Below are 53,119 nucleotides of genomic sequence, written 5' to 3'. Positions count from 1 at the left end.
GGCGACGAAATCGGGCGGCAGGATCTCCGGCGGGATGCCGGGGTCGAAGGGGCGGGAACGGGGGCGGCGGCGGCGCATGGGCTGGGTCCCTGGCGGCAGGAGCCGGAACAAAGCAGGAATATAGGAAGAAAAGCAAGGGAAAAGGCAGCGGAAAACCTCCGCTTTGCCCCTTTGCTTCCGTGGGCCTGTCGGGTGGCAGGGGCACGGCCCCTCAGCGGCCCGCCCGACGCCCCGGCAGGTCCCGCCGGAGGCTATTCCTGCGGCGCAACCCGGGCACGGACCCAGTCGAGGAACTCCGCGTCGCCCTCCGCGGCGGGCAGCGCCAGGATGGCGGGCAGGTCGTAGCTGTGCAGCGCGCGGATGCGGGCGCGCAGCGGCTCGAACCGCGCCGCGGTCGTCTTGGCGACGAAGGCGACTTCCTCCGCCTCGCGCAGCACCACGTCGTCGCGGTAGATGGCGGTGTGGCCGGGCAGGATGTTGACGCAGGCGGCCAGCCGTTCGCGCACCAGCGCGCGGCCGATCGCGGTCGCCTCCTCCGCATCGCCGGCGGTGACGTAGACCCAAAGCACGCTGTCGGTCATGGGCAAACCCAAGGTTTCCGTCGGGTTGGGCGTTTACGCCCAACCGGCCTTTGATGGGTGGGGTCCGGGAAGGGCAAGGCCCTCCCCGGCCTCAGGCGCGTTCGAGGATCGACACGTAGTTGGCGACCGCCGCCCCGCCCATGTTGAAGATGCCGCCGATATCGGCCTTGGGCAGCTGCATCGCCCCCGCGGTACCGGTCAGCTGCATCGCCGTCAGCACATGCATCGAGATCCCCGTGGCGCCGATCGGGTGGCCCTTCGACTTCAGCCCGCCGGAGCGGTTGACCGGCAGGCGGCCGTCGGCTGCGGTGACGCCGTCGAGGATGGCGCGCGCCCCCTGCCCTTCCTTCGCCAGGCCCATCGCCTCGTATTCCAGCAGCTCGGCGATGGTGAAGCAGTCATGCGTCTCGACGAAGGAGAGGTCGGTGACGGCGCCGAGCCCGGCCTGGTCCAGCGCCTGCTTCCAGGCCAGCTGCGGGCCCTCGAAGCGGATGATGTCGCGGGCGGCGATGGGCAGGAAGTCGTTGACCTGCACGGCGGCGCGGAAGCGGACGGCCTTCTGCATGGCCTTGGCCGTCTCGGCATCGGTCAGGATGAGGGCGGCGGCGCCGTCCGACACCAGGGAGCAGTCGGTGCGCTTCAGCGGCGGGGCGACGAAGGGGTTCTTCTCGCTCTCGGCGCGGCAGAAGGCGAAGCCGAGGTCCTTGCGCATCTGCGCCCAGGGGTTGTCGACGCCGTTCTTGTGGTTTTTCGCGGCGATGGCGGCGAGGGCATCCGACTGGTCGCCGTGCCGCTGGAAATAGGCCTCGGCGATGCGGCCGAAGACGCCGGCGAAGCCGCCCTGGATGTCCTGCTCGGTCTTGCGGTAGCTGGCGTTGAGCAGGATCTCGCCGACCTGGGCGCCGGGCGTCGCGGTCATCTTCTCGGCGCCCAGCACCAGGGCGAAGCGGCCGCGCTTCGCCGCGAGGAAGTCGAGCGCGCCGTGGATCGCAGCGGTCCCGGTGGCGCAGGCATTCTCGTAGCGGGTGATCGGCTTGAAGCGCAGCTCGGGGACCGACTGCAGGATCAGCGAGCTGGGGAAGCCCTGGTTGGTGAAGCCCTCGCCGAAGACGCCGACGAAGCCGGCATCGATGTCGGCGGGGGAGATGCCGGCATCCTCGATCGCGGCGCGGCCGACCTGGGCCAGCAGGGTCTCGATGTCGGGCGCTTCCGAGCGGCCGAAGGGCGTGTGGGCCCAGCCGACGATGCAGGCTTCCGGGGCGGCCATGGTGGGGTCGGGCATTGGGATCTTCCTCCGCGGTTGGGACGAGGATAGGCCCGGCTACCGCGCCGCGCCACCGCATGCTGGAATGCCGGCAAAGCAGGCGTCCTGCCCCTCCCGCCCCGCGGGAGGGACCGGCAGGCCGCCCGATACATGGGAGCGAAATGGATGAGCTGGCAGCCCGAACTGGACGACCTCGCCCGCCGGCAGGCCATGGCGGAGGCGATGGGCGGGCCCGACAAGGTCAAGCGCCAGCACGACGGCGGCAGGCTCACGGTGCGGGAACGGGTGGCCGGGATGCTGGACCCGGGGTCGTTCCACGAGGTGGGCGCGATCGCCGGCAAGGCGAAGTACGGCCCGGACGGCAAGCTCGCCGACTTCACCCCCTCCAACTGCGTCATGGGCCGCGGCCTGGTGGACGGGCGGCCGGTGGTGGTGGTGGGGGACGACTTCACCGTCCGCGGCGGCAGCGCCGACGCCACCATCAAGGAAAAGCCGATCATGGCGGAACGGATGGCGGCCGACCTCCGCCTGCCGATCATCCGCATCATCGAGGGCTCGGGCGGCGGCGGGTCGGTCAAGACGATCGAGACGACGGGCCGGGCCAACCTGCCGGGCGGCATCGGCGGCCAGGCGATGTACCACCTGACGGGCGACAACCTCTCGCGCGTGCCGGTGGTGGGCCTCGGCCTCGGCTCGGTCGCGGGCCTGGGCGCGGCGCGGCTGGCGGCGACGCATTTCTCGGTGATGACGAAGGAGACCAGCGCGATGTTCGTCGCCGGGCCGCCGGTGGTGAATGCGATGGGCAACAACCTGTCGAAGTCCGAGCTGGGCGGCTGGGAGATCCAGTGCAAGGCGGGCGCGGTGGACCATGCCGTCGAGTCCGAGGAGGAGGCCTTCGCCGCGGCGCGGCGGTTCCTGTCCTACCTGCCGGGCCATGTCTGGGAACTGCCCAGGCGGCTGCCGAGCGAGGATGACCCCAACCGCACGGATGAAGCCTGGCTGGGCGTCATCCCGCGCAACATCCGCCAGCCCTACAAGATGCGGCCGATCGTCGAGGGGCTGATGGACCGCGGCTCGGTCTTCGAGATGGGGCGGTATTTCGGCCGCTCCGTCATCACCTGCCTGGCCCGGCTGAACGGGCTGCCGGTCGCGGTGCTGGCGGGCGACCCGATGTTCTATGCCGGGTCCTGGACGGCGGATGCCTGCGCCAAGGTGGTCCGCTTCGTCGACCTGGCGGAGACCTTCCACCTGCCGGTGGTCTACCTGATGGACTGCCCCGGCTTCATGATCGGGCTCGAGGCCGAGCAGCGCGCCACCATCCGCTGGGGGGTGCGGGCGATGGCGGCGGTGAACCAGTCCACCGTGCCGTGGTGCACCGTCATCCTCCGCAACGCCTTCGGCGTCGCCGGGGTGGTGCACCAGCCGGCCAGCCGCTTCTCGGTGCGGCATGCCTGGCCCTCGGCGCGCTGGGGGTCGCTGCCGCTGGAGGGCGGGATCGAGGCGGCCTACCGGGCCGAGCTCGACGCCGCCGAGGACCGCGGCGCGACGCTGGCCGGGATCGACGCGCGGCTGCAGCTGCTGCGGAGCCCGCTGCGGACGGCGGAGGCCTTCTGGGTGGAGGAGATCATCGATCCGCGGCAGACGCGGCGGCTGCTCTGCGAGTTCTCGGGGCTGGCGGAGCGGGTGCTGGAGCCGGGGATGCGGGCGCATGGGATGCGGCCCTAGGGCGAAGTCGGGGAGGAAAGAAGCGTCCCTCCCAAGCTCCTGTCGCATGACGGATGGAGGTTACGTCAAGCATCGGCTTTTTCGATGATTTTGCTGATCAGGCACGGCGAAAGGCCCGGCGTCGCGGCCAACCGCAAATATGCGTCGCGCCTTTGCTCGATGCCCTTTTGAAAACGCACGAAGGCGACGAGATTCGCGCCGGCCAGGAGGACGACCGTCCCTGCACAGACCATCATCTGGCCCAGCGACGGGTCGGTGAGGACTATTCGGGTAACCGCTTGGCCGGCGGCGCCTACGAAGTCGAGTTGACCCGCGACCTGCATCCCGGCGAAACTGGCGAGCATCAAGGCTTTGGCTGCGGCGAATGCCCGGAGCGGCGATGCCATGCGCTTCAGATAAGCCGATCCGAAACGCGCAAGTGGATCAATGGGAACAATCCGCTCGATGACCGTCGGAAGTCCGACCCCCCCGGGTCGGGTGCCTTCGGAGTTGGGATCTTCGAGAGGGCCAAGGTCGATCAACCTTTCCGACGCTTCCTTCGTTGGCCGATTCATGGGTGTTGCCTCAACCGCGGGTCTCGTCCGTCGCCTGCCACATGCCATCCCGTGCTGGCGTAGAAGCGGGCCGACCAGGTTTGAGAAATTCGTCGAGCTCTTGGGCCGCCGCCGATGCTGCCCGCGCATAGACCCTCTCGGACCAGGACTCGTAGAGAAAAATTATTGCGGTGCTTAATGCTATTAATGATAAAATTAAATCGTCTAATTGAAAACTTCCTTTTCTTGGATTGAAAACAAAAAAAATATACAAAAATATCAGCAAGACTCCTGCAAAAACCCATTCTATTTTGCGCACTGACGCTATCGTCGCTTTTGCCGCGTGATAGGTCGCCTGATCCAGCAAGTATTTTTGCAGAGGAGAGAGTCCGTGGCTCGTGCTTTCAGGCTGCCCGTGTGGCTTTGTGACCAGAGCCTGCGGTCGCTCTGTTTCATCGGGCGTTTTTCTTGCTGCTGGGCTGAGTTCAATCAGGCCATCCTCGCCCGCGCGCCAGGAACCCCGCCCCCATGCCATGTCAACGTCGTAGGCGTTCGCGCCACCCTGTTTGCGGGTGAAAAACCACCGGATGACTCCTCGCGTTTGGTGAAACAGAGACGTCAAATCGGTCTGGTTCCGTTCGCGGGAATTATCGACCATATTGAACTCAAGCCAAAGTATGATGGTGTTATTCGGTCGGTCTAGCCCATGTTCTTTATTGCGCCACATTGGATTATAGTCACCGATTTCAAATTTATTTACTTCTACACTAATTCTGCCAAGATCGCTATGGGTTGCGTATTGATAAGCGGCTGAATTCAATAGCGCTTCAAGCAGCGACTTGTTTTCTTTGATGTCGCCGATGACCGCCTCGGGCGTCGGGTATCCCCCCGCCCAGATGGGCCAAGAGACCGTGACCCGAACGCGAAATCCGTCCATGCCTCGGACCTCCCTCAAGGATTTCCGCGAAAGTCGATCGAGTTCCAGTCGGCGAAGAGCGATGGGTTTACCATCACCAACCATGTATTCATGATCGCGATATAGCGAGTTTCGAAGGTTGGAACTTGATATTTCGGCAGTCCGGCTTGAACGAGCGCATTCGAAGTAATAGTGCCCTCTTGTCCCGTGCTATTGGCGTGCATTGGAATAATAATCTGCTTACCCGCCTTGCAAGGAAAGACAGACCTGGGAGGTAAGCCGTCTTCATTCTACGAATTGGCGTCGAATTATTGCGGTCCGACACCCACCGTGCGGCGAGTGCCGATCCGGAAAAATAGATGAGGGAGTTGGGGGGAATACCTTCTCCTCCAGCTTTCCCTACCCCGCCACATGCACGCCCGGCCGCCGCCCCTCGTTCCACGCCCCGCCCAGCGCCCGCTCCACCTGCGCCGCCAGTTGCAGCAGCAACCCGTCCTGCGCCTGCCTTGCCTGGGCCTGGATGCCCAGCGGCAGCCCGTTCTCCTGCCGCCCCATCGGCAGCGAGATCGCCGGGATGCCGCAGAGATTGGCCAGCGGCGTATAGGCGAATTGCCGCCAGAGATTGCCAAACCAGTCGCGCACGGACGGGTTGTCGCTGATCGTCAGGTACTCCGTCGTGCCGAGCTTCGGCGTCGGCAGCGCGGTGACGGGCGTGAGGATGATGTCCCAGTCCTCGAAGAAGGCGCCGAAGGCCCGCGAGGTGGCGTTGAAGGCCGCCTGCATCCGCGCCCGGTCGGTGAAGGAGAAGCGCCGGCCTTCCTCCCAGATGCGGATGTTGATCGGCTCGACCAGCTCGGCGGGCGGCCGGTCCAGCCCGCGGGCGGCGATCAGGTTGTTCACGACCTGCGCGAAATTGCCGATGTAGCAATCGGTCTGCGCGGCGAAGGCGGCGCGGAAATCGACCGCGGGCAGCGCCCAGTCCACCCGGTGGCCGAGGCCTTCGAGGAAGCGCCCGGCCTTCTCCAGTTCCGCCACCAGGTGCGGCGTCGCGCGGTAGTCGCCCCATTCGTGCGACAGCGCGATGCGCAGCCGCAGCGGGTCGCGCCGGATGAGGTCGCTGTAGGGCTCGGCCGGCGCCCAGAAGGGCATGAACTCGCCCGGCGCGCCGCCGCGGCAGCTGTCGACGAACAGCGCGGTGTCGCGCACGCTCCGGGTCTGGCAGCCCTGGATCGAGACCAGCCCGGTCAGGTCCGACGCCGCCGGGGCGATCGAGAAGACCCCGCGGGAGACCTTCAGCCCGATATTGCCGCAGGCCCCGGCCGGGATGCGGATCGACCCGCCGCCATCGGTCGCGTGGCTGATCGGCAAGGCGCCGGCGGCGACCATCGCCGCGGTGCCGGCGGAGGAGCCGTTGGTGGTATGGCCGGTGTCCCAGGGGTTGCGGGTGACATAGACCGCCGGGTTGTCGGCGGCGCTGCAGCAGCCGAATTCCGGCGTGGTGCTGCGGCCGATGACGTTCAGCCCGGCCCGGCGGATGCGCCCCGAGAGATAGCTGTCCGCCGTGGCGCGGTTTCCCCGCATCAGAAGCGAGCCCATCTCCTGCAGCCGCCCCTTCAGGGTGGGGCCGAGGTCCTTCATCAGATAGGGCACGCCGGCGAAGGGGCCGGCGGGGTCCATGCCGTCGGCCAGCGGGTCGGCGACGACGTCAGCGAAGACCTCGACCACGGCGCTCAGCACCGGGTCGGTGCGGGCGATGCCGGCGGCGGCCTGGGCGGCGAGCTCGGCCGGCGTCACCTCACCGGCACGGACCCGGGCGGCGAGCGCCGTCGCGTCGTGGCTGGCCCATTCGTCCCAGCTCATGGCAAGGGTCATGTCGTGGGTGCTCCTGATCTCGGTGGGGCGGTGCAAGGCGTGGACCGGCGCGAGCGGCTATTCCAGATAGCCGGCACGCAGCGCGGCCAGGCGCGGCGCATCGAGGCCGAGCCCCCGCTCCAGCAACCCGTCCAGCCCGCCATGCGCGGCGATCGCCCGGTCCAGCGTCTCCTCCAGCAGCACCGCGTGGGTCGAGAGCAGTGCATTCGCCAGCCCGGCCGGCGTCCCTTCGGGCAGCGAATGGTCGCGCCGCCAGATCCGGTCCGTCGCTTGGTAGTCGGCCACCACCGTCTCCCGCGTCGCGCCCAGCGCCGTCAGCACCAGCGCCGCGCCCACCCCGGTGCGGTCCTTGCCGGCCGAGCAATGGAACAGCACCGCCTGCCGGCGCTGGTCCAGCAGCAGCCCGAACAGCCCGCGATAGACGTCGAGGAACCGCGCCAGGTAATCGACATAGGCCCGCCGCAGCAGGGAGACGACATCCTCCCCGGTCGATTCCTCCCGCAGCATCAGGTCGCGGAGGGACGCACCGACCGAGGGCTCGATCGGCAGGTGGACGCGCTCGGCCGAGGGCGGCAGGCGGGAGGGCCGCAGCGCCGCCTCGTTCACCCCGCGCAGGTCGCAGACGGTGCGGATGCCCAAGCCCGCGACCAGCGCCTGGTCGGACTCGGTCAGGTTGGCGAGCGTCGCGGAGCGGTAGACCAGCCCGCGCCTGACCCGCCTGCCATCCGCCACCGGCCAGCCGCCGAGGTCGCGCAGGTTGGAGGCGCCCTCGAGCGGCACGGCATGCGGCAAAGCGAGGCTGGGGTCGGTCATGCGGGCGTCTCCTTGGCGGCTTGGCCCCAGCCTAGCGCAGCGGGCGCGATAAATCGCCCCGGCGCGGGTTGACGCGGCGGCGACCGGCTGCGGAGACTCCGCCGGGATAAAACCAACGGAGGAAAACCACGCCATGCCCGAGCCGACCCTGTTCGACCTGACCGGCAAGGTCGCCATCGTCACCGGCGGCAGCCGCGGCATCGGCCGCGCCATCGCCGAGCGCCTGGCGCAGCACGGCGCCAAGGTGGTCGTCTCCTCCCGCAAGCTCGATGCCTGCCAGGTGGTGGTCGACGGCATCGCCGCGAAGGGCGGCGAGGCCATGGCCTTCGCCTGCAACATCGGCCGCAAGCCGGAGCTCCAGGCGCTGGCCGATGCCACCATCGCCAAGTGGGGCGGGGTGGACATCCTGGTCTGCAACGCCGCGATCAACCCGCATTTCGGCCCGGCGATGGGGATCGCCGACGACATCTTCGACAAGATGATGGCGACCAACGTGAAGTCGAACATGTGGCTGTCCCACATGTGCATCCCCAGCATGGAATCGCGCGGCGGCGGGTCGGTGGTGATCGTCTCCTCGATCGGTGGCTTCAAGGGCTCGGTCAACCTCGGCGCCTATGCCATCACCAAGGCGGCCGACCTGCAGCTGGCGCGGAACCTGGCCTGCGAATGGGGGCCGAAGAACATCCGGGTGAACTGCATCGCCCCCGGCCTGGTGCGGACCGACTTCGCCCGCGCCCTGTGGGAGGACCCGGTGAACTACAAGAAGCGGACCCGCGACACGCCCTTGAAGCGAATCGGCGAGCCCGACGAGATCGCCGGCGCGGCGGTCTTCCTGGCCAGTGCCGCGGGCAGCTTCATGACCGGGCAGCACATGATCATCGACGGCGGCGTGCTGGCCGGCAGCCCGGCCAATTCGGACGACTGAGCCGACCGGCGCCTGCCCAGGCCTTGGGCAGGAATTCGCCATCCCCGCCGCTGTGCGCCGGCGCGCAGCGGGAACCGATGGGACGCTTTAATCTTTGCGTCATTGATGCCGGCCCATGCTTGGGGCCGGCAATGCGGGGATTCGCCGCCGCGGCCGACCGGCCGGGCGGCGGCCTGCCGCCGCCGCCGTATGTTAGGAAATGTGACAGAGACGCGAGACGCTGCCGCGACAGGCAGTGCTTGCCTGAAACATGGCCAAGTCGCTTTCCGTCACAACCATGAACCGGCAGACAAGCGACCACCCTGTGCTATTGCCCCGAATGCTAGGGCTGGGCGGTCATGATTTGATTGTCATGCGGGACCGGCCGGTCCTGCGCCTTCGCGCGGGCCGCCTCCCCCTGCCGTGATTTGCACTCTACACGCCGGCGGTGCGCCGCAGCAATAAAAGTTTACCGCACTCGGCCATGCCAAAGCCCATGCTAGCGGCGTTGCGCACGCAGGGCAGTGCTTCCAGGGGCCGCCGATGGACACCATGCAGGACATCTTCGCCGATTACGCACGGGCCTATGAGGCCCGCAAGGAATCGGACATGTCGATTGCCGAATTCCTAGAAGGGTGCCGGACCGATCCGGGCCACTATGCCAGTGCACCCGAACGCATCCTCAAGGCGATCGGCGATCCGGAGGTGGTGGATACCGCCAAGGACACCAGGCTCGGCCGCATCTTCCTCAACCGGACGATCCGCATCTACCCCGCCTTCTCCGAATTCTACGGGATGGAGGACACGATCGAGCGGATCGTCGGCTTCTTCCGCCATGCCGCGCAGGGGCTGGAGGAACGCAAGCAGATCGTCTACCTGCTCGGCCCGGTCGGCGGCGGCAAGTCCTCGCTGGCCGAGCGCCTGAAGGCGCTGATGGAGCTGGAGCCGATCTACGTGCTCAAGGCCGGCGACCAGATCAGCCCGGTCTATGAGAGCCCGCTCGGCCTGTTCGACCCCGAGCGCCTCGGGGCGATGCTGGAGGACCGCTACAACATCCCGCGCCGGCGCCTCAACGGGCTGATGAGCCCCTGGGCGCTGAAGCGGCTGGACGAGTTCGGCGGCGACATCTCGAAGTTCCGGGTGGTCAAGGTCCATCCCTCCCGGCTGCGGCAGATCGCCGTCGCCAAGACCGAGCCGGGCGACGAGAACAACCAGGACATCTCCTCGCTCGTCGGCAAGGTCGACATCCGCAAGCTGGAGATGTACGGCCAGAACGACCCCGACGCCTACAGCTTCTCCGGCGGGCTGAACCGCGCCAACCAGGGCATCCTCGAATTCGTCGAGATGTTCAAGGCGCCGATCAAGATGCTGCACCCGCTGCTGACCGCGACGCAGGAGGGCAACTACATCGGCACCGAGAACATCGGCGCCATCCCCTTCCAGGGCATCATCATGGCCCACTCGAACGAGTCCGAGTGGCAGGCCTTCAAGAACAACAAGAACAACGAAGCCTTCATCGACCGCATCTACGTCATCAAGGTGCCCTACTGCCTGCGGGTGACCGAGGAGCAGCGGATCTACGAGAAGCTGGTGCGCAGCTCGGAGCTCGCTGCCAACCCCTGCGCGCCCTCGACGCTCGAGATGCTGGCACGGTTCAGCGTGCTGACCCGCCTGCGCAAGCACGAGAACTCCAACATCTACGCCAAGATGCGGGTCTATGACGGCGAGAGCCTGAAGGAGACCGACCCGCGCGCCAAGAACATGCAGGAATACCGCGACGCGGCCGGGCCCGATGAAGGCATGGACGGCGCCTCCACCCGCTTCGCCTTCAAGATCCTGGCGGCGACCTTCAACTACGACACGACCGAGATCGCCGCCGACCCGGTGCACCTGATGTACGTGCTGGAACAGGCCATCCGGCGCGAGCAGATGCCGGACGAGACCGAGAAGCGCTACCTCGAATTCATCAAGGGCGAGCTGGCCCCGCGCTATGCCGAGTTCATCGGCAACGAGATCCAGAAGGCCTACCTGGAATCCTACAACGACTACGGCCAGAACCTGTTCGACCGCTACGTCTCCTATGCCGATGCCTGGGTCGAGGACCTCGACTTCAAGGATCCCGACACCGGCCAGATGATGAACCGGGAGATTCTCAACCAGGAGTTGACCAAGGTCGAGAAGCCGGCCGGCATCGCCAACCCGAAGGACTTCCGCAACGAGGTGGTGAAATTCGCCCTCCGGGCCCGGGCGAACCGCGGCGGCAAGAACCCTTCCTGGACCAGCTACGAAAAGATCCGCGAAGTGATCGAGCGGCGCATGTTCAGCCAGGTCGAGGACCTGCTGCCGGTGATCAGCTTCGGCTCCAAGAAGGATGGCGAGTCGGAGAAGAAGCACGGCGAATTCGTGGCCCGGATGACCGCGCGCGGGTATACTGAGCGCCAGGTCCGCCGGCTGGTCGAATGGTACATGCGCGTGAAGCAGGCCGGCTAGCCGCGCAACCCGGAAGGCACGCGACTGCATGCAGATCCTGGATCGCCGCCTCAATCCCAGCGGCAGAAGCCTTCCCAACCGGCAACGCTTCCTGCGCCGGGCCAAATCCCTGGTGCAGGAAGCGGTGCGCGACGCCTCGGCCAAGCGCGACATCCGCTCGGCCGATGCGGGCGGGGAGGTCAGCATCCCTCTGCACGGCATCCGCGAGCCTTCCTTCCATCTCGGCCAGGGCGGCACGCGGGACCATGTGCTGCCGGGGAACAAGGAATACCGGGAAGGCGACGAGATCCAGCGGCCGCCCGGCGGGAGCGGCGGCGGCGGCTCGGAAGGCGCCCCCGACGGCAGCGGCGAGGACACCTTCCGCTTCGTCCTGAGCCGGGAGGAATTCCTCGCCCTCTTCCTCGACGACCTCGAACTGCCCGACATGGCCAAGCGCCGCCTGGTCGACGGCGCCGACCCGGTCTGGCACCGCGCCGGCTATTCCAGCACCGGCTCGCCCTCCAACCTCTCCCTCCCCCGCACCATGCGGAACAGCCTGTCGCGGCGGATCGCGCTCAAGCGGCCGAAGCCGGCGGAGGTCGAGGCGCTGGAGGCGGAGATCGCCCTGCTGGAAGGCCAGCCCGAACACGCCGAGCGCGTCCTCGCCCTGCGGGCCGAGCTGGAGCGTCAGCTGCTGCGCGCCCGCCGCATCCCCTATATCGACCCGATCGACGTCCGCTACCGGCGCTTCGAGCCCTCTCCCCGCCCGGTCGCCCAGGCGGTGATGTTCTGCCTGATGGATGTCTCGGGCTCGATGACCGAGGACATGAAGGACCTGGCGAAGCGATTCTACACGCTGCTCTACTTGTTCCTGCAGCGGCGCTACAAGCATGTGGAGCTGGTCTTCATCCGCCACACGCATGAAGCGTCGGAGGTCGACGAGGAGACTTTCTTCCACAGCCGGGAGACCGGCGGCACGCTGGTCTCGACCGCGCTCGAGGAGATGCGGAAGGTGGTCGCCGACCGCTTCCCGCCGGCCGAGTGGAACATCTACGCGGCGCAGGCCTCGGACGGCGACAACGCCGCCGGCGACAGCCAGAAGACCGCCCGGCTGCTGGTCGATACCATCCTGCCGGCCTGCCAGTACTATGCCTATATCGAGGTGGGCCGGGAGGGCGAGCACGGCATCCCCGGCTTCCCGCGCGGCCCGACCGATCTCTGGCGCACCTACGAGGCGCTGGTGAATGCCGGGGCGCCGCTGGCGATGAAGAAGGTGCGCCACCGGCGGGAGATCTTCCCGGTGTTCCGTGAGCTCTTCGCCAAGCGTGGCGTGACCGAGGGGGCGTCCGCATGAACGTCATCACCAGACCCGAGGACCGGCTGCTCTACCAGGGGTCCGACTGGGACTTCGACACCCTGATGCGGATCCACGATGCCTGCGAGGAGATCGCGCGCGACGAGCTCGGCCTCAGCTGGTACCCCAACCGGATCGAGGTGATCAGCGCCGAGCAGATGCTGGACGCCTATGCCAGCACCGGCCTGCCGCTGTTCTACCGGCACTGGTCCTTCGGCAAGCATTTCGCCCAGCACGAGGCGCTCTACCGCAAGGGGTTGCGTGGGCTGGCCTATGAGATCGTCATCAACTCCGACCCCTGCGTCTCCTACGTCATGGAGGAGAACACCACCACCCTGCAGGCGCTGGTGATCGCCCACGCCGCCTTCGGCCACAACCACTTCTTCAAGAACAACGAGCTGTTCAAGCAGTGGACCGATGCCAAGGGCATCCTCGACTACCTCGAATTCGCCAAGGCCTATGTGCAAGGCTGCGAGGAGCAGCATGGCGAGGCGGCGGTCGAGCGCGTCCTCGACTCGGCGCATGCGCTGATGAACTATGGCGTCCACCGCCACCGCCGCCGTGCCCCCGACCTGATGAGCGAGCAGAAGCGCGAGCGCGAGCGGCGGGCGCATGACGAGCAGATGTTCAACGTGCTCTGGTCCACCCTGCCGGAGAAGGCCAGCACGCCCGCGGCCAAGGGCGAGGAGGAGCGGCGCCGTACCCTGCTGCAATTGCCGCAGGAGAACGTGCTCTACTTCCTGGAGAAATCGGCCCCGCGCCTGGCCCCCTGGCAGCGCGAGATCCTCCGCATCGTCCGCAACGTGGCGCAGTATTTCTACCCGCAGCGCCAGACCAAGATGATGAACGAGGGCTGCGCCACCTATACCCACCACCGCATCCTCGGCCGGCTGCACGCGCAGGGGCGCCTGTCCGATGGCCATTGGCTGGAGGTGCTGCACTCCCACTCCTCGGTCATCATGCAGCCGGATTTCGACGACCAGCGCTATTCGGGGATCAACCCCTATGCGCTGGGATTCGCGATGATGGAGGATATCGAGCGCATCTGCCGCGAGCCCACCGAGGAGGACCGCGAATGGTTCCCCGACTTCGCCGGCTGCGGCGACCCGATGCCGGTGCTGCGGCACGGCTGGGCCGAATTCCGCGACGAGTCCTTCATCCTGCAATTCCTCAGCCCGCACCTGATGCGCAAGCTGAAGCTCTTCCACCTGGTGGACGACAGCGCCCAGCCGGTGCTGCGGGTCGACGCCATGCACGACGAGCGCGGCTACCGCCGCCTCCGCCGTGCCCTGGCCAAGCAGTATGACCCGGCCTGGTCGGACCCCGACATCCAGGTGGTGGACGTCGACCTCGGCGGCGACCGCAAGCTGATCCTGGAACACCGGGTCACCGCCGGCCGCCTGCTGGAGGAACAGGAGGCGCGCCAGGTGCTGCGCCACCTCGCCAGCCTCTGGAGCTACGACGTGCTGCTGCGCGAGGTGGATCCGGTGACCGGCGCCAGCCTGCGCGAGCACGCGGTCAGCCCGCCGCGGTAGTCGCCCACTTCCGCAGCCGGCCCATTCCGGTCCAGGCTGGCATTCCACCCCAGGGATGCCGCCCATGCCGTCCGATACCGCTCGAAGCCTCGACCGCCCCGCCAACCTCGATGCCGGGCTGTTGCTCGCCCGGATCATGCTGAGCGCGCTGTTCCTCGTCTCCGGCTATTTCAAGCTGATGGCGGTGGAGCGCACCACGGGCTACTTCGCCGGCCTCGGCGTGCCGATGCCCGGCATCATGGTCTGGCTGGCCATCCTCGCCGAGCTCGGCCTGCCGATCCTGCTGCTGCTCGGCATCCGGACGCGCTGGGTGGCGCTGGCGCTGTGCCTGTTCACCCTGGTCACCGCGGCGATCGGCCACCGGTTCTGGGGCATCGATACGGCCACGCAGTTCCCGCAATATGTCGGGCAGCTCACCCAGTTTCTGAAGAACCTGGGCATCGCCGGCGGCTTCCTGCTGCTCGCCCTGACCGGGCCGGGGCGGTTCGCGGTGGACCGGCGGGGGTGAGCAAGGCCGGGGCGGGAAAAGTATTCCCTCCTGGGTCCTGCCGCGCGGCGAATGGCAACCCGGAAAAATGGATGACGGGGCCGGGGAGGATAACTTCTCCCCGGCCTTGCTTACTTCACCAATGCCATGAAGCCATCCAGCCTGGTCGCATCCACCCAGCGCAGCACCGCGACCGTCCCCGCCGCCGGGTCCACCCAGGTGATGTTCCCGCCGGCGCCGGAGAAGCAGTAGCTCTCGGCGCTGGCGCTGGGCCATTTCGCCCGGCCGGTGTTCAGCCACCAGAGCAGCCCATAGGCCGGGTTCAGCGCGCAGGGGGCGCGGCATTGCGCCACCCAGCCTTCGGGCAGCAGCCGCCGTCCCGCCCAGACGCCGTCCTGCAGCACCAGCTGGCCGATCCGCGCCTGGTCCTCGGCATGGATGAAGACGCCGCCGCCCCAGTGCCCGCCGCCGGAGACGCTCTGCATCCGGCGGCCGTCCACCTCGACCCAGCTGGTCTCGTAGCCATGCCATTCCCAGTCGGCGGAGGCGCCGACCGGCTGCATGATCCGCTCGGCGAAGACCTCCGGCAGCGGCCGGCCGAAGCGGCGCAGCAGCGCCAGCGCCAGGCGGTTGACCCGGACGTCGTTGTATTCCCAGTAGCCACCGGGCGGGTGGAGCGGCCGCGGCAGGCCCTTCCGCCCCTTGCCCTCGACCACCAGGTTGCGGCCGCGGTCGATCAGGTCGGACTTGCCGAACAGCGTGCCCTCCCATTCGGAGGTATTGGTCAGCAGGTGCCGCCAGGTGATGCCGGCATTCTGCGCCGAGTCGAACCCGCCGTCGTCCACCAGCTCCGCTACCCGCGCATCGAGGTCGGGGATCAGCCCGTCGTCCACCGCCAGCCCGGCCAGGATCGCCAGGTAGGATTTCGCCACGCTGAAGGTCATGTCGACCTGCCGCGTGTCGCCCCAGCGCGTCACCACCTCGCCGTGGCGCAGCAGCAGTCCGTTCGGCGCGCCGCGCGGCCGCACCGGGCCGAGGATGGCGTTGTCGGGCGGGCCCTCGAAGAAGCCGGCCTCGATATGCGCGCGGATGTCGCGCGGCCAGGGGGATTCGTGGGCGAGGGCGTAGCTTGCGGGATCGGGCATGGTGCTTCGATACGCCATGCGGCGGGCAAGGCAAGGTTGGGGCGGCAAAAGCATGTCCTCCCCAACCCTGTCTTCGCCGTCCGTGGGCCTGGCCCCCGCCGCGCGGCAGGTGCGAGACCAGCAAAGGCAGAGGTCGGTCCAGGGCGGATACCGCCTTCCTGGCCTTGCCTTCCCGCAACGGATGATTCCACCGTAACGCGATCTGCGTTAGACAGCGACACCCATCCCTTGGAGAGATCGCAGCGCATGCCGCAGGGCGACAGCATCAAGACGCCGCGCCGCGGCGGCCTCGGGGCCCGGCTGGCCGGGCTCATGCGTCCCCGCCCGCAGGCGCGGCTGCTGCCGCTGTCGCGCCTGGCCGAAGGCAACCGCGTCGCCACCGAAGCGGCGATCCGGGCGCTCGCCGGCGCCACGCCCTTCGCCGGCAACCTGCTGCTCTGCCGCGCGCTGGGCCGCTACAAGGTCTTCCTCGACGCCGCCGACCTCAGCTTCGCGCCGCATCTGGCGGCGGACGGCTACTGGGAATGGTGGACCACCCGCTTCCTCGCCAGCACCCTGCGGCCCGGCGAGCAGGTGATCGATGTCGGCGCCGGCATCGGCTACTTCACCCTGCTGATGGCCGACCTGGTCGGCCCGCAGGGCCGCGTCCTGGCGCTGGAGCCCAACCCGCAGGCCGCGGCGCTGCTGCGGCGCAACCTGCAGCTCAACGGCTTCGCCGGGCGCAGCAGCGTCGAGGAAGCGGCGGTGGCCGCCAGCGGCGGCCGGCTGCTGCGGCTGGCGGTGCCGCCGGGCAGCCCGCTCGACGCGCATCTGCTGCCGCAGGACCAGGACCCCGCCACGCCGCGGCCGGGCGAGGCGCCTGGCCGCCTGCTGGTGCGCGGCAGGCGGCTGGACGAGCTCGACGTCGGCGCGGTGGACTTCGTGCGGCTCGATGTCGGCGATGCGCTGGCGGCCGCCTGGGAGGGGATGCAGCGCCTGCTGGCGGAGCGCCCGGCGCTGCGGATGCTGCTGGGCTTCGAGCCGCACCGGATGGCGCAGCCGGCCGGGTTCCTCGACGCGGTCGCCGCGCGCTTCGCGCTGCGCCGGCTGCTGCCGGACGGCACGGCCACCGCCTGCACCGCGGCGGAGCTGCTCGGCGGCGGGCAGGCGACCCTGTTCCTGGCGAAGGCGGGCTGACTAGAGCGCGGTGGCTTGAGGCGGCATCGCCGAAAAGCCTGAATCGCGCGACCCGGCCGGCGCCAGGGCGTGATGCGTGGGCGAGGCCGGACGCCTCACGCTCTAGGCCCGCGCCGCCTGCCCGACCGGCGCCGGCCGCGCCCCCGGCAGCTCGATCTCGATCGCCAGGGTCGAGATGTCGCCGCCGCGGTCGAGCGCGACATTCACCTTGCCCGGGTCGATCGCCACGTAGCGGGCGACGACCGCGACCAGGTCCTGCTGCAGCCGCGGCAGGAAATCCTCCCGCGTGCGGCCGATGCGCTCATGCGCGAGCACGATCTGCAGCCGCTCCTTCGCCGCGGTGGCGCTGGGCGGTTCGGGCTTGCGGTTCGCGCGGAAGTAATCGAGCCAGCTCATCAGGCAGCCCTCCCCCCGAACAGGCGCCGCAGCAGGCCCGGCTTCTTGTCCGGCTCCAGGAAGCGGTGCGGCAGCTCCTGGCCGAGGAAGCGGGCGACGGCGTCCTTGTAGGCCTGGCCGGCGATGCTCTCGGAGTCCATGATCACCGGCGTGCCGGTGTTGGAGGCCTTCAGCACGCTCTCGTTCTCGGGGATCACGCCGAGCAGCGGGATCGCCAGGATCTCCCGCACGTCCTCCAGCTTCAGCATCTCGCCACGCTCGACCCGGTTGGGGTCGTAGCGGGTGACGAGGAGATGCTCCTTCACCTTGTCCCGCTTCTCCTCCGCCCGCTTCGACTTCGACTGCAGCACGCCGAGGATGCGGTCGCTGTCGCGGACGGAAGACACTTCCGGGTTGGTCACCACGATCGCCTGGTCGGCGAAGTAGAGCGCGAGCAGCGCGCCCTTCTCGATGCCGGCCGGGCTGTCGCAGAGGATGTAGTCGAAATCCTGGCCCAACTCCTCGATGATCCCGGCGACGCCTTCCTTGGTCAGCGCCTCCTTGTCCCGGGTCTGCGAGGCCGGGAGGATGGCCAGGCCCTCCACCCGCTTGTCGCGGATCAGCGCCTGGTTCAGCCGCGCCTCGCCCTGGATGACGTTGACGATGTCGAAGACCACGCGGCGCTCGACCCCCATGATGAGGTCGAGGTTGCGCAGCCCGACGTCGAAGTCGATCACCACGGTCTTCTTGCCCGCCTGGGCCAGCCCGGTCGCGATGGCGGCGCTGGTGGTGGTCTTGCCCACGCCCCCCTTGCCCGACGTCACGACGATCACCTGCGCCATCGACGCATCCCCCTGTTGCATCTTGTCCCCGACGACCGGCCCCGCCTTGGCGACGCCACGCCGGCGCTTACCCGAGCGGCGCAAACCGCATCTCCTCGCCGTCCAGCCGGACCTGCGTCGGCCGGCCGATCGGCGCATCCCCGAGCCCTTCGCGCACCGTGTAGAAGCCGGCGATGGCGATCAGCTCGGGGTCGAAATTCAGTGCGAAGATCCGCGCCTCGGCATCGTTCTGCGCGCCGGCGATCGCCCGGCCGCGCAGCGCCCCGTAGACATGGATGTTGCCGTCGGCGATGACCTCGCCGCCCGGGTTGACCGTCGCGGTGACGATCAGGTCGGCGCCCTCGGCATAGATCCGCTGGCCGGAGCGCACGGGCTCGGTCACCACCATGGCGCTGCGGCCGCTGCCCTGGACCACCACCGTCGGCGCGGCGGGCGGCGCGGCGGCGGGTGCCGGCGCGGGGCTGGCCGAGGCCGGCGGCGCGGCGGAGGCCGGCGGCATCGCCGTCTCGGGCGGCGCCTCGGCCTCCGGCTCGCGGCCGCCGACGGCGCGCAGCGGCGGCAGGCCGGCCGCGGTCGCCGCCTGGCGCATCGCCGGGCTGCCGCCGGTGGTGCCGATCGGCACGATCTCCAGCGCGTGCAGCCCCTCGACCAGGCCGCGGAAGTCCACCTCCTCGGGCGCTACGGCCAGGTCGGCGAGGCCGATGACGATCGGCGCGAAGCGCAGGAAGCCGGGGGCGCGGCGGAATTGGTCGCCGAGCGCGGGCAGCACCGTCTCCGGCCGCGGGTCGAGCAGGCGCAGCACCAGCAGGTTGAAGTTGCCGGCGCGTAGCCTGAAGGATTCCGGAAGGGACTGGGTGCTCAAGGCGCTCTCGGCTCGGCCACGCGGGCGGGGACTCGTTCGGGCCGGCGCAACGGCGCCGGCCTTGCCCCGTGCATAGCAGCGCGACCGCGGGCGGCGAAGCCCGAATGCATACCGTTGCCCGAGTCGAAGGCCGTTGCCGCCGCAGGCTCGGGCCGGGACTCGCCGGATCGGCATCGAAGGCGATAATGGGCGGCGCCAAACGGGAACCGCCATGCACCAGATGACCCTGCTGGAGCCCTTCCGGGCCCTGTTCTACGCGCCCTTCTACCTCGCCGAGTCGCTCGGCGCCTTCGCCCGCCAGGGCGTGGCGGTGGAGCTGGTGACCGCCGGCACCACCGATGCCGCCTGCGCCAGGCTGCTGGCCGGCGAGGCCGACCTCGCCTGGTCCGGGCCGATGCGGCCGATGCTGCTGCGGAGCCAGGACCCCGCCTGCACCCTGCGCAGCTTCTGCGCCGTGGTGATGCGCGACCCCTTCCTGCTGCTGGGGGCGGCGCCGCGCCCGGGCTTCCGGATCGAGGACCTGCCCGGCCTCAGGCTCGGCCTGGTGTCCGAGGTGCCGACGCCCGTCTGGTGCCTGCGCGGCGACCTCGCGGCGCGCGGCATGGACTGGGCGGCGCTGGAGACGGTCACCGACCAGGGCATGGCGGCGAATGCCGAGGCCGTTGTCGCCGGCCGGCTCGACCTCGCCCAGATGTTCGAGCCCTTCGCCTGCCGCGTCGAGGATGCCGGCGGCGCGGTCTGGCACGCCCAGGCCAGCCGCGGCCACACCGCCTATACCGCCTTCTATGCGACCGAGGCCGGGATCGCCGCCAGGCGCGAGCCGCTGCAGGCCATGATCCGGGCGATGGCCGAGGCACTGGCCTTCATCCGCAACGCGCCGGCCGAGGAGGTCGCCGCCCGCATCGCCCCGCGCTTCCCGGACGTCCCCGCCGCGCACCGCCTGCGCGCCATCGCCCGCTACCAGGCGCTGCAGTTGTGGGATGCCGGGCCGCACTTCCCGCAGGCGGCCTTCGAGACGCTGGGCCGCGCCATGCTGGCCGCGGGCGCCATCGGCCACATCCCGGCCTTCGCCGATTGCGTCGACAACGCGCTGGTCGAGGAGGCGCTAGCATGAGCGCGAAGCAGCCGGTGGGGACCCGCGCGGACTACCGCTGGTTCACCGAGATCCCGACGCGCTGGATGGACAACGACGTCTACGGCCACGTCAACAACGTCACCTATTATTCCTGGATCGACACCGCGGTGGCGCAGTTCCTGATCGCCAACCAGGTGCTCGACCTCGGCGCCAGCACCGAGGTCGGTCTCGTGGTCGAGACCCAGTGCCGCTACTTCGCGCCGATCGCCTTCCCCGACCTGGTCACCTGCGGGGTGCGCTGCGGCCGGCTCGGCGGGTCCTCGATCCGCTACGAGATCGGCATCTTCCGCAACGCCGAGGACCGGGCGAGCGCCGAGGGCCATTTCGTCCATGTCTACGTGGCGCGGGCCGAGCAGACCCGCACCGTGCCGGTCCCCGCCCGGCTGCGCGAGGCGGCGACGCGGCTGCTGCTGCCGCCGGGCTGAACGGGGTGGACGCCCACCGGCTGCGGCTGGTCCTGCTCGCCTGGCCGGCGGCCGGGCTGGCGCTCGGTCTGCCGCTGCTGTGGGCGGCGCCCGATGTCGCCGGCCTGGCCTTCGCCTTGGCTACGCTGCCGGTGCTGGCGGTCCTGCTGCGCGACATCGCCCGCGGCCTGCGGCGCGGCGAGGCCGGGCTCGACCTGCTGGCGGCGCTGGCGATGGCCGTGGCCCTGGGCCTGGGGGAATCGCTGGCCGCCGCCGTCGTCGCCCTGATGTTCGCCGGCGGCAGCTTCCTCGAGGACTACGCCCGCGCGCGGGCCCGGCGCGAGATGACCGCCCTGCTCGCCCGCCAGCCGCGCCGCGCCGCCCGGCTGGGGCCGGCTGGGCTGGAGGAGGTGCCGATCGAGGCGCTCCGCCCCGGCGACCGCGTGCTGGTCCGCCAGGGCGAGGTGGTGCCGGTCGACGGCCATGCGCTGGGGCCCGCCGTGCTCGACACCGCGGCGCTGACCGGGGAGGCGATCCCGGTCCGCGCCGCCGCCGGCGACCCGGTGCTGTCCGGCGCCGGCAATGCCGGCGAGGCCTTCGCGCTGGCGGCCGAGCGCAGCGCCGGCGACAGCACGCTGGCCGGCATCATCCGGCTGGTGGAGCAGGCCCAGGCCAGCCGGGCGCCGATGGCGCGGCTGGCCGACCGCTGGGCGCTGGGCTTCCTCGGCGTGAGCCTGCTGATCGCCGGCGCCGCCTGGCTGCTCTCGGCCGATCCGCGTCGGGTGCTGGCGGTGCTGGTGGTGGCGACCCCCTGCCCGCTGATCCTGGCGGTGCCCGTCGCGCTGATCGCCGGCCTGTCGCGCGCCGCCCGTGCCGGCGTGCTGGTGAAGAGCGGCGCGGCGCTGGAGATGCTGGCGCGGGTCAGGGTCCTGATGCTGGACAAGACCGGCACCTTGACCGAGGGCCGGGTCCGGCTGCTGGCGACGCTCCCGCGGGGCGGCATGGCCCCCGGGGAGTTGCTGCGCCTCGCCGCCTCGCTCGACCAGGCGAGCGCCCATCCGGTCGCCATGGGCCTGGTCGAGGCGGCCCGGGCGGCGGGCCTCGCACTGGCGCTGCCGCAGGATGTGCACGAGGACGCCGGCGCCGGCATCGCCGGGCTGGTGGAGGGGCGCGCGGTGGCGCTCGGCGGTGCCGGCTTCGTCGCGGCGCATGGCTGGCCGGACGCGGCCAAGGCCCGGGACGGCCAGGCGCCGGGCGCGCTGCGGGTGCTGGTCACGGTGGATGGCGCCCCGGCCGGGCTGCTGGTGCTCGCCGACCCGCCGCGGCCGGAGGCGGCGGCGAAGCTGGCGACGGTGCGGGCGGCGGGGATCCGGCGGATCGTCCTGCTCTCGGGCGACCGCGCCGCGGTCGCCGAGGCGGTCGGGGCGAGCCTCGGCATCGACACCGTGCTGGCGGAGCGCAGCCCGGCCGAGAAGGTCGCCGCCGTGCTGCGGGAGAAGCCGCAGGGCCCGGTGCTGATGCTGGGCGACGGGGTGAACGACGCGCCGGCGCTGGCCGCGGCGGATATCGGCGTCGCCATGGGCGCGCGCGGGGCGGCGGCCAGCGCCGAGGCGGCGGATGCGGTGGTGCTGGTCGACCGGATCGACCGGCTGGCCGAGGCCATGCGCATCGCCCGCCGGGCGCGCGGCATCGCCTTGCAGAGCGTGGCCGTCGGGATCGGGTTGTCGGTGCTGGGAATGCTGGCGGCCGCGGCCGGCTGGCTGACGCCGGTGCAGGGCGCCCTGCTGCAGGAGGCGATCGACGTGGCGGTGATCCTCAACGCGCTGCGGGCGTTGCGCGGGTAGCGCACGGCAGGCGTTGCGCGGGTCGCGTACCTGGCGGCGTTGCGCGGGTCGCGTACCTGGCGGCGTTGCGCGGGTAGCGCACGGCGGGCGTTGCGCGGGTCGCGCACCTGGCGGCGTCGCGCGGGTCGCGGCGGGCTTGCTGGCAGGCCCGGGCGCGGCCATGACGAGGCATCCGTGGGAGCGAAACCGATGCCCGAGATCAAGCGCCTGGCCATTCTCGACGACTACCAGGGCGTCACCCTGCGACTTGGCCCCTGGGACCGGCTGCCCGCCTCCATCCAGGTCGAGCAGTACCGCGACACCGTCACCGGCCCGGCGCTGCTGGCGCGGCTTGCCCCCTGCGACGCCATCCTGGCGATGCGGGAGCGCACCCCCTTCCCCCGCGCGCTGATCGAGCAATTGCCGAACCTGAAGCTGCTCATCACCACCGGTGGCCGCAACCGGGGCATCGACCTCGAGGCCTGCGCCGAGCGTGGCATCACCGTCTGCGGCACCACCTCCTTCGCCCACCCGACCGTGGACCTGACCTGGGGGCTGATCCTGGCGCTGGCCCGCCGCATCCCGGAACAGGAGGCGGCGCTGCGGGCCGGCCGCTGGCAGGTGGCGCTGGGCGCGACGCTGGAAGGCAAGACGCTGGGCTGCATCGGCCTGGGCAACCTCGGCAGCCGGGTCGCCAAGGTGGGTGCCGCCTTCGGGATGGATGTCGTCGCCTGGAGCCAGAACCTGACGCCGGAGAAGGCCGCGGCGGCCGGGGCGAAAGCGGTGAGCAAGGAGGAATTGCTGGCCACCGCCGATGTGGTGACCCTGCACCTGATCCTGTCGGACCGCTCGCGCGGCATCATCGGCGCCGCCGACCTCGCCCGGATGAAGCCCTCGGCGGTGATCGTCAACACCAGCCGCGGGCCGCTGATCGACCAGCCGGCGCTGATCGCGGCACTCAAGGATGGCCGCATCGCCGGCGCCGGCATCGATGTCTACGACCAGGAGCCGTTGCCGCGGGACCACCCGATCCTGGCCGCGCCCAACACCGTGCTGACGCCGCATCTGGGCTACGTGACCGAGGAGAACTACCGCGCCTATTTCGCCGGCGCGGTGGAGGCGGTGGAGGGCTACCTGGCGGGCAGGCCGGTGCGGGAATTGCGCGCCGGCTGAGCAGGACTGCCCACCCCCTGGGCGGCGCGGTCGCCGCGCAGGGGAAGGCGAAGGCCTGGCCGGCGGCACGGCCGTTGCATCCCGCGGCACGACTTCAGACCCGCCCGGGAGGCCCAAGCCGATGACCCTCACCCGCCGCAGCATGCTGGCGACGACGCTCGCCGCCGGCGCCGCCGGCCTGGCCGCTCCCGCGGTCCACGCCCAGGGCGTCACCGTGAAGATGGGCGCGCTGCGCCTGATCCACTCGATCGCCCCCTTCCTGTACGACCGCTTCCAGCCGGACGGGGTGAGGATCGAGGTGATCGCCTTCGAGAGCCCGACCGAGGCGAAGAACGCGGTGGTGACCAGGTCGGTCGACTTCGCCGCCTTCGGCGTCGCCGCCGGCATCCTCGGCGCCGCGGCGCGCGAGCCGGTGACCCTGGTGGGGTCCTGCTGCGACCGCGGCATGGCGGTGGTCGCCCGCAAGGACGGCAACATCCAGAAGCTGGCGGACCTGAAGGGCAGGAAGGTCGGCATCTGGCCCGGCTCGACGCAGGAGGTCTTCATCCTGGAGCGCCTGCGGATGGAGGGCATGACCATCCGCGACATCCAGCCGATCCGCGTCTCCTTCAGCGAGATGGCGATCGCGCTGGCCCGCGGCGATGTCGAGGCCTATGTCGGCGCCGAGCCCGGCCCCGGCGTCTCGGTCTCCTCCGGCATCGGCAAGATCGTCGAGTACCCCTACTCGACGCCGATGGGCTCGCTGAACATGGTCTTCGGCTGCCATGCCGAGACCGTCGCCCAGCGCCCCGACCTGGTGCGGACCATGCTGCGGGTGCACCGCCGGGCCAGCGAGTTCGGCATGGCGAACCGCGACGTGACGATCGAGACCGCCGTCGCCAAGCTCGGCATGAAGCGCGAGGCGCTGGAGGTCAGCCTGCCGAATGTCGAGCTGAACTGGCAGATGACGCCGGAGATGCTGACCCGGGCCAAGACCTATGCCGAGCACATGCTCAGCCTGAAGCAGATCCGCGCTTTGCCCGACTTCAATACCTTCTTCGAGCCGAAATTCTCCGACGAGCTGGCGAAGTCGGCGGCATGAGCGCAGTCGCCGGGCGGGGCCTCTCGCCCCGCCAGGCGCTGCTGGCGGTGGCCGCACCGGTGCTGGGCCTGCTGGCCTGGCACCTGACCACCAGCGGCCGCGCCTTCAGCCTGATCCCGCCGCCCTGGGATGTGGCGGTGCAGTGGTGGGACCTGGCCTTCGGCGGGGTCTGGGACGACCTCTATTCGGCGACCCTGCTGGACCATACCCTGGCCAGCCTGAGCCGGGTCTATGGCGGCTTCGCCCTGGCCGCGGTCGTCGCCCTGCCCTTGGGGATGCTGATCGGCCGGATCGCCCTGGTGCGCGACCTGCTCGACCCCTCGCTGCAGATCCTGCGGCCGATCCCGGTGACCGCCTGGCTGCCGCTGGCGATGATCGTCTTCGGCATCGGGCCGCGATCGGCCTTCTTCCTGGTCTTCCTCGGCGCCTTCTATCCCATCCTGCTGAACACCGTCTTCGGGGTCCGCAGCGTCGAGGGCCGGCTGTTCGAGGCCGCGGCGATGCTGGGCGTGAACGCCCGGGCGATCTTCTGGAAGGTGGTGCTGCCGGCCTCGCTGCCCTCGATCTTCACCGGGCTGCGCTTAGGCCTCGGCTTCGCCTGGGTGGTGATCGTGGTGGGCGAGATGACCGGGGTGCAGACCGGGCTCGGCGCCATCATCATGGAGGCGCGGCAGCTCTCCCGCACCGAGATCGTCATCGCCGGCATGGTGACCATCGGCCTGCTCGGCTTCGTCTCGGACCAGGTGGTGCAGCTGCTCGGCCGCCGGCTGCTGCGCTGGAGCCCGCAACATGGATGACCTCTCCGCGGCGGTGGCGCCGGCGCGCACCATGCTGCCGATCCTCGACATCCAGCATGTCACCAAGCGCTTCGCCTTCGGGACGGAGGCGATCACCGCGCTGTCGGATGCCTCGCTGCGGATCGAGCGGGGCGAGTTCATCTGCCTGATCGGCCCCTCCGGCTGCGGCAAGTCCACCCTGCTGCGCATGGTCGGCGGCTTCGAGACGGCGACCGAGGGCGCGCTGCTGATGTGGGGCAAGCCGGTCCCCGGGCCCGGCCCCGACCGCGGCATGGTGTTCCAGGACTACGGGCTCTTCCCCTGGCTGACGGTGACGCAGAATGTCGGCTTCGGCCCCGCCGCGCGCGGCCGGCCGAAGGCCGAGGTGGCGGCGACCGCGAGGCGCTTCGTCGACACCGTCGGGCTGACCCGCTTCGCCGATGCCTACCCGCACCAGCTCTCGGGGGGGATGAAGCAGCGCGTCGCCATCGCCCGGGTGCTCGCCAACGACGCCGAGGTGGTGCTGATGGACGAGCCCTTCGGCGCGCTCGACGCCTTCACCCGCGAACGGCTGCAGGAGGAGCTGCTGGAGATCTGGGCGCGGACCAGGCTGACGGTGATCTTCGTCACGCATGCGATCGAGGAGGCGATCATCCTCGCCGACCGGGTGGTGGTGATGTCGCCCGGCCCGGGGCGGATCGTCGCCGACGAGCGCATCGCGCTGGCCCGGCCGCGCGACCCGACCTCGCCCGAGTTCAACGCGCTGCGGCGGCATCTCTCGGCGCTGCTGGGCGGGCATCATTGAGGGATGGTCGCGCGCGTCGTGCCCCTGCCGGCATGGCTCGCCCCGTGCATCCCGGGTGCGCGGCGGCCAGGGATCGCCGGGTCGGGCCCGGCCATGACGGCGAGGTGGGCCTGCCCGCGGTGCCGGTGCTAGCGTCCCGCCGCCGCAGCCGGGGTTCCGCCGATGTCCATCCGCATTCTCGCCGTCTCGCAGCATCCCGCGCTCGCGCCGCTGGTCGCGGGCTGGCTGGTCGAGGCCTTCGGCCGGCCGGGCGGGCGCACGGTGGAGCAGACCACCGCGCTGATCCTGGCACCGCCGAAGGGGCCGGAGGAGAGCTTCGTGCTGTTCGACGGCGAGACGCCGGCCGGCACGGCCAGCCTGGCGCATGACGACCTCGACAGCCGCCCCGACCTCACCCCCTGGCTGGCCGGCGTCTATGTCCCGCCGGCATTCCGCGGCCGCGGCCATGCCGGCGCGCTGGTGCGGCATGTCGAGGGCGCGGCGCGCGCCGCGGGCGTCGGCACGCTCTGGCTCTACACCTGGACCGCGGCGCCGCTCTATGCCCGGCTCGGCTGGGTCGAGGCGGGGCGGGAGATCGAGCCCAAGCGCAACCTTCAGGTGGTGCTGATGCGCCGCGACCTGGCCGGAGCCCCTGCATGACGCATTACCCGATGGCCGATTTCTGGGCCGGCGCGACGCCGGACCAGCGCGACGCCGCCTATGACAACACCCGCGCCGTCGCCGACAGCGCCGCGCTGATCGCCGCGCGCAACGCGGCCTCGGCAGCCTTCCGCGCGACGCGGCCGCAGCACCTGGACCTGGCCTATGCGGCCGGTGATCGGTGCAGGTGGGACCTCTTCCCGGCGCGGGAGCCGGGCGCGCCCTGCCTCGTCTTCGTCCATGGCGGCTACTGGCAGCGCAACCGGCGGGAGGATTTCTGCGCGCTGGCCGAGGGCGCGCTCGCCCGCGGCTGGTCGGTCGGCTTCCCCGGCTACACCCTGGCGCCCGAGGCCTCGCTGACGCGGATCGTGGCCGAGGTCCACGCCGCGCTCGACTGGCTGCAGGCCGAAGGCCCGGCGCATGGCGTCGCCGGGCGCGTGGTGCTGTCCGGCTGGTCGGCGGGCGGGCACCTGGTCGGCGCCTGCGTCGGCCATCCGGCGGTCACGGCCGGCCTCGCCATCTCCGGCATCTTCGAGCTGGCGCCGATCCGCGACACGTATCTGAACGACAAGCTGCAACTGACCGAGGCGGAGATCGCGGCGCTGTCGCCGCTGCGCCGGCCGATGGTAGGCAAGCCCATGGCCATCGCCTATGGCAGCGCCGAGCTGCCGGAGCTGCGCCGCCAGTCGCGCAAGTTCCACGCGGCGCGGGCCGAGGCGCATCTGCCCGGGCCGCTGGTCCCGGTCTCCGGCGCCGACCATTTCCGCATCCTCGACGCGCTGCGCGCCCGGGATGGCGAGTTGCTGTGCGCCGCGGCCGCCCTGCTGGAATACCCGGCATGAGCGCGCCCGGGGCCTTCACCCTGCCCGCGCTGGCCGGCTTCTACGCCGCCGGCGGCAGCCCCGTGGCGGTCGCCGATGCGGCGCTGGCAAGGATCGCCGCCTGGGACGACCCGGCGCTGTTCCTCGCCCGCGTCCCGCCCAATGCGGTGCGGGCCCGCGCCGCGGCGCTGGCGGCGGAGGGGCCGCGGGGCCGTGCCCTGTTCGGCGTGCCCTTCGTGGTGAAAGACAACATCGACGTCGCCGGCCTGCCGACCACGGCGGCCTGCCCCGACTATGCCCATACCCCCGCCGAGGACGCGCCGGTGGTGGCCCGGCTGCTGGCCGCCGGCGCCATCCTGCTGGGCAAGGTCAACCTCGACCAGTTCGCCACCGGGCTGAACGGCACCCGCAGCCCGCATGGCACGCCGCGCAACCCGGTGGTGCCGGACTGCATCCCGGGCGGCTCCTCCTCCGGCTCCGCCACCGCGGTCGCGGCTGGGATCGCCGCCTTCTCGCTCGGCACCGACACCGCCGGGTCGGGCCGGGTGCCGGCGATGGTCAACAACATCGTCGGCCTCAAGCCGAGCCTCGGCCTGGTGCCGACGCAGGGGGTGGTGCCGGCCTGCCGCTCGCTCGACGTCGTCTCGGTCTTCGCCCTCACCGTGGCCGATGCGGCGGCGGTGCTGGAGGTCATGGCGGGGCCGGCGCCGGCCGACCGCTATTCGCGCGCGGCGCCGGCGGGCTGGCGCGCGGCGGCGGCGCCGCAGCCGGCATGGCGGCTGGCGGCCCCCCTGGCGGAACAACTGGTCTTCGACAGCCCCGACGATGCCGCGCTCTACGACGCCGCCCTGGCCCGCGCCGCGGCGCTGGGCGGCACGGTGGCCCGCGTCGACATCGCGCCCTTCCTGGCGATCGCCCGGCGGCTGTACGAGGGCGCCTGGGTGGCGGAACGGACCGCCGCGCTGCGCGACCTGCTGGCGGCGAAGCCCGCGGCGATCCACCCGGTCACCCGCGGCATCCTGGAGGCCGGCCTGCCCAGGCTGACCATCGACGCCTGGGACGACTTCCACGCCGCCGCCGAGGCGCGCCGCCTGGCCCGCGCGCTGTTTGCCGGGACCGACATCCTGCTGCTGCCGACCGCGCCGGGGACGCCGACGCTGGCCGACCTGGCGGCGGAGCCGGTCGCGGCCAACAGCCGGCTCGGCACCTACACCAACTTCGTCAACATCTGCGACCTCGCGGCGCTGGCCGTGCCCGCCGGCTTCCGCGCCGACGGACGGCCGGCCGGCATCACCCTGGTCGGGCCGGCCTTCGCCGAGGCGCGGCTGGCCGGGCTGGGCGCGGCGCTGCATGCGGTGGCCGGCGTCACGCTGGGGGCCACCGGCGCGGCCACGCCGCCGCCCCCTGCCCCGCCGGCGCTGGCGCCGGACGAGATTCCGCTGCTGGCGATCGGCGCCCACATGGCCGGGCTGCCGCTGAACCCGCAGGTGCTGCGGCATGGCGGGCGGTTCGTCACCGCCGCCCGCACCGCGCCGCTCTACCGCTTTTTCGACCTCGGCAACCGGCCCGGCCTGGTGCGGGTGGCCGAGGGCGGCGTCGCCATCGCCGGCGAGGTCTGGGCCTTCCCGGCCGCCTCCATCGGTCCCTTCCTGGCGGAGATCCCGCCGCCGCTCGGCTTCGGCCGGGTGACGCTGGAGGATGGCTCGACGCCGCTCGGCTTCCTCTGCGAGGCGGCGGGCGTCATCGGCGCGCCGGACATCTCCGCCACCGGCGGCTGGCGCGCGCATATCAAGGCGAAGGAACAGGGTTGATGGACGTCGATATCCCCGAGGTGCTGGCCGAGATGCGGGCCATGTTCGCCGAATACGAGCGGGCGCTGATCTCGAACGACGTCGCCGTGCTGCAGGAGCTGTTCCGCAAGGATGCCCGCACCCTGCGCTACGGCCCGGCCGAGAACCTGCTGGGCTGGGAGATGATCGCCGCCTTCCGCGCCGGGCGATCGCCGGTCGGGCTGGAACGCAGGCTGCAGAACACGGTCATCACCACCTACGGGCGCGACTTCGCCACCGCGAACACGGAATTCCTGCGCGGCGCGCGGCATGGCCGGCAGAGCCAGACCTGGGTGCGCTTCCCGGAAGGCTGGCGGATCGTCGCGGCGCATGTGTCGCTGATGCCGGAGGCGTAGGAAGCAAGGCTGGGGAGACGGTATTCTCCCCAGACCCCTCATCTATTTCCGTGGGTTGGCAATCGCCGCGCGGCAGGTGCCAAGCCCACGAAAAGGCAGGGTGGGGCCTGGGGAGGGAATACTTTTCCCTCCCCGGTCTTGCCTACCCTGCCAGGAACCGCGCCGCCGCATCGCCGAGGATGCGCACGCACAGCGCCAGGTCCTCCTCCTTCGTATCCTCCGCCCAATGATGGCTAATGCCGCCGATGGACGGCGTGAACAGCATCGCCACCGGCATGGCGCGGGCCATGTACTGCGCGTCGTGCCCCGCCCCGGACGGCATCCGCTGCCAGCGGCCGGGCGCCAGGCTCTCCGCCGCCGCGTCCAGCGCCGCCATCATCGCCGCATCGCAGGGCGCCGGCAGCGACTTGCTGACATTGACCAGCGTCGCCGTGGTGCGCTCGCGCCGGTTGCTCTCCTGCACGCAGGCGCGGAGGCACCGCTCCATGCGGTCCAGCACCGCGACGTCGATGTCGCGGAACTGGAACAGGATGTCGGCGCGGCCGGGGATGATGCTCGGCGCGCCGGGCTCGACCGCGATGCGGCCGCAGGTCCAGGTGCTGCGCTCGCCGCAGACTTTCGGGAATTCCTGGTCGATCATCGCCAGCAGCCGCACCGCGGCCAGGCCCGCGTCGCGCCGCTCCGCCATGGTGGTGCCGCCGGCATGGTCCTGCATGCCCTCGATGGTGATGCGCCACTGCCAGATGGCGACGATGCCGGTCACCACGCCGGCCTGCAGCCCGGCCTGCTCCAGCTGCGTCCCCTGCTCGATATGCATCTCGAAGAAGCCCTTGTGGCGCCCCTTCTCCAGTTCCATCCGCGGCTTGCCCGCCAGGCCGGCGGCGGCCAGCGCGTCGCGCAGCGGCGTGCCGTCGGTGCGGTTGCGGCTGCGGTCGATCTCGTCATCCGGCAGCAGGCCGAGGATCGAGCGGCTGCCGAGGAAGCCGCCCTCGAAATGCCCTTCCTCGTCGGCGAAGGCGACCACGTCCACCGGCAGCCCGGCCCGGGCGAGCGCCAGCCCGGCGACCACGCCGAGCGCGCCGTCCAGCCAGCCGGCATAGTTCTGCGTCTCGATATGGCTGCCCGCCAGCAGATGCGGCCCGGCACCGGTGTGGCGGCCATAGACGTTGCCGATGCCGTCGATCGCGGGCTCGAGGCCGATCTCCGCCATGCGCTCCATCAACCAGCGCCGGCTTTCCATGTCCTCGGGCGAATAGGTCGGCCGGTGCACGCCGGTCTTGTACTCGCCGATCCGGCGCAGCGTGTTCAGGTCTGCCAGGAAGCGGTCGGCGTCGATCTGCGGCATGGGGCCTCGTCCGGATGCGGAGCCGGGATGCTGCCGCAGTGCAGCAAGCCGCGCCAGGGCCTAACCTTCGCCAGGGCCTAGCCTTCGACGGTGATGCGCGCCTCCCGCACCACCTTGGACCAGCGCGTGCGCTCGGCAGCGAGGTATTCGGCGAAGCGGGCCGGGCCATGGCCAAGCAGGCTGAACCCGTTGGTGCGCAGCGTCTCGACGAAGTCGCCGCCGAGGACCGCCGCCACCGCGGCATCCAGCGCCTCGGCGATGGCGGGCGGCGTGCCGGGCGCGGCGAGCAGGCCGATCCAGGCATCGGCGACCACCGGCAGCCCAGCCTCGGTCAGCGCCGGCAATTCCGGCACCAGCGGGAAGCGCTGCGCGCTGGCCACCGCCAGCATGGTGCTGCGGCTGCGCTGCGGCTGGGCGACGGCGACCGGGACGATGCCGCAATCCACCTGGTCGGCGGTCACCGCCAGGATCGCCGGCCCGGCCCCGGCATAGGGCACATGGGTCAGCTCGATCCCGGCGGCGAGCCGGATGGACTCGCCGGCGGCGTGGGAGACGGTGGCGACGCCGTAGGAGCCATAGGTCAGCGAGGGCTTCGCCGCCCGCGCCCTGGCAAGGAACTGCGCCAGGTTCGCCGCCCCGAGCCCGGGCCGGGCGACGAGGGCCATGACCACCGCGGCGATGCCGGTGACCGGGACGAAGGCGGCGGCGTCGAAGGGCAGCTTCGGGTTGGCGGCCGGCAGCACGGTATGCGTATCGGCGGTGGCCAGGATCAGCGCATGGCCATCCGCCGGGGCGCCGAGCAGCGCCTGGCTGGCGACCACGCCGCTGCCGCCGGGGCGGTTCTCGATCACCAGCGGCTGGCCGAGCCGGTCGCCGAGCCGCTGGGCGATCAGCCGGGCCAGCATGTCGGTGGCGCCACCGGGCGGGAAAGGCACGATCACCCGCCCGGGCGGCTCGGCCGCCAGGCCGGCTGGGCCCTGGCAGGACGGGACAGGAGGGCCGGCAGGGCGGCGAGCGCCGCCAGCCGTCGGCGGGTGATGATCCTGGACATGCGGTTCGCTCCCCTGGCCCGGCGGCCCGATGGACCGTGACGCTGCCGGTTCGGCCCTGCGGCGTCAAAGCCGGAGGACGAGTCGAGGCCTCCGCCAGGGAATTCCAATCGCGATCAGGAGAGGCGAGGCTTGCAAGGCCAGGTTGCATCACCGGTTATCGTCACGTTAGCGTTAGATATAAAACCAAAGAATTCACCGGGATAGGAGCAATCGCGCCTTCCGGCAGCGGCGAATTACAAGATTTTTATCTGTTACAAAATCGTTATTAACACGCTTAAATTTGGCCGTTGCACATGGGGTTTGACGCGGAAGTGTCACGATCTCCCGGGATCGTTTTGGTATTAATGTCTACAATGAACCAGTAAATCAACCGGTAAGTTCATGCCCAACACGTGACAACCGCGCCAACACAAAGAGCTCGTTGCGCTTGCAGACTCGCGCAGCGGCTTAGATACTTGGCGGGCTATGCAACTCACGAATGTCCAGGGTGCGGGACCGATCGCGCCATCCATCCAAATCCTGTCTCCCAGCGCCACGCTGGTGGACGCCCACGCGCGGGAGGACCTGCCCCCCGCCCTGCTCGCCATGATGATGACGGCGAACCGGATCATGGCCACCGAAGCGGTCCGCGCCGTCCCCGACGGCCGGCTCACCCCGCCGCAGTTCCGCATCCTCAACTACCTGCTGGTGGCGCCCGGCGCCTCGCTCTCCGAAGTCGCCGCCTATCTCGGTGTCCGCCTCCCCACCGCCTCGGTCATGCTCGTGAAGCTCGCCGCCGAGGGCTATGTGATCCGCAGCCGTCACCCCACCTCGCGCCGCCGCATGCAGCTTGTCCTCACCGAACGCGGCCAGGAGGTCACCACCTCGGTCCGCACCGCGCTCTTCGCCCGGCTGCGCAGCGGGCTCGACCGGCTGGAGCAAGCCGAACGGAAGGTGCTGGAGGAAGCCATGCCGGCGCTCCGCCGCCTCTTCGCCCAGGTATGACCGAACCGCCGGAGCGAGGCATGCCCGGCCCCCTCCCCGGCGGCCGTCCGCGGTCGGGCAGCTCAGTCGTCGATGATCGCCACCGCCCGGGTCCAGCCGGCCGAGCCGCGATGCACCTTCACCGGGAAGCAGACCACCTGGAAGCCGTCCGCCGGCAAGGCCTCCAGGTTGCTCAGCTTCTCCAGATGCGAATAGCCGATCTCCCGCCCGGCCCGGTGGCCTTCCCAGATCAGCCCGGCATCGCCGGTCGCCTCCACGCGGCGCCTGGTATGGCTGAAGGGCGCGTCCCAGGACCAGCCATCGGTCCCGACCAGGCGGATGCCGCGCTCCAGCAGCCAGAGCGTCGCTGCCTTGCCCATGCCGCAGCCGGCATCGATGAAGTCCTCCTCGCCGTAGCGGCTGCCGGCCCGGGTGTTCACCACGACGATCTCGAGCGGCTTGAGCACATGCCCGATCCGCTTCAGCTCCGCCTCCACGTCGCCCGGCTGCACCACGTAGCCGTCCTCGAAATGCCGGAAGTCCAGCTTCACGCCGGGGTTGTGGCACCACTCCAGCGGCACCTCGTCGATCCGCCAGGACGGCTCGCCGCCGGGCACCAGCCGCTCGTTCATCCGGGAGAAGTAGTGGTAGGGCGCATCCAGGTGGGTGCCGTTGTGGGTGCTGATGTTCACCCGCTCCACCGCGGCGTATTCCCCCTCCGGCAGCGCCTCGACCGGGACGCCCATATAGGCCGCCATGCGCGGCGCCGACTGGTGGTGATCGACGTACTCGATCTGCGGCAGCATCTCCGGCGGGTCGGACCGGATGCCGGCCTTGAGCGCGACCGAGATGTCGATGAAGCGGCGTGCCATCCTGTTTCCTCCGCGGCGGCCGGCGCGGCGGCCGGCCCGGTTCTCCCGGGCGGCGAGCCTGGACCGGAAGACGCGGATCGGTCCAGGGGCGGCGGCAAGGCGCGAGGCCATGCTTTCCCGCCCCGGACGCGCCGCGCTCAGTCCCGCTCCGGCGCCTGCAGCCCCAGCATCCGGCGCAGCAGGATGAAGGCCGCCTCGCCGGAGAAGGGCTTCGGCAGCACCAGCATGTCGCGGAACCGCGCCGGCAGGACCGAGGCCGCGTCGTAGCCGGTGGTGAAGGCGACCGGCACGCCGCGCGCCGCCGGCAGGTCGGCCGCCGGGTAGACCAGGACACCATCGAGGTCGATGTCGAGCCGCGCCGCGTCCAGCCGCTCGGTCCGCGCCAGCCGCATCGCCTGCTCCAGGCTGCCGGCCGGGCCGACGATCTCGATGCCGGCGCTGTCGAGCGCGGCTTCCAGCGCCATCGCCGCCAGCATCGAATCCTCCACCATCAGCACCCGGCGGCCACGCAGGCCGGCCGCGGCCGCGGCCGCCTTCGGCGGGGCCGGCGCCGGGGCCAGCAGCGGCACCACCAGGCTGGCATCACTCGATCCGGTAGCGCAGCCCTTCGGGTTGGAATTCCAGCGCCACCCCGCCGCCGATCTCCTTGGCCAGGCCGCGCTCGATCACCGTCGTGCCGAAGCCGCGCCGGGCCGGCGGCGCCACGGTCGGTCCCTCCGTCTCCTCCCAGTCGACCAGCGCCCGTTCGCCCTCCAGTCGCCACGCGACCCGCAGCCGGCCATCCGGCACCGACAGCGCGCCGTACTTCATCGCATTGGTGGCCAGCTCGTGCAGCGCCAGGCTGAGCGCCAGCGCGGCCCTGGGCTTGAGCCGCAGGTCCGGCCCCGCCATCAGCACGCGGGCGGCACCCGCCCGGTGGTGCCGCGATGCGCCCGCCACTCCTCGTCCACCAGGGCCCGCAGCCCGGCGCCTTCCCAGCGGCTGCGGGCCAGCCGGCTGTGCGCCTGGGCCATGGCCTGCAGCCGCTGGCTGAACTCGGGCATGAGGCTGTCGAGCGACATGGCGTTGCCGCCCGTGGTGCGGGCCAGGGACTGGATGCCGGCCAGGGTGTTCCTCACCCGGTGGTCCAGCTTGGCCATCAGGAACTCCTGCCGCTCGCAGGGCTTGCCGCGCCCGCGCGCGACCTCGTCCAGGCGCCGCAGGACCACGTCCAGCCGCGACGCGCGCAGCGCCCGGGCCGTCTCCACCTCCACCGCGGTCCAGGGCCGGGCGCGGCCGCGCACCGTCTCGCGCCAGGCGGCGAAGCTGCCACGCGGCGTCAGCCGGGCGCCGTCCGGCCCGGTCTCCACCGGCTTGGCCGGATCGCCGGCCCAGGCGACGGTCTGCCGCACTTCCGGACGGAACCAGATGATGGAGTCGCGCGGATCGCGCGACACCGCCAGGACCAGCGCGCCGCTGGCGACCTCGGCGAATTCCTCCGCCGGTGGATAGACCTCGGGCAACCGGTTGAAGGCGACCACGCCCTCGTTCGCCCGCTCGCCGAGCCAGGCGGCCAGCGCCCGCACCGCCGGCTCCCCCGGCACGCGGCCGGCCGCGGCGTAGCGGCCCTCAATCAGCAGCGCCACGCCGTCCCTGGCGAGGAAGTCGGCCAGGTTCGGCTGGTTGCGGAGCAGCCCGTGCGCCAGGTCGGTCTCGCGCGCCATGACCTGCACCAGCGCCTCGTGCACATCGCGCTGGCGGCGGCGCCAGGACGGCCCCGTATAGCAACGCCGGCAAACCGGCCGGTCGCAATACGTATTTGCGACTGGATCGGTTCTGGTGTGGCTTGCCTCAGTACAGCGCGTAGCCGCCATCGATGACGAAGGTGTCGCCGGTGTGGAAGGCCGCGGCGCTGCTCATCAGGTAGACCGCGATGCCACCGAAATCGGCGCCGGTCCCCCAGCGCCGCATCGGCACCCGCGGCAGCACGTTGCCGGCGAATTTCGGGTCGCTGGTCGACCGCGCGGTCATCTCCGTCTCGATCCAGCCGGGCAGGATGGAGTTGGCCCGCACCCCGTAGCGCGCCAGCTCGACCGCGAGCGCCCGGACCATGGCGGTCATGCCGCCCTTGGACGCGCCGTAGTGCTCGTTGCGCGCGGCGCCCTCGATCGCGGCGAGGGACGCGGTGCCGACCAGCACGCCGCCCTTGTCGCCCGCCTCGGCGCGCGCCTTCATGTGCCGGGCGGCGGCGCGGAAGGTGAGGAAGGCGCCGCGCAGGTTGATGTCCAGCACGCGGTCCCATTGCTCGACCGTGCGCTCGACGAAGGGCCCGCTGCGGCCGCCGGAGACGCCGGCATTGGCAAAGCGGCCATCGACGCGGCCCAGCACGCGCAGCGTCTCGGCGAAGCCGGCCTCGACCTCCGCTTCCTCGGCGACGTTGCATTCCAGCGCCAGGACGCGGACGCCGGTGGCGTCCAGCCGTGCCCTGGCCGCCTGGTTCTTCGCCGCGTTGGTGCCCCAGATGGCGATGTCGGCGCCGGCCTCCGCCATGGCCTGGGCCATGCCCAGGCCGATGCCGCCATTGCCGCCGGTGACCAGCGCCACCTTCCCCTTCAGGTCGAACGGCGTGTAGGCCATGGCTTTTCTCTCCCCCTTTTCGTGCCGCGCAGCCTGCACCGGCCCGGCTTGCGCCGGAAGCCCGGCTGGGCGAGACCGGGCGCGCAGCGGAGTGGGGCAAGGGATGGCGCGGATCACCTTCATCCAGCCGGATGGCAGCCGGCAGAGCGTCGAGTCCGGCGAGGACGAGACCGTCATGCTGGTCGGCGTGCGGCACAACGTGGCCAGGCTGCCGGCGGATTGCGGCGGGCAGCTCGCCTGCGCCTCCTGCATGGTGGACGTGGCGGAGTCCTGGCGGGAGGCGGTCGGCGGGCCGGGGCTCGACGAGGGCGACATGATCGAGGATGCGCTCGGCGCGCGGCCGCGGGGGCGGCGGCTGTCCTGCCAGATCGCGGTGACCGAGGCGCTGGACGGGCTGGAGGTGCGGCTGCCCGAGAAGCAGGGGTGAGCGAGGGGCACGGTGCGAGCCCGCGCGCCGCCCGGCGCGACCTCGGCCTGCACCGCCCGATCCTGCGGCGGGACCTGCTCCAGGGTGCGGCGGCGCTGGCCGCGGCGGGCACCGGCGGCGGCGCCGCGGCGGCCGAGGCCCCCTACCCGCCGCTGCTGCAGGGCTGCGCGGCAGCCAGCCGGGCAGCTTCGACGCGGCGCATGCGCTGGCCCAGGGCGAGGCGCCCGGCGCGGCCGAGCCCGGCGACGACCCTTACGACCTCATCGTCGTCGGCGCCGGCATCAGCGGCCTCGCGGCGGCCGCCTTCTGGCGCGCGGCCCGGCCCGGGGCGCGCATCCTCATCCTCGACAACCACGACGACTTCGGCGGCCATGCCCGGCGCAACGAATACCGCTTCGGCGACCGCACCCTGCTGATGAACGGCGGAACCATGCTGATCGACAGCCCCCGCCCCTACGGCGCGGTGGCCGCCGGGCTGCTGGCGCGGCTCGGCGTCAGGCCGGCGCGGCTGCAGGCGCGGCATGCCGATCCGGGCTTCTGGGCGCGGCAGGGCATGGGACGCGGCGTCTTCCTCGACCGCGAGAATTTCGGCGGCGATGTCCTGGCGACCGGCATCGGCCGGCGGCCCTGGGCGGAGGCCCTGCGCGATGCGCCGATCCCCGTGCAGGTGCGGGACGACATCGTCCGGCTGCACGACGCCAGGATCGACCACCTGCCCGGCCTGGCCCCGCCGGAGAAGCAGGCGCTGCTGGCGCGGACCAGCTACCGCGACTACCTCGCCCGGCACGCCCGGGTGGGCCCGGCCGCCCTGCCCTTCTTCCAGTCCATGAGCCACGGCGAATGGGGCGTCGGCGCCGACGCGGTGAGCGCGCTGGATGTCTCGGCCTTCGGCTTTCCCGGCTTCCAGGGCCTCGGCCTGCCGCCCGGCCCGGCGCCGGGGATGGGCTACACCGCGGCGGGCTACGCCGCCGGCGGGTCGGAGCGTTTCCACTTCCCCGACGGCAATGCCTCGATCGCCCGGCTGCTGGTCCGCCGCCTGATCCCCGGCGCGATCCCCGGCCGCGATGCCGAGGACGTGGTCCTGGCCCGGGCCGATTATACCCGCCTGGACCGCGCAGGCGCGCCGGTGCGCATCCGGCTGGAGAGCACCGCGCTGCGGGTCCGGAACGCCGGCACCGGCGTCGAGGTGGTTTACCGCAGCGGCGGCGCCACGCGCCAGGCCAGGGCGGCGCAGGTCGTGCTCGCCTGCTGGGGCATGGTCATCCCCTTCCTTTGCCCGGAGCTGCCGGCGGCGCAGGCCGCGGCGCTGCGCAGCCAGGTCAAGGTGCCGCTGGTCTATGCCTCGGTCCTGCTGCGCGGCTGGCAGGCCTTCCGCCGGCTCGGCATGGCCCGGGTGCAGGCGCCGGGCGGCTTCTTCTCCTCGCTGCGGCTGGACTGGAAGACCCGCATCGGCGGCTACGACAGCCTGCGCGGGCCGGAGGAGCCGGTGCTGCTCTTCCTGTCGCGCGTGCCCTGCGCACCGGGGCTCGATGCGCGGTCGCAGCACCGCGCCGGGCGGGCGGAACTGCTGGCGATGCCGTTCGAGCGCTTCGAGCTCGAGCTGCGCGGCCAGCTGCAGCGCATGCTCGGTGCCGGCGGGTTCGATGCGGCGCGCGACATCCTCGGCATCACGGTGAACCGCTGGCCGCATGGCTATGCCTATGAATACAACCCGCTGTTCGACCCGCCCCACCAACCCGGCCAGGCGCCGCACGAGATCGGCCGGGCGCGGCTCGGGCGGATCGCCATCGCCAATTCGGATGCCGGGGCCGCGGCCTATACCGACAGCGCGATCGACCAGGCGCACCGGGCAGTGCGGGAGCTGCTGGTCGGATAGGCCTTGGCGCTCCCGTTCGCGTCAGCCACCTCGCAATAGCTTGCATGTCGCAAGTCAGGTCGCTAGCATCATGCAAGTCGCTCCGCCTTAATCCGCAGGAGAGTCCAGCCATGAGCAGCAAGCCCCTGGGCACCGCCCTCGTCACCGGCGCCTCGACCGGCCTCGGCGCCGTCTATGCCGACCGCCTCGCCCGCCGCGGCCACGACCTGATCCTGGTCGCCCGCGACGCGGCGCGGATGGAGGCCCTGGCCACCCGGCTCCGCGCCGAGACCGGCCAGGCCGCCGAGGTGCTGCCGGCCGATCTGACCGACCCCGCCGCGGTCGCGCGGGTCGCCGACCGGCTGGCGACGGACGCCGCCATCACCCTGCTGGTCAACAATGCCGGCATGTCGCTCAAGGGCGGCCTGCTGGACAACGGCCCGGCCGAGATCCAGCGGCTGATCGCGCTGAACGTCACCGCGCCCACCCTGCTGGCCGGTGCCGCCGCGAAGGCCTTCGCCGGCCGCCGGGCCGGCACCATCGTCAACATCGCCTCGGTCCTGGCGCTGGCGCCGGAGGCCTATGACGGCGTCTACAGCGGCTCCAAGGCCTTCATCCTGAACCTGTCGCTCTCGCTGGCCGGCAGGCTGCGCGAGACCGGCGTCCAGGTGCAGGCGGTGCTGCCGGGCGCGACGCGGACCGAGATCTGGGAGCGTTCCGGCACCGATGTGAACGCCTTCCCGCCGGGGATGGTGATGGAAGCGGGCGACCTGGTCGATGCGGCGCTGCGCGGCCTCGACCGCGGCGAGACGGTCACCATCCCGCCCTTGGCGGACGAGGCGCAGTGGACCGCCTATGACGCAGCCCGGCTGGCGATGGGGCCGAACCTGTCGCGGCGCGACGTCGCGCCGCGCTACCGCCCCGGCTGATCAGCGCCGCCCGGGCACCGCGGCCGCGAGGTCGAGGCTCATCCCATCGCCAGATAGCCGGCGCGGTCGGGATGCCGCCGGTCGCCCGCGCCGCCGGCGGTGCTGCGCGGTACCATCTCAGGCGGCTTGCTCCGGGGGTTTCTCCCGGGACGGGACGCGCGGCGGCACGGCGCTAGGCCTTGGGCGGCAGGCTGCCGAAGACCGTCTCCGCCTCGATCTGCCGGACATTCTCCGGCCGCGGGAAGGGCGCCGGCGGGGTGTCGCCCTCGGCGCGCGGGCGGCCGATGCGGGCGAAGAAATCCTCGAGCCCGCCCGGCAGGATGCACCAGACGAAGCTCAGCGGACCGCTGCCGGTGTTGTGGAAGGAATGCGGCCGGTTGCGCGGGAAGAAGAAGCAGGAATTCGGCCGCATCGGATGCACCGCGCCCTCGACATGCGCCTCGCCCTCGCCGGCGATGACGAAGATCACCTCCTCGTTCGCGTCATGCATGTGCTCCCGCACATGGCAGCCGGGATCGACGGTCTGGGTGCCGAAGGCGAAGGGCGTCTCGGACCCCGTGCTGGCGGAATCGAGCAGGCAGCGGACGAAGCCGTTGGCCGGGACCGGCTGCCAGAAGCTGCGCGCCTCCTCCGGCTGCTGGATGACCAGGCGGGCGGGGCTGGGGGCGTGGGTGTCGGGCATCGGCGTCTCTCCGGCGGGACGGCGATCATCGGGCGGCGCAGGCCAGCCCGACAAGCCTTGCCGTCGCCCGCCACGCATGGAACCTTCCGCCCGGGGATACGCCGGCGACAACGCCATCCTTGCCGGGAGACGAAGCCGATGAATCGCTGGACCAGATGGGCCGGGGCGCTGGGCCTTGCCGCCCTGTGCGCCGCCGCGCCCGCCACCGCCCAGACCAAATGGGTGATGGCGACGCCCTATGCCGAGAATTTCCACACCGCCAACATCCGCCTGTTCATCGCCGAGGTGGAGAAGGCGACCGACGGCAGGCTGGCGATCCAGCTGCACAACAACGCCTCCCTCCTGCCGATGGGGCAGATCAAGCGCGGCGTGCAGACCGGCCAGGTGCAGCTGGGCGAGATCCTGCTGAGCGCCTATGCCAACGAGGACCCCTTCTTCGAGGTGGACGGCGTCCCCTTCCTCGCCTGGACCTGGCCGCAGGCCGAGGCGCTGCAGACGGCGACCGAGCCCTATGTCCGCGCCCGCTTCGAGCGCCAGGGGCTGACCCTGCTCTACATGGCGCATTGGGACGCCCAGGGCCTCTACGCCAAGACCGAGATCCGCAGCGTCGCCGAGCTCAAGGGCACCCGCTTCCGCGCCTACAACAACGTGACCGGCCGGATGGCCGAGCTGATGGGCGCGACGCCGGTGACGGTGCAGGCGGCCGAGGTCGCCCAGGCCTTCGCCACCAACGTCATCCAGTCGATGTTCACCTCGGCGCAGACCGGCGTGAACGTCACCGCCTGGGACTTCACCCGCTACTGGATCAATGTCGGCGGCATGCGGACGCGCAACGCAGTGTTTGCCAATACGCGGGCGCTGCAGGCGCTCGACGCGCCATCGCGGGCGGCGCTGCTGGCGGCGGCGGCGACCGCCTCGGTCCGGGCCAAGGAATTGGCCAAGCAGGCGGAGGTCGTGCAGTCCGACCGGCTGCGCGAGAAGGGCATGCTGCTGCCGGCGCCGTCGGACCAGCTCATGGCGGAGCTCAAGACGATCGGCGAGACGCTGACCGGCGAATGGGTGCAGCGGGCGGGCCCGGAAGGGAGCCAGATGCTGGAGAAATACCGGGCGGCGATGCAGTAGCAGGCAAGGGCGGGGGAAGGCACCTCCCCCGCTCCCCCTTCGTTCTTTGTAGGTTTGCTATTCCGCCGCCAGGCGGGCGCGTTCCAGGAGGCCGGCGCCCACCAGGGCGTCGGCAATCCGCCGGATCTCCGCGGCGTCCAGCTTCTTCAGCGGCGGGCGCACCACGGCGCGGGGCAGCTTGCCGAGCAGCACCAGCGCCTCCTTCATCCGGTTGTGCATGTCGAAGAAGGGATCGGCATAGAAGACCTGCGCGGTCGGCCGGATGCGGGCATTCAGCGCCTGCGCCGCGGCCAGGTCGCCGGCCTGCACCGCGTCGAACAGCCGCGCCTGCAACTCGGCGATCACGCTGCCGGAACCCGAGAGCAGGCCGGCCGCCCCGGTGACGAGGGAGGCGAAGAGCCAGGCGCTGTGGGTGCTCAGCACCTGCACCGGGCGGCGCAGGCCGTGCAGCACCTCGACATGCCGTTCCGCCAGGGCCGGGTCGTTGCACCAGTCCTTGATGGCGCGGAAGCTCGGCACCTCCTCGGCCAGCCTGACCAGCGTCTCGATCGGGTAGGTCAGCCCGGTCACCGCCGGATACTGGAAGACGATCAGCGGCAGGTCGGTGGCGGCGGCGATGGCGCGGACATGGTCGGCCAGGCACTCCGGCCGCGCCGCGTTGCCGCGCGCCAGCACCCCGGGCGGGAAGACCAGCAGGGCGGAGGCACCGCCGGCCGCCGCGCGCTTCGCCAACCGCACCGCCTGCAGGGTGCCGTCGGCATAGATGCCGTTCACCACGGGGATGCGGTCGCCGATCTCCTCCAGCGTGACCGCCAGCACTCGCTCCTGTTCCTCCGGATCGCAGGAGGCGACCTCGGAGGCATGCGCATTGGTGGTGATGGCGGTGACGCCGGCGACGCTGCCGACGTCGCGCAGATGCGCGCGGTAGGAGGCCTCGTCGATCGTCAGGTCGTCGTGGAAGGGCAGCAGCACGGCGGGGATGACGCCGCGTGGCGCGTAGCCGGGGAAGCGGGCGGGCATGCGGGATTTCCTCCGTCGGGGCGGGCTCTTGCGGCCGATGCAGGCAGGCAGCCTGCGGAGGCGCGCATCGCCCTGTCAAGCGGCGCTGCCGGCCGGCGGACCGACGCCCGGCGCCGCCCGCGCGCGGCGGGAATGGCCGGGTCGAGCCGGGCATCCGGCGGGTCCCGCTACCCCGGCAGCAGGCTCCGCTTCACCCCCATCCCGCGCATGAAGCGGTCGCGGATCTGCGCCGGGTCGCGCTCCGTCTGCGTCGGCGGCCTGGCGTCGTCCAGCTTGAGGCCGATCAGGTTCGGCCCCTCGCCGGCCAGGCTTGCCTCCACCAGCCGCTCGAAATCCGTCTCGTCCTTGGCCCAGACCGCGCTCGCCAGGCCGCAGCCGCGGGCGATCGCCACGTAGTCCGCGCCGCCTGCCGCCGGGGTCGGCTGGCCGCCGGTGATCTGGTAGCTGCCGTTGTCCATCACCAGGATGGTCAGGTTGCGCGGCCGCAGCGTCGCCACGGTGGCCAGGCAGCCGAGCTGCATCAGGATCGACCCGTCGCCCTCCAGCGCGAAGACGTGCCGCCGCGGCTGCGCCAGGGCGACGCCGAGCGCGATCGGGATCGCCAGCCCCATGCTGCCCAGCATGTAGAAATTCTGCGGCCGGTGCCCCGCCGACCAGAGGTCGAAATTGGTATGGCCGATGCCGCCGATGACGGCTTCCTGCTTGTTCAGCCGGGCGACCAGCCGCTTGCTCAGGTCGAAGCGGTTCATCCGGTGCGTGTTGTCGCTCATGCCGCCGCTCCTCCCGCCTTGACCGGCGAGGCCTTCCCGCCGGTCAGCAGCGGCGACAGGATCAGCGCCGCCGGCTGCTGCGTCAGCAGCGCCTGCCTGATCGTCCGGTCGACGATGAAGCCGCATTCGTCGAGCCGGGTGATCACCTGGTGCTCCATCCCGAGCGACTCCAGCGTCGGCCGCATGGTCCGCCAGACCGCCGCCTGGCCGATGTTGAACTCGCCCAGCGTGCCGCGCTCGCTCACCATCAGCAGCACCGGGATCTGGTAGGCGCAGGGCAGGCTGGCCAGCACGTTGGCCAGCGTGGCGAAGCCGCTGGTCTGCATCAGCACCATGCCGCGCATCCCGGCCATGGCGCCGCCGGCGACGATGCCCACGGCTTCTTCTTCCCGCGCCGTGGTGAAGGCGGTGAAGAAGGGGTCGGCATGGATCGCCGCGATCAGCGGCTTCAGGACGTTGTCGGGCACATAGGGGATCAGCCGGATGTCGTTCGCCTTCAGCGCCGCCACCACGATCTCGTGCCATTCCTGGCTCACGGCCGTCCCTCCCGTCATTCGACCGCGATCTTCGCCTGCCGGATCACCTCGCGCCAGAGCGGCACCTCCCGCGCCACCCGCGCCTTCAGCCCCTCGGCGCCTTCCGGCACCACCGGCACGCCGGCGGTGCGGTAGCGCTGCGCCACCTCCGGCCGCGCCAGCACGGCCAGCACCGCGGATGCCAGGCGCTCCACGATCGGCGCCGGCGTCCCGGCCGGGGCATAGAGCGCGTTGAAGGTCTCGGAGACCGCATCGGCGATGCCGAGCTCGCCGAGCGTCGGCACCTGCGGCAGGTCGGGGGAGCGCGCCGCCCCGGTCTGCGCCAGCGCCAGGGTCTGGCCGCTGGCCCGCGCCGCCTCGACCGAGCCGCCCTGGCTGGCGATCAGCACCTGCGTTGTCCCGGCCAGGATCGCCTGCACCGCCGGCCCGGCGCCGAGGAAGGGGACATGCTGCAGCTGGATCCCCGTCCGCAGCTTCAGCACTTCCCCCGCCAGATGCGGCGTGGTGCCGATGCCGGGGCTGGCGTAGTTGAAGCGGTCCGGCTGCGCCTTCGCCATGGCGATCAGCTGGGCCAGCGAGGTGATGCCGCTGTCGGCCCGCACGCAGACCAGGTTGGGCGAGGCGCCGAGCGTGCCGACCGGGGCGAAGTCGCGGTAGGGGTCGTAGGGCGCGTTGCGGTAGAGGCTGGCATTCACCACGAAGACGCTGCTGGCACAGAGCAGGGTGTAGCCATCCGCCGCCGCCCGGGCGACATGGCCGATGCCGATATTGCCGCCGGCGCCGGGCTTGTTCTCGACCACCACCGGTCGGCCCAGGATCTCGGCCAGGCCCGGCGCCACCAGCCGGGCGGAGATGTCGGTGGACCCGCCGGGCGGGAAGCAGCAGACCAGGGTGATCGGCCGCTCCGGCCAGCTCCCCTGCGCGCGGACCGCGGGCGCTGCCAGCCAGCCTGCCGCGGCGACGATGCTGCGCCGGCCGATGCGGCCGGCGACGATATCCTGGACCATGGCTTCCCCCGCGGCGCGGTGCCTCTCCGGGCCACGCGTCGCGGGATTATACCGAAGTCGATCGCATGACCAAGCCGCCTCGCCCGGGTGCGGACCGCGTCAGGCGGCGGCCGGGGTCTCCTCGGGCGGATAGTTCAGCTCCACCGCGACGCCATCGGGGTCGAGGATGAAGAGCTGGGTCTGCCGGTCGCGCGGGATCACCCGCTCCTCGTGCTTGATGCCGCGCCGGGCCAGCCGCGCCTTCATCTCGGCCAGGCCGGTGCAGGTGAAGGCGATATGGTCGAGCAGGCCGGTCGGGCCGGATTCGCGGTGCTTCGGATGGGCGTCGTCCGCGCGCGGGCCAATCAGGTGCACCGTCGGGTTGTCGCCGACATAGAGCCAATAGCCCGGGAAGGGCAGCGGCGGCCGGTAGCCGACCTGCAGCCCGAGCACGTCCTCGTAGAACTGCCGGGTCCGCTCCAGGTCGACCGGGCGGATGGTGTAGTGGTTCAGGCCTTCCAACGGCATGACAGGACTCCCCTTCAGAAGAAACGGCCGGCCGGGTTCATCCCCAGGAAATGCTGGCCGCACATCTCCAGATGCGCCGTCCGCCCCTGCACCTGCTGGGCCGAGGCATGGATGTCGCGCATCCGCCGCTCGAACGGCCCGCCGGTCATGATCGCGGTGGCGCCGGCCTCGTGGTAGGCCCATTCGGCGACCTCCTTGGCGCGGTGGATCGCCGACGTCGTCGCCAGCCGCACCATCGCCCGTTCATGCATGGAGATCTCGCCGGTCCGGACGGCGATGGCGTGCGCCTCGTCCAGCACCTCGACCAGCCAGGCGCCGGCCGAGCGCAGCTTGGCCTCGCAGGTGGCGATGCCGTTCTGGATCACCTCGGACTCCCGCATCGGCTTCGTCATCGCCGCGGCGGTCTTGGTCTTCGCCATCTCGGTGAAGGCGTCCAGCATGCCGCGGGCGATGCCCATGGAGACGCCGGCGAAGCCCGAGGCGTAGAGGTTGGTGGTGGTGAACTTGTACAGCGGCGCGTCGATCCGCCGCTCCGCGTCGCTGTCGCGGCAGACCGCGAATTCCTCCGGCACGAAGATGTCGTCGTAGGTGTAGGTGTCGCTGTTGGTGCCGCGCAGGCCGACCACGTTCCAGACGTCGTGGAAGCGCACCTGCTCCCGCCGCACCAGCATGGTGCGCTCGTGCTGGGTGCCGTCGGCATTCTTGCGGATCGACCCGTCCGGCTCCTCGACCCGGCAATGCCCGCCCATCCAGGTGGCGTGGCGGTTGCCGCTGGCGAAGCCCCAGGTGCCGGACACCCGGTAGCCGCCGGGCACCACCTTGGCGAGGCCGTTGCCGAAGCCCCAGGCGAGCACCGCGCGCGGGTCGCCCCAGACCTCCCAGGCGGCCTCGGGCGCCATGTAGGCGGCGGCGAAGGAACAGCCCGACGCCTGGCAGAGGCACCAGCCGACCGAGCCATCGGCCGCGGCGATCACCTCCTGCATGCGGAAGAAGGTGGCGGGCGTCACCTCCTCCCCGTTATAGGCGCGGGGCAGCAGGGTGCGGAACAGCGTGGCGCCGTGCAGCGCGTCCAGCACCTCGGGGGTGAAGCGCTTGTCGGCCTCGATCCGCGGGGCATCGCGCTCGATCAGGCCGGCGATGGCCCGGGCCCGGGCGGCCGGGTCGGTCCGGCCGCGCATCGGCGTCACCCCGTCGAGTTCCAGCGCTGCGCTCATGCCCGTCTCCCTGCCGTGTTCGGTCGCCCGACCAAATCTCGACGCAGCGGCCCCGTCGTGTCAAGGACCGGCTCGCGCGCTATAGGAATCGTCGGCGCCGGCCAGTTCGGGTCGGCCAGGATGGGCTCAACGGGATGACGGTGACCGAGAAGACCAGGATGCCCGAGGCGGCGGTGGCCAGCGTGCGCGACCGCATCCTGGACGTGGCGCAGGAGCTCTTCGCCGAGCACGGCTATTCCGCCGCCTCCACCCGGGCGATCGCCCAGGCGGCCGGGGTCAACCTGGCCCAGCTGCACTATCATTTCGGTGCCAAGCGGGACCTGTTCAAGGCGGCCTACCTGCGCGGCGCGGTGCAGGTGACCGAGGCCCGCAGCAAGGCGCTGGCCGCGGCGCGCGCGGCGCATGGCGGGGCGCCGATCCCGCTCGGCGAGCTGGTCGAGAGCTTCGTCACCCCCTTCATGCTGAACGGCAAGACGCCCGAAGGCCGCGCCACGATGCGCATGCATGCCCGGCTGCACACCGAGCCCGACGACATCTCGAAGGACGTGCTCAGCACGGTCTACGACGAGACCACCCTGGCCTACACGGCCGAGTTCCAGCGGGTGCTGCCGCAGCTGACGCATGAGACGCTGTGCTGGCGGCTGTACTTCATGATGGGCGCCTATCGCTACACGCTGCTGCGCACCGGGCGGCTGGAGGCGATGAGCGGCGGCGCCTGCGACAGCGGCGACTTCGACCGCGCGGTGGCCGAGATCGTGCCTTTCCTCTGCGCCGGGCTGGCGGCGGCCTGACGTGCCCGTGTTCCCCGCAACCGCCGGCCACCGCTAGGCTCTACCGACGGACCCTCCGGAGGCGGCGATGCAGGCATTCGACGCGATCGTCATCGGCGCCGGCCAGGCCGGCCCCGCCCTCGCCTTCCGCCTGGCCGCCAGCGGGCGGCGCGTGGCGATGGTGGAACGCGCGGCGGTCGGCGGCACCTGCGTCAACACCGGCTGCACCCCGACCAAGACCCTGGTCGCCAGCGCCAGGGTCGCCCAGCAGGCGCGGCGCGCGGCGGAATACGGCGTGGTGCTGCAGGGCGAGGTCGGCATCGACTGGCCACGGGTGAAGGCGCGGATGGACGGCGTGGTCGCCCGGTCCCGCGACGGCCTCGCCCGGTCGCTGGAGGGCACGGAGAACATCACCTTCCTCCGCGGCCATGCCCGCTTCACCGAACCCCATGCGGTGGTGGCGGCCGGGGAAAGGCTGGAGGCGCCGTGGATCTTCCTCGATGTCGGCGGCCGCGCCGCGGCACCGCCCATCCCGGGGCTCGACGCGGTGCCCTGGCTGACCAATGCCTCGCTGCTGCGGCTGGAGGCGCTGCCGCGCCACCTGGCGATCATCGGCGGCAGCTATATCGGCCTGGAATTCGCCCAGATCTTCCGCCGCTTCGGCTGCGCGGTGACGGTGGTGGAACTGGCACCGAGGCTGATCCCGCGCGAGGACGCGGAGGTCTCGGCCACCATCCGGGAGATGCTGGAAGCCGAGGGCGTCGCCTTCCACCTCGGCGCCAAGGGCCTCGCGGTCGCGGCCGATGGCGACGGCGTCGCGGTCAGGCTCGACGGCGTGCCGGAGATCCGCGCCTCGCACCTCCTGCTGGCGACCGGGCGGAAGCCCAATACCGACGACCTCGGCCTGGACGCCGCCGGCATCGCCCGCGACGCGCGCGGCTTCATCACGGTGGACGACGCGCTGCAGACCAGCGTCGCCGGCGTCTGGGCGCTGGGCGAATGCAACGGCCGCGGCGCCTTCACCCATACCGCCTACAACGATTACGAGATCGTCGCCGACAACCTGCTGGAGGCCGCGGCGCGGAAGGTCACCGACCGGCTGCCCTGCTACGCGCTGTTCACCGACCCGGCCCTCGGCCGCGTCGGGATGTCGGAGGCCGAGGCGCGCGCCGCCGGGCACGACATCCTGGTCGGCAGGCGGCCGATGACGCGGGTCAACCGCGCGGTGGAGAAGGGCGAGACCACCGGCTTCATCAAGATCGTGGTCGATGCGGCGACGCGGCAGATCCTCGGCGCCGCCATCCTCGGCGTCGAGGGCGACGAGGCGGTCCATGGGCTGCTCGACCTGATGTATGCCAAGGCGCCGGCCTGGGTTATGCAGCGGGCGGTGCATATCCATCCCACGGTGTCGGAGCTCATCCCGACGGTGATGGGCGAGCTCAGGCCGGCCTGACGTGGCTCACCAGGCCATCGCCTCCTGCGGCTCCTGCGACACCCGGTCGAACAGCCGGCGATAGGCGCCCGCCCCGGCTTCCCGCGCCGCGCCCTGCCGCACCGCATGCTGGTCCCACATCCAGCTCCGCGCCGGGTCGTCGCGCATGTCCCATTCCGGGAAGAGCCGGGACGGCGTGTCGCCGCACCAGACCAGCGTGACCTCGACATGCCGATCGTCGCGCAGGATGCGGGCGAAGGTGGCGGTGACCGCGACGCGCTCGCCTTCCAGCATCTGCACGTAGAGATCGCCGCGGCAGATCAGCGCACCGGTGATGCCGTCCCGCCTGTTGTTGCGGCGGGCGCCGAGGAGGATGTCGTCGAGGGTCTGGGCATCGAAGCCGAAGGGCCGGGACGTGTAGATCAACTGGGTCAACGGCATGGACGAAGGGCTCCCGGGGGCGCCCAGACTGCGCTCGCCGCCGCCATTCCGCCAGCGGATTCAGGCGCTTGCCGGGACGCGGCCCTCGATCGGGTATTGCGGGTCGTTGTAGCCGGGGGTGGAGGGATGGCCGGGCGGGACCAGCGCATCGACCAGCGCCTCGTCCTCGGCGGTGAAGCGGTAGTCCAGCGCCGCCAGGTAGTCCTCCAGGTGCGCCTCGATGCGCGGCCCGACGATGCAGCCGGTGACGAGGCGGTTGTGCAGCACCCAGTTGATGGCGAGATGCGCCGGCGAGGTGCCGCGCGCCGCGGCATGGTCGCGGATGCGCGCCGCGATCGCCAGGGATTCCGGCCGCAGCTCGGTCTCGAGGATGCGCTTGTCCTGCCGGGCGGCGCGGCTGCCCGGCTCGGGTGCCTCGCCGGGGCGGTATTTCGCCGTCAGCACGCCACGCGCCAGCGGCGAGTAGGGGAAGATGCCCAGCCCGTAATGCGCCGCGGCCGGCAGTTGCTCGACCTCCGGCTGGCGGTTCATCGCGTTGTAGTAGGGCTGCGAGACGACGGGCCGGTCAATGCCAAGCTGGTCGCAGAGCCGGCAGATCTCGGCGATGCGCCAGGAGCGGTAGTTGGAGACGCCGAAATGGCGGATCTTGCCGGCCCGCACCAAGTCGCCCAGCGCGCGGACCGTGGTCTCCAGCGGCGTCGCGTGGTCCTCCTTGTGCAGGTAGAGGATGTCGATGAAATCGGTGCCGAGCCGCTTCAGGCAGGCCTCCGTCCCCTGCATCACCCATTTGCGCGACAGGCCGCCCTGGTTGGCCCCCTTGCCCACCCTGTTGGCGATCTTGGTCGCCAGCACCCAGGCATGGCGGCTGGCCCTGATCGCCGCACCGACCACTTCCTCGGACCGGCCACCGTTGTAGGCATCGGCGGTGTCGAGGAAATTGATGCCGGCCTCCGCCGCGCGGGCGATCAGCCGCTCGCTGGTCGGCGCGTCGGTCGGGCCGCCGAACATCATGGTGCCGAGGCAGAGCCGGCTGACGCCGATGCCGCTGCGGCCGAGGGTCCGATGGTCCATGGCGCGTCTCCCGTGCTGGCGGCGAGGCTTGCCGCCGGCAGGGAAGGCGTCAAGCCGCGGCGTAGCGCGACAGCGCCAGGTCGTCGGCGGCGATCTCCGGCGCCCGGCCGGTCATCAGGTCGGCCAGCAGCCTTCCGCTGCCGCAGGCCATGGTCCAGCCCAGCGTGCCGTGGCCGGTATTGAGGTGCAGGTTGCGGTAGCGGGTCGGCCCGACGACCGGCGTGCCGTCCGGCGTCATCGGCCGGAGCCCGGTCCAGAAGCTCGCCTGCGCCAGGTCGCCGCCGCGGGGGAAGAGGTCGCCGACCGAATGCGCCAGCGTCTCCCGCCGCGGCCGGCGCAGCCGCAGCGAGAAGCCGGCGAGCTCCGCCGTGCCGCCGACCCGGATGCGGTCGCCGAGCCGGGTGATCGCCACCTTGTAGGTCTCGTCCATCACGGTCGAGACCGGCGCGGCGGCCGCATCGGTCACCGGCAGGGTCAGCGAGTAGCCCTTCACCGGATAGACCGGCACATGGACACCGAGCGGCCGCAGCAGCGCCGGCGAGTAGCTGCCCAAGGCGACGACATAGGCGTCCGCGGTGATGCGGCCCGCGGCAGTGGTGACGCCGACCACCGCATCGCCCTCGGTCTCCAGCGCGGCGATGCTGACGCCCTGGCGGAACTCGACGCCGCGCGCCGCACAGAGCGCGGCGAGGCCCTGGGTGAACACATGCGCGTCGCCGGTCTCGTCGCCCGGCAGCCGCAGGCCGCCGACGAATTTGCCGGGCACGAGGCCCAGCGCCGGCTCGGCGCCGATGCAGCCGGCCGGGTCCAGTACCTCATACGGCACCCGGTAGGCGTCGAGCACCGCGGTGTCGTCGCCGACCAGGTCGAGCTGCTTCTGGGTGCGGAAGAGCTGCAAGGTGCCCTGGGTCCGCTGGTCGTAGGCGATGCCGGTCTCGTCGCGCAGGTCGCGCAGCACGTCGCGGCTGTACTCGGCCAGCCGGACCATGCGGCCCTTGTTGGTGCCGTAGGCCGCGACGTTGCAGTTCGCCAGCATCTGGCCGAGCCAGCGGTAGAGCCCGTGGTCCAGTGCCGGCCAGAGAACGAAGGGGCGGTGCCGCATCAGCAGCCACTTCATCGCCTTGATGGGGATGCCGGGGCCTGCCCAGGGGGCGGAATAGCCGGGCGAGACCTGGCCGGCATTGGCGAAGCTCGTCTCCATCCCCGGCGCCGGCTGGCGGTCGATGACCGTCACCTGGTGGCCCGCCTTCGAGAGGTACCAGGCGCTCGTCACGCCGACCACGCCGCTTCCGAGGACCAGGACCCGCATCGCCGCCTCCATTCCGTCGTCGGAAGGCTACCCGCCAGGTCCTGCAAATTTCACGCCGATGCGTCGAATTCCCTGCCGCGGCCGCGCGATCTGCCGCATGATCTGCGAAGGAATCGCAGATAATTCGATGCACGCCCTGGACGACACCGACCGCACCCTGCTGCGGCTGCTCCGCGCCGATGGCCGGATGAGCAACGCGGCGCTGGCCGAGGCGGTCGGCCTCTCGGCCTCCGCCTGCCTGCGCCGGCTGCGGCTGCTGGAGCATCGCGGGGTGATCCGCGGCTACACGGCGATCATCGCCGAGGCGCCGGTGCGCGACGGCGTCACCGTCATCGTGCAGATCACGCTCGAGCGGCAGACCGACGACAGCATGCAGCGCTTCGAGGTGGCGGTGCGGCGCTGCCCCGAGGTGCGCGAGTGCTACCTGATGACCGGCATGTCGGACTACCTGCTGCGGGTCGAGGCGCGCGATGCCGGCGACTACGAGCGCATCCACAAGGACGCGCTGTCCCGCCTGCCCGGCGTCGCCCGCATCCAGTCGAGCTTCGCCATCCGCAGCGTGGTGCGGGGGTAGGCGAGGCATGGAAGGAGGGAGAGCATTCCCTCCCCGTGCGACGCGCGGCAGGTGCGAGCCCGCGAGGGCGGAGGAAGGTCGATGGAGGAATCATCCTCCCTGGCCTGTTCCTAGACCGCCGGCGCCGCCACCCGCTGCAGGGCCTGCAGCAAGGCCACCCGGCTGACCGGCTTGGCCAGATGCAGCGTCATCCCGGCCTGCTGCACCCGCTCCCGCTCCTCGCGGGAGGTGCCGGCGGTCAGCGCGATGATCGGCGTCCGCGCATTCGGCCCCTGCTCCAGCCGCAGCCGCCGGGTCGCCTCGGTGCCGTCCAGGCCGGGCATGTTCACATCCATCAGGATGGCGTCGAACCGCCGTTCCTGCGCCGCCGCCACCGCCTCGATCCCGTCCTCGGCCAGGGTCACCCGATGGCCGGCGCCGACCAGGTAGGCGCGGATCAGGGTGCGGTTGGTCGCCACGTCGTCGGCCACCAGGATGTCCAGCGCCGGGCCATCCCGCACCGCCGAACCCTCCACCCGCTCCGGCGCGGCGGCCAGTTGCATCGGCAGCTCGAACCAGAAGACGCTGCCGCGGCCGGGCTGGGAGACGACGCCGATGCTGCCGCCCATCGCCTCCACCAGCCGGCGGCAGATCGCCAGGCCGAGGCCGGTGCCGCCGAAGCGCCGGCCGCCCTCGGTCTGCGCGAACATCTCGAACAGCCGCGCCTGCGCCTCGGGCGGAATGCCGATGCCGGTATCCTCCACCTCGACCCGCAGCCGGACCATGCCGGCCTTGGCCGGGCCGGACGCCCGGGCGCGCAGCATGACGCTGCCGCGCTCGGTGAACTTCACCGCATTCGACAGCAGGTTGCCGACCACCTGGCGGATGCGGGTGGCGTCCCCGGCGACCCAGGGCGGCAGGGCGGCATCGG

At 71.4% G+C, this 53,119-nt stretch carries 56 protein-coding genes (1 of these 56 cut by a window edge); 26 read left to right on the top strand and 30 right to left on the bottom strand.

Annotation, left to right across the window (positions count from 1 at the left end):
- Nucleotides 1–251: 251 nt before the first annotated feature.
- Together cutA and ACFQS7_RS22530 are read right to left on the bottom strand one after the other, a co-directional pair.
- Nucleotides 252–581 carry a divalent-cation tolerance protein CutA gene (gene cutA / locus ACFQS7_RS22535; protein WP_380069385.1) on the bottom strand — a complete coding sequence of 110 codons (330 nt, stop codon included), beginning with the start codon at nucleotides 579–581 and terminating at the stop codon, nucleotides 252–254.
- A gap of 91 nt (nucleotides 582–672) precedes the next feature.
- Complete coding sequence (locus ACFQS7_RS22530; protein ID WP_380069384.1) at nucleotides 673–1,863, bottom strand: acetyl-CoA acetyltransferase; 1,191 nt, start codon at nucleotides 1,861–1,863, stop codon at nucleotides 673–675.
- A gap of 147 nt (nucleotides 1,864–2,010) precedes the next feature.
- Here ACFQS7_RS22530 and ACFQS7_RS22525 point away from each other — a divergent pair, with 147 nt between their 5' ends.
- Complete coding sequence (locus ACFQS7_RS22525; RefSeq protein WP_380069383.1) at nucleotides 2,011–3,570, top strand: acyl-CoA carboxylase subunit beta; 1,560 nt, start codon at nucleotides 2,011–2,013, stop codon at nucleotides 3,568–3,570.
- A gap of 65 nt (nucleotides 3,571–3,635) precedes the next feature.
- Here ACFQS7_RS22525 and ACFQS7_RS22520 read toward each other — a convergent pair whose 3' ends face one another.
- From ACFQS7_RS22520 to ACFQS7_RS22500, 5 genes are all read right to left on the bottom strand, one after another.
- Complete coding sequence (locus tag ACFQS7_RS22520) at nucleotides 3,636–4,091, bottom strand: hypothetical protein (RefSeq protein ID WP_380069382.1); 456 nt, start codon at nucleotides 4,089–4,091, stop codon at nucleotides 3,636–3,638.
- A gap of 43 nt (nucleotides 4,092–4,134) precedes the next feature.
- Entirely contained in the window at nucleotides 4,135–5,040 is a 906-nt protein-coding gene (locus ACFQS7_RS22515) for a hypothetical protein (RefSeq protein ID WP_380069381.1), read from the bottom strand.
- Between the two features lie 14 nt (nucleotides 5,041–5,054).
- Nucleotides 5,055–5,243, bottom strand: coding sequence for a hypothetical protein (locus ACFQS7_RS22510; RefSeq protein ID WP_380069380.1), 189 nt, complete (start codon nucleotides 5,241–5,243; stop codon nucleotides 5,055–5,057).
- A 175-nt stretch (nucleotides 5,244–5,418) separates the two neighbouring features.
- Nucleotides 5,419–6,891: an amidase gene (locus ACFQS7_RS22505; RefSeq protein WP_380069379.1), complete on the bottom strand. Its 1,473-nt coding sequence runs from the start codon at nucleotides 6,889–6,891 to the stop codon at nucleotides 5,419–5,421.
- Nucleotides 6,892–6,948: 57 nt separating this feature from the next.
- Nucleotides 6,949–7,704, bottom strand: coding sequence for a tyrosine-protein phosphatase (locus ACFQS7_RS22500; protein ID WP_380069378.1), 756 nt, complete (start codon nucleotides 7,702–7,704; stop codon nucleotides 6,949–6,951).
- A gap of 133 nt (nucleotides 7,705–7,837) precedes the next feature.
- On the opposite strand from ACFQS7_RS22500, the gene ACFQS7_RS22495 reads away from it, so the two are divergent.
- The 5 genes from ACFQS7_RS22495 to ACFQS7_RS22475 all read left to right on the top strand — a co-directional run bounded on the left by ACFQS7_RS22495 (nucleotide 7,838) and on the right by ACFQS7_RS22475 (nucleotide 14,474).
- The gene (locus ACFQS7_RS22495; RefSeq protein WP_380069377.1) at nucleotides 7,838–8,629 is read left to right on the top strand and encodes an SDR family NAD(P)-dependent oxidoreductase; all 792 of its coding nucleotides are present in this window, start codon (nucleotides 7,838–7,840) and stop codon (nucleotides 8,627–8,629) included.
- A 522-nt stretch (nucleotides 8,630–9,151) separates the two neighbouring features.
- Nucleotides 9,152–11,098, top strand: coding sequence for a PrkA family serine protein kinase (locus tag ACFQS7_RS22490; RefSeq protein WP_380069376.1), 1,947 nt, complete (start codon nucleotides 9,152–9,154; stop codon nucleotides 11,096–11,098).
- A 28-nt stretch (nucleotides 11,099–11,126) separates the two neighbouring features.
- Nucleotides 11,127–12,431: a YeaH/YhbH family protein gene (locus tag ACFQS7_RS22485; RefSeq protein ID WP_380069375.1), complete on the top strand. Its 1,305-nt coding sequence runs from the start codon at nucleotides 11,127–11,129 to the stop codon at nucleotides 12,429–12,431.
- Nucleotides 12,428–13,966, top strand: a complete 1,539-nt coding sequence (locus ACFQS7_RS22480) for a SpoVR family protein (protein ID WP_380069374.1) — start codon at nucleotides 12,428–12,430, stop codon at nucleotides 13,964–13,966. The genes ACFQS7_RS22485 and ACFQS7_RS22480 overlap by 4 nt, the downstream gene beginning before the upstream one ends.
- Nucleotides 13,967–14,030: 64 nt before the next feature.
- A complete protein-coding gene (locus ACFQS7_RS22475; RefSeq protein WP_380069373.1) occupies nucleotides 14,031–14,474 on the top strand; it encodes a DoxX family protein in 444 nt (147 codons plus the stop codon).
- 110 nt (nucleotides 14,475–14,584) lie between these two features.
- Here the strand turns inward: ACFQS7_RS22475 and ACFQS7_RS22470 are convergent, their stop codons facing one another.
- Nucleotides 14,585–15,598: a serine hydrolase domain-containing protein gene (locus tag ACFQS7_RS22470; protein ID WP_380069372.1), complete on the bottom strand. Its 1,014-nt coding sequence runs from the start codon at nucleotides 15,596–15,598 to the stop codon at nucleotides 14,585–14,587.
- Between the two features lie 246 nt (nucleotides 15,599–15,844).
- Between ACFQS7_RS22470 and ACFQS7_RS22465 the strand changes: the two genes are divergently transcribed.
- Nucleotides 15,845–16,774: an FkbM family methyltransferase gene (locus tag ACFQS7_RS22465; protein WP_380069371.1), complete on the top strand. Its 930-nt coding sequence runs from the start codon at nucleotides 15,845–15,847 to the stop codon at nucleotides 16,772–16,774.
- 102 nt (nucleotides 16,775–16,876) lie between these two features.
- Here ACFQS7_RS22465 and minE read toward each other — a convergent pair whose 3' ends face one another.
- From minE to minC, 3 genes are all read right to left on the bottom strand, one after another.
- A complete protein-coding gene (gene minE / locus ACFQS7_RS22460) occupies nucleotides 16,877–17,170 on the bottom strand; it encodes a cell division topological specificity factor MinE (RefSeq protein WP_380069370.1) in 294 nt (97 codons plus the stop codon).
- A complete protein-coding gene (minD, locus tag ACFQS7_RS22455; RefSeq protein ID WP_380069369.1) occupies nucleotides 17,170–17,991 on the bottom strand; it encodes a septum site-determining protein MinD in 822 nt (273 codons plus the stop codon). Before minD ends, minE begins: the two co-directional genes overlap by 1 nt.
- Nucleotides 17,992–18,058: 67 nt before the next feature.
- Nucleotides 18,059–18,853, bottom strand: a complete 795-nt coding sequence (gene minC, locus ACFQS7_RS22450; protein WP_380069368.1) for a septum site-determining protein MinC — start codon at nucleotides 18,851–18,853, stop codon at nucleotides 18,059–18,061.
- A 211-nt stretch (nucleotides 18,854–19,064) separates the two neighbouring features.
- On the opposite strand from minC, the gene ACFQS7_RS22445 reads away from it, so the two are divergent.
- The 11 genes from ACFQS7_RS22445 to hpxZ all read left to right on the top strand — a co-directional run bounded on the left by ACFQS7_RS22445 (nucleotide 19,065) and on the right by hpxZ (nucleotide 29,695).
- A complete protein-coding gene (locus ACFQS7_RS22445; RefSeq protein WP_380069367.1) occupies nucleotides 19,065–19,967 on the top strand; it encodes an ABC transporter substrate-binding protein in 903 nt (300 codons plus the stop codon).
- A complete protein-coding gene (locus tag ACFQS7_RS22440; protein WP_380069366.1) occupies nucleotides 19,964–20,413 on the top strand; it encodes an acyl-CoA thioesterase in 450 nt (149 codons plus the stop codon). The genes ACFQS7_RS22445 and ACFQS7_RS22440 overlap by 4 nt, the downstream gene beginning before the upstream one ends.
- A 5-nt stretch (nucleotides 20,414–20,418) precedes the next feature.
- Nucleotides 20,419–22,236, top strand: a complete 1,818-nt coding sequence (locus ACFQS7_RS22435) for a heavy metal translocating P-type ATPase (protein WP_380069365.1) — start codon at nucleotides 20,419–20,421, stop codon at nucleotides 22,234–22,236.
- Between the two features lie 189 nt (nucleotides 22,237–22,425).
- Nucleotides 22,426–23,388, top strand: a complete 963-nt coding sequence (locus tag ACFQS7_RS22430) for a D-2-hydroxyacid dehydrogenase family protein (protein ID WP_380069364.1) — start codon at nucleotides 22,426–22,428, stop codon at nucleotides 23,386–23,388.
- Nucleotides 23,389–23,509: 121 nt separating this feature from the next.
- The gene (locus tag ACFQS7_RS22425) at nucleotides 23,510–24,469 is read left to right on the top strand and encodes an ABC transporter substrate-binding protein (protein ID WP_380069363.1); all 960 of its coding nucleotides are present in this window, start codon (nucleotides 23,510–23,512) and stop codon (nucleotides 24,467–24,469) included.
- Nucleotides 24,466–25,266, top strand: coding sequence for an ABC transporter permease (locus tag ACFQS7_RS22420; protein ID WP_380069362.1), 801 nt, complete (start codon nucleotides 24,466–24,468; stop codon nucleotides 25,264–25,266). Before ACFQS7_RS22425 ends, ACFQS7_RS22420 begins: the two co-directional genes overlap by 4 nt.
- The gene (locus tag ACFQS7_RS22415) at nucleotides 25,259–26,050 is read left to right on the top strand and encodes an ABC transporter ATP-binding protein (RefSeq protein ID WP_380069361.1); all 792 of its coding nucleotides are present in this window, start codon (nucleotides 25,259–25,261) and stop codon (nucleotides 26,048–26,050) included. Before ACFQS7_RS22420 ends, ACFQS7_RS22415 begins: the two co-directional genes overlap by 8 nt.
- Nucleotides 26,051–26,212: 162 nt before the next feature.
- Nucleotides 26,213–26,689, top strand: a complete 477-nt coding sequence (locus ACFQS7_RS22410; RefSeq protein ID WP_380069360.1) for a GNAT family N-acetyltransferase — start codon at nucleotides 26,213–26,215, stop codon at nucleotides 26,687–26,689.
- Nucleotides 26,686–27,531: an alpha/beta hydrolase gene (locus ACFQS7_RS22405; protein ID WP_380069359.1), complete on the top strand. Its 846-nt coding sequence runs from the start codon at nucleotides 26,686–26,688 to the stop codon at nucleotides 27,529–27,531. Before ACFQS7_RS22410 ends, ACFQS7_RS22405 begins: the two co-directional genes overlap by 4 nt.
- A complete protein-coding gene (gene atzF / locus ACFQS7_RS22400) occupies nucleotides 27,528–29,321 on the top strand; it encodes an allophanate hydrolase (RefSeq protein ID WP_380069358.1) in 1,794 nt (597 codons plus the stop codon). The genes ACFQS7_RS22405 and atzF overlap by 4 nt, the downstream gene beginning before the upstream one ends.
- Nucleotides 29,321–29,695 (top strand): oxalurate catabolism protein HpxZ, encoded by a 375-nt coding sequence (hpxZ, locus tag ACFQS7_RS22395; RefSeq protein ID WP_380069357.1) that lies wholly within the window; start codon nucleotides 29,321–29,323, stop codon nucleotides 29,693–29,695. Before atzF ends, hpxZ begins: the two co-directional genes overlap by 1 nt.
- 142 nt (nucleotides 29,696–29,837) lie before the next feature.
- Here the strand turns inward: hpxZ and ACFQS7_RS22390 are convergent, their stop codons facing one another.
- Nucleotides 29,838–31,040 (bottom strand): Zn-dependent hydrolase, encoded by a 1,203-nt coding sequence (locus ACFQS7_RS22390; protein WP_380069356.1) that lies wholly within the window; start codon nucleotides 31,038–31,040, stop codon nucleotides 29,838–29,840.
- Between the two features lie 77 nt (nucleotides 31,041–31,117).
- Complete coding sequence (locus ACFQS7_RS22385; protein ID WP_380069355.1) at nucleotides 31,118–31,975, bottom strand: Bug family tripartite tricarboxylate transporter substrate binding protein; 858 nt, start codon at nucleotides 31,973–31,975, stop codon at nucleotides 31,118–31,120.
- A 657-nt stretch (nucleotides 31,976–32,632) separates the two neighbouring features.
- Between ACFQS7_RS22385 and ACFQS7_RS22380 the strand changes: the two genes are divergently transcribed.
- Nucleotides 32,633–33,076 carry a MarR family winged helix-turn-helix transcriptional regulator gene (locus tag ACFQS7_RS22380; protein WP_380069354.1) on the top strand — a complete coding sequence of 148 codons (444 nt, stop codon included), beginning with the start codon at nucleotides 32,633–32,635 and terminating at the stop codon, nucleotides 33,074–33,076.
- Nucleotides 33,077–33,138: 62 nt separating this feature from the next.
- Here the strand turns inward: ACFQS7_RS22380 and ACFQS7_RS22375 are convergent, their stop codons facing one another.
- The 5 genes from ACFQS7_RS22375 to ACFQS7_RS22355 all read right to left on the bottom strand — a co-directional run bounded on the left by ACFQS7_RS22375 (nucleotide 33,139) and on the right by ACFQS7_RS22355 (nucleotide 36,543).
- Entirely contained in the window at nucleotides 33,139–33,927 is a 789-nt protein-coding gene (locus ACFQS7_RS22375; protein ID WP_380069353.1) for a cyclase family protein, read from the bottom strand.
- 137 nt (nucleotides 33,928–34,064) lie between these two features.
- Entirely contained in the window at nucleotides 34,065–34,496 is a 432-nt protein-coding gene (locus ACFQS7_RS22370) for a response regulator (RefSeq protein WP_380069352.1), read from the bottom strand.
- Between the two features lie 13 nt (nucleotides 34,497–34,509).
- Nucleotides 34,510–34,818 (bottom strand): hypothetical protein, encoded by a 309-nt coding sequence (locus tag ACFQS7_RS22365; protein WP_380069351.1) that lies wholly within the window; start codon nucleotides 34,816–34,818, stop codon nucleotides 34,510–34,512.
- Nucleotides 34,818–35,654: an HWE histidine kinase domain-containing protein gene (locus ACFQS7_RS22360; RefSeq protein WP_380069350.1), complete on the bottom strand. Its 837-nt coding sequence runs from the start codon at nucleotides 35,652–35,654 to the stop codon at nucleotides 34,818–34,820. Before ACFQS7_RS22360 ends, ACFQS7_RS22365 begins: the two co-directional genes overlap by 1 nt.
- 103 nt (nucleotides 35,655–35,757) lie before the next feature.
- Complete coding sequence (locus ACFQS7_RS22355; RefSeq protein WP_380069349.1) at nucleotides 35,758–36,543, bottom strand: SDR family NAD(P)-dependent oxidoreductase; 786 nt, start codon at nucleotides 36,541–36,543, stop codon at nucleotides 35,758–35,760.
- 103 nt (nucleotides 36,544–36,646) lie between these two features.
- Here ACFQS7_RS22355 and ACFQS7_RS22350 point away from each other — a divergent pair, with 103 nt between their 5' ends.
- Nucleotides 36,647–36,970 carry a 2Fe-2S iron-sulfur cluster-binding protein gene (locus tag ACFQS7_RS22350; RefSeq protein ID WP_380069348.1) on the top strand — a complete coding sequence of 108 codons (324 nt, stop codon included), beginning with the start codon at nucleotides 36,647–36,649 and terminating at the stop codon, nucleotides 36,968–36,970.
- Between the two features lie 142 nt (nucleotides 36,971–37,112).
- On the opposite strand, the gene ACFQS7_RS22345 is transcribed toward ACFQS7_RS22350, so the two are convergent.
- On the bottom strand, nucleotides 37,113–37,343 hold the full coding sequence (locus ACFQS7_RS22345; RefSeq protein WP_380069347.1) for a hypothetical protein: 231 nt from the start codon (nucleotides 37,341–37,343) through the stop codon (nucleotides 37,113–37,115).
- Here ACFQS7_RS22345 and ACFQS7_RS22340 point away from each other — a divergent pair.
- Nucleotides 37,233–38,846 carry an NAD(P)-binding protein gene (locus tag ACFQS7_RS22340; RefSeq protein WP_380069391.1) on the top strand — a complete coding sequence of 538 codons (1,614 nt, stop codon included), beginning with the start codon at nucleotides 37,233–37,235 and terminating at the stop codon, nucleotides 38,844–38,846. The genes ACFQS7_RS22345 and ACFQS7_RS22340 overlap by 111 nt on opposite strands.
- Before the next feature lie 110 nt (nucleotides 38,847–38,956).
- Nucleotides 38,957–39,754: an SDR family NAD(P)-dependent oxidoreductase gene (locus ACFQS7_RS22335; RefSeq protein WP_380069346.1), complete on the top strand. Its 798-nt coding sequence runs from the start codon at nucleotides 38,957–38,959 to the stop codon at nucleotides 39,752–39,754.
- Between the two features lie 172 nt (nucleotides 39,755–39,926).
- On the opposite strand, the gene ACFQS7_RS22330 is transcribed toward ACFQS7_RS22335, so the two are convergent.
- Nucleotides 39,927–40,436 carry a cupin domain-containing protein gene (locus ACFQS7_RS22330; protein WP_380069345.1) on the bottom strand — a complete coding sequence of 170 codons (510 nt, stop codon included), beginning with the start codon at nucleotides 40,434–40,436 and terminating at the stop codon, nucleotides 39,927–39,929.
- A 138-nt stretch (nucleotides 40,437–40,574) separates the two neighbouring features.
- Here ACFQS7_RS22330 and ACFQS7_RS22325 point away from each other — a divergent pair, with 138 nt between their 5' ends.
- Nucleotides 40,575–41,558: a TRAP transporter substrate-binding protein gene (locus ACFQS7_RS22325; protein WP_380069344.1), complete on the top strand. Its 984-nt coding sequence runs from the start codon at nucleotides 40,575–40,577 to the stop codon at nucleotides 41,556–41,558.
- Nucleotides 41,559–41,615: 57 nt separating this feature from the next.
- Here the strand turns inward: ACFQS7_RS22325 and ACFQS7_RS22320 are convergent, their stop codons facing one another.
- From ACFQS7_RS22320 to ACFQS7_RS22295, 6 genes are all read right to left on the bottom strand, one after another.
- Nucleotides 41,616–42,578, bottom strand: coding sequence for a dihydrodipicolinate synthase family protein (locus tag ACFQS7_RS22320; protein ID WP_380069343.1), 963 nt, complete (start codon nucleotides 42,576–42,578; stop codon nucleotides 41,616–41,618).
- Between the two features lie 167 nt (nucleotides 42,579–42,745).
- Entirely contained in the window at nucleotides 42,746–43,348 is a 603-nt protein-coding gene (locus tag ACFQS7_RS22315) for a thiamine pyrophosphate-dependent enzyme (protein ID WP_380069342.1), read from the bottom strand.
- Nucleotides 43,345–43,884: a decarboxylase gene (locus ACFQS7_RS22310; protein ID WP_380069341.1), complete on the bottom strand. Its 540-nt coding sequence runs from the start codon at nucleotides 43,882–43,884 to the stop codon at nucleotides 43,345–43,347. Before ACFQS7_RS22310 ends, ACFQS7_RS22315 begins: the two co-directional genes overlap by 4 nt.
- Before the next feature lie 14 nt (nucleotides 43,885–43,898).
- Nucleotides 43,899–44,891: a Bug family tripartite tricarboxylate transporter substrate binding protein gene (locus ACFQS7_RS22305; RefSeq protein WP_380069340.1), complete on the bottom strand. Its 993-nt coding sequence runs from the start codon at nucleotides 44,889–44,891 to the stop codon at nucleotides 43,899–43,901.
- A 99-nt stretch (nucleotides 44,892–44,990) separates the two neighbouring features.
- Complete coding sequence (locus tag ACFQS7_RS22300) at nucleotides 44,991–45,398, bottom strand: VOC family protein (RefSeq protein WP_380069339.1); 408 nt, start codon at nucleotides 45,396–45,398, stop codon at nucleotides 44,991–44,993.
- A 14-nt stretch (nucleotides 45,399–45,412) separates the two neighbouring features.
- A complete protein-coding gene (locus tag ACFQS7_RS22295; protein WP_380069338.1) occupies nucleotides 45,413–46,612 on the bottom strand; it encodes an acyl-CoA dehydrogenase family protein in 1,200 nt (399 codons plus the stop codon).
- Nucleotides 46,613–46,746: 134 nt separating this feature from the next.
- Between ACFQS7_RS22295 and ACFQS7_RS22290 the strand changes: the two genes are divergently transcribed.
- Together ACFQS7_RS22290 and ACFQS7_RS22285 are read left to right on the top strand one after the other, a co-directional pair.
- Nucleotides 46,747–47,403 (top strand): TetR/AcrR family transcriptional regulator, encoded by a 657-nt coding sequence (locus ACFQS7_RS22290; RefSeq protein WP_380069337.1) that lies wholly within the window; start codon nucleotides 46,747–46,749, stop codon nucleotides 47,401–47,403.
- A gap of 67 nt (nucleotides 47,404–47,470) precedes the next feature.
- Nucleotides 47,471–48,835, top strand: a complete 1,365-nt coding sequence (locus tag ACFQS7_RS22285) for an FAD-containing oxidoreductase (protein ID WP_380069336.1) — start codon at nucleotides 47,471–47,473, stop codon at nucleotides 48,833–48,835.
- Between the two features lie 6 nt (nucleotides 48,836–48,841).
- Here ACFQS7_RS22285 and ACFQS7_RS22280 read toward each other — a convergent pair whose 3' ends face one another.
- Genes ACFQS7_RS22280 through ACFQS7_RS22270 form a run of 3 tightly spaced genes read right to left on the bottom strand, consistent with a single transcriptional unit; the run spans nucleotide 48,842 to nucleotide 51,635 of the window.
- Nucleotides 48,842–49,255, bottom strand: coding sequence for a BLUF domain-containing protein (locus ACFQS7_RS22280; protein WP_380069335.1), 414 nt, complete (start codon nucleotides 49,253–49,255; stop codon nucleotides 48,842–48,844).
- 60 nt (nucleotides 49,256–49,315) lie between these two features.
- Complete coding sequence (locus ACFQS7_RS22275) at nucleotides 49,316–50,326, bottom strand: aldo/keto reductase (RefSeq protein WP_380069334.1); 1,011 nt, start codon at nucleotides 50,324–50,326, stop codon at nucleotides 49,316–49,318.
- Nucleotides 50,327–50,375: 49 nt separating this feature from the next.
- Nucleotides 50,376–51,635, bottom strand: a complete 1,260-nt coding sequence (locus ACFQS7_RS22270) for a D-amino acid dehydrogenase (protein WP_380069333.1) — start codon at nucleotides 51,633–51,635, stop codon at nucleotides 50,376–50,378.
- Nucleotides 51,636–51,762: 127 nt separating this feature from the next.
- On the opposite strand from ACFQS7_RS22270, the gene ACFQS7_RS22265 reads away from it, so the two are divergent.
- Complete coding sequence (locus ACFQS7_RS22265) at nucleotides 51,763–52,209, top strand: Lrp/AsnC family transcriptional regulator (RefSeq protein WP_380069332.1); 447 nt, start codon at nucleotides 51,763–51,765, stop codon at nucleotides 52,207–52,209.
- A gap of 110 nt (nucleotides 52,210–52,319) precedes the next feature.
- On the opposite strand, the gene ACFQS7_RS22260 is transcribed toward ACFQS7_RS22265, so the two are convergent.
- Nucleotides 52,320–53,119 carry the 3' end of an ATP-binding protein gene (locus tag ACFQS7_RS22260; protein WP_380069331.1) on the bottom strand. Its footprint extends 1,342 nt past the window's final position, so only the last 800 of its 2,142 coding nucleotides appear in the window; its start codon lies beyond the right edge, outside the window; the stop codon is at nucleotides 52,320–52,322.

It is taken from the genome of Dankookia sp. GCM10030260 (genome assembly GCF_042666655.1).
Taxonomy (GTDB): domain Bacteria; phylum Pseudomonadota; class Alphaproteobacteria; order Acetobacterales; family Acetobacteraceae; genus Paracraurococcus.
Note: the sequence above shows the minus strand (reverse complement) of the source record. Positions and strands in the feature narration are given on the sequence as shown.

Coding starts and splice junctions, on each gene's coding strand:
- cutA (WP_380069385.1), bottom strand. CDS start 581: ATGACCGACAGCGTGCTTTGGGTCTACGTCACCGCCGGCGATGCGGAG.
- ACFQS7_RS22330 (WP_380069345.1), bottom strand. CDS start 40,436: ATGCCCGACACCCACGCCCCCAGCCCCGCCCGCCTGGTCATCCAGCAG.
- ACFQS7_RS22510 (WP_380069380.1), bottom strand. CDS start 5,243: ATGCACGCCAATAGCACGGGACAAGAGGGCACTATTACTTCGAATGCG.
- ACFQS7_RS22490 (WP_380069376.1), top strand. CDS start 9,152: ATGGACACCATGCAGGACATCTTCGCCGATTACGCACGGGCCTATGAG.
- ACFQS7_RS22345 (WP_380069347.1), bottom strand. CDS start 37,343: ATGGCCGCCGAAGTCGTCGTGGTTGTCGAGGATGAGGATGCGCGCCCC.
- ACFQS7_RS22300 (WP_380069339.1), bottom strand. CDS start 45,398: ATGCCGTTGGAAGGCCTGAACCACTACACCATCCGCCCGGTCGACCTG.
- ACFQS7_RS22515 (WP_380069381.1), bottom strand. CDS start 5,040: ATGGACGGATTTCGCGTTCGGGTCACGGTCTCTTGGCCCATCTGGGCG.
- ACFQS7_RS22425 (WP_380069363.1), top strand. CDS start 23,510: ATGACCCTCACCCGCCGCAGCATGCTGGCGACGACGCTCGCCGCCGGC.
- ACFQS7_RS22320 (WP_380069343.1), bottom strand. CDS start 42,578: ATGCCCGCCCGCTTCCCCGGCTACGCGCCACGCGGCGTCATCCCCGCC.
- ACFQS7_RS22465 (WP_380069371.1), top strand. CDS start 15,845: ATGCCGCAGGGCGACAGCATCAAGACGCCGCGCCGCGGCGGCCTCGGG.
- minE (WP_380069370.1), bottom strand. CDS start 17,170: ATGAGCTGGCTCGATTACTTCCGCGCGAACCGCAAGCCCGAACCGCCC.
- ACFQS7_RS22275 (WP_380069334.1), bottom strand. CDS start 50,326: ATGGACCATCGGACCCTCGGCCGCAGCGGCATCGGCGTCAGCCGGCTC.
- ACFQS7_RS22325 (WP_380069344.1), top strand. CDS start 40,575: ATGAATCGCTGGACCAGATGGGCCGGGGCGCTGGGCCTTGCCGCCCTG.
- ACFQS7_RS22295 (WP_380069338.1), bottom strand. CDS start 46,612: ATGAGCGCAGCGCTGGAACTCGACGGGGTGACGCCGATGCGCGGCCGG.
- ACFQS7_RS22475 (WP_380069373.1), top strand. CDS start 14,031: ATGCCGTCCGATACCGCTCGAAGCCTCGACCGCCCCGCCAACCTCGAT.
- ACFQS7_RS22530 (WP_380069384.1), bottom strand. CDS start 1,863: ATGCCCGACCCCACCATGGCCGCCCCGGAAGCCTGCATCGTCGGCTGG.
- ACFQS7_RS22485 (WP_380069375.1), top strand. CDS start 11,127: ATGCAGATCCTGGATCGCCGCCTCAATCCCAGCGGCAGAAGCCTTCCC.
- ACFQS7_RS22430 (WP_380069364.1), top strand. CDS start 22,426: ATGCCCGAGATCAAGCGCCTGGCCATTCTCGACGACTACCAGGGCGTC.
- ACFQS7_RS22285 (WP_380069336.1), top strand. CDS start 47,471: ATGCAGGCATTCGACGCGATCGTCATCGGCGCCGGCCAGGCCGGCCCC.
- ACFQS7_RS22420 (WP_380069362.1), top strand. CDS start 24,466: ATGAGCGCAGTCGCCGGGCGGGGCCTCTCGCCCCGCCAGGCGCTGCTG.
- ACFQS7_RS22390 (WP_380069356.1), bottom strand. CDS start 31,040: ATGCCGCAGATCGACGCCGACCGCTTCCTGGCAGACCTGAACACGCTG.
- minD (WP_380069369.1), bottom strand. CDS start 17,991: ATGGCGCAGGTGATCGTCGTGACGTCGGGCAAGGGGGGCGTGGGCAAG.
- ACFQS7_RS22290 (WP_380069337.1), top strand. CDS start 46,747: ATGACGGTGACCGAGAAGACCAGGATGCCCGAGGCGGCGGTGGCCAGC.
- ACFQS7_RS22410 (WP_380069360.1), top strand. CDS start 26,213: ATGTCCATCCGCATTCTCGCCGTCTCGCAGCATCCCGCGCTCGCGCCG.
- ACFQS7_RS22440 (WP_380069366.1), top strand. CDS start 19,964: ATGAGCGCGAAGCAGCCGGTGGGGACCCGCGCGGACTACCGCTGGTTC.
- ACFQS7_RS22525 (WP_380069383.1), top strand. CDS start 2,011: ATGAGCTGGCAGCCCGAACTGGACGACCTCGCCCGCCGGCAGGCCATG.
- ACFQS7_RS22405 (WP_380069359.1), top strand. CDS start 26,686: ATGACGCATTACCCGATGGCCGATTTCTGGGCCGGCGCGACGCCGGAC.
- ACFQS7_RS22445 (WP_380069367.1), top strand. CDS start 19,065: ATGCACCAGATGACCCTGCTGGAGCCCTTCCGGGCCCTGTTCTACGCG.
- ACFQS7_RS22375 (WP_380069353.1), bottom strand. CDS start 33,927: ATGGCACGCCGCTTCATCGACATCTCGGTCGCGCTCAAGGCCGGCATC.
- ACFQS7_RS22315 (WP_380069342.1), bottom strand. CDS start 43,348: ATGAGCGACAACACGCACCGGATGAACCGCTTCGACCTGAGCAAGCGG.
- ACFQS7_RS22335 (WP_380069346.1), top strand. CDS start 38,957: ATGAGCAGCAAGCCCCTGGGCACCGCCCTCGTCACCGGCGCCTCGACC.
- ACFQS7_RS22365 (WP_380069351.1), bottom strand. CDS start 34,818: ATGGCGGGGCCGGACCTGCGGCTCAAGCCCAGGGCCGCGCTGGCGCTC.
- ACFQS7_RS22500 (WP_380069378.1), bottom strand. CDS start 7,704: ATGACCGACCCCAGCCTCGCTTTGCCGCATGCCGTGCCGCTCGAGGGC.
- ACFQS7_RS22415 (WP_380069361.1), top strand. CDS start 25,259: ATGGATGACCTCTCCGCGGCGGTGGCGCCGGCGCGCACCATGCTGCCG.
- ACFQS7_RS22495 (WP_380069377.1), top strand. CDS start 7,838: ATGCCCGAGCCGACCCTGTTCGACCTGACCGGCAAGGTCGCCATCGTC.
- ACFQS7_RS22480 (WP_380069374.1), top strand. CDS start 12,428: ATGAACGTCATCACCAGACCCGAGGACCGGCTGCTCTACCAGGGGTCC.
- ACFQS7_RS22470 (WP_380069372.1), bottom strand. CDS start 15,598: ATGCCCGATCCCGCAAGCTACGCCCTCGCCCACGAATCCCCCTGGCCG.
- ACFQS7_RS22280 (WP_380069335.1), bottom strand. CDS start 49,255: ATGCCGTTGACCCAGTTGATCTACACGTCCCGGCCCTTCGGCTTCGAT.
- ACFQS7_RS22270 (WP_380069333.1), bottom strand. CDS start 51,635: ATGCGGGTCCTGGTCCTCGGAAGCGGCGTGGTCGGCGTGACGAGCGCC.
- ACFQS7_RS22350 (WP_380069348.1), top strand. CDS start 36,647: ATGGCGCGGATCACCTTCATCCAGCCGGATGGCAGCCGGCAGAGCGTC.
- atzF (WP_380069358.1), top strand. CDS start 27,528: ATGAGCGCGCCCGGGGCCTTCACCCTGCCCGCGCTGGCCGGCTTCTAC.
- ACFQS7_RS22355 (WP_380069349.1), bottom strand. CDS start 36,543: ATGGCCTACACGCCGTTCGACCTGAAGGGGAAGGTGGCGCTGGTCACC.
- ACFQS7_RS22305 (WP_380069340.1), bottom strand. CDS start 44,891: ATGGTCCAGGATATCGTCGCCGGCCGCATCGGCCGGCGCAGCATCGTC.
- ACFQS7_RS22505 (WP_380069379.1), bottom strand. CDS start 6,891: ATGACCCTTGCCATGAGCTGGGACGAATGGGCCAGCCACGACGCGACG.
- hpxZ (WP_380069357.1), top strand. CDS start 29,321: ATGGACGTCGATATCCCCGAGGTGCTGGCCGAGATGCGGGCCATGTTC.
- ACFQS7_RS22265 (WP_380069332.1), top strand. CDS start 51,763: ATGCACGCCCTGGACGACACCGACCGCACCCTGCTGCGGCTGCTCCGC.